Origin of the sequence: Methylobacterium sp. C1 (assembly GCF_001854385.1) — a bacterium.
GTDB lineage: Bacteria > Pseudomonadota > Alphaproteobacteria > Rhizobiales > Beijerinckiaceae > Methylobacterium > Methylobacterium radiotolerans.
This window is the reverse complement of the sequence record NZ_CP017640.1, coordinates 4,985,001-5,040,536: the sequence shown is the minus strand read 5'-3', so window position 1 is coordinate 5,040,536 and position 55,536 is coordinate 4,985,001. Positions and strand designations below refer to the sequence as shown.

Below are 55,536 nucleotides of genomic sequence, written 5' to 3'. Positions count from 1 at the left end.
GGGGGCCGGCCATGGCCGAGACCGGGTGGGCACCCGGCAGGGTCGCGACCGTCAGGTGCGGCGGATTCTCGGCGACGAGATCCCGGTAGGTCACGGCGTCCGGCGCATCCCCGGCGAGGCGCCGGACGATCAGCGCGGACAGCTCCCGCGAGACCGAGCCGGTGCCCAGGATGCTGGCGTCGAGATGGAGGAGTTTCATAGCGTAACCCGGTTCCTCTTTGTGACCGGATCAGGATACGGCCGCGCGTCGACCGCGCAAGAACGCACAGGGTTGATACCGAGGTTACATGGATGTGACTGAGCCGGGTGCCGGGCACGGGCCCGAATGCGAGAAGGTCTCGCGCGTCCAGTCGCGTATCGGCGCCACGTGGAGCCTGCCCGTCATCATGCTCCTGCGCGCGCAGCGCTTCGACGAACTGAGGCGGGGCATCGGCACCATCTCCCAGCGGAGATCGACACTGACCTTGCGGAACCGGGAGCGCGACGGGCTGGTGACCCGGACCGTGACGCCCGCGATCCCGCCGCGGGTCGACGACGCGCTGACGGAACTCGGCCACGCGCTGGCGGGGCCGGTTCGGGTGCTGGGCACCCGGGCCTTCCGGCACCCCGACCACATCGACGCGGCGCAGCTCCGCCGCGAGGCGCGCGACGGCGCGTGAGGCGTCGGGCGGGAGCCGCGCCCGCGTCGACAGGCCCGGCGGGCCGGTGTTAGGTGCCGCGCCGTCGGGCAGAGCGGGATCGCCCGACCTTGACGAGGGACAGCATGAACGAGCGCATCATCCTGCGGGCCGGGGAGGCCCTGGTGGCGGGCGGACCGCCCAACACCGCCTCCGAGCCCGAGGTCATCATCGGCGAGCTCGACGGGCCGGTCGGCACCGCCCTGGCCACGCTCACCGGCGATCAGGTCGTCGGGCACAGCCGCGTCTTCGCCCTGCTCAACACCGACATCATGGTCCGCCCGGTCACCCTGTGCGTGTCCAAGGTCAGCGTCACCGAGAGCAAGTACACCTCGATCCTGATGGGCACCGTCCAGTTCGCCATCGCCAACGGCGTCCTGGATGCCGTGCGCGCCGGCTACATCCCCAAGCACAAGGCCAACGACCTCGGCATCATCTGCTCGGTCTGGCTCAGCCCCGGCGTCATCGAGGCCCAGCACGTCGACCACAAGGCCCTGTTCGACATCCAGCGCAGGGGCATGACCGAGGCCATCCGCAAGGCCATGACCAACGAGCCCTCGATCGACTGGCTCCTCGAGAACCAGGACAAGATCACCCACAAGTACTACCAGATGGGCCTCGACGGAAAAATCTGAGCGCCCGGCCCCGCGGCGATCGCCCGCCCGCCGCCGCGGCCCCGGCCGGCGACGGGCGGGCGGGACGCGCACGATTCCGCGGGAGGGCACGGCCAAGCCTGTCGCGACCCGACGCCTTCGGGTAGGATGGCGGCATGAGCAGACGCGCCGATTCCCGTCCGTTCCGCCGCCTCGCGGCCGGCCTCGTGCTCGGGGCCTGCTGGCTCCCGGCAGGCCCCGCCGCCGCCCAGGCGCTGTTCTGGCCGTCCATCGGCTTCGCGCCGCTGCCCTCCTTCGCGTGGCCGCAGATGCCCGAGGACGCGTACGGCCGCTGGACCGGCTCCTACGCCCGCCTCTCGACCGGCTACGCGGTCAGCACGTCCCGGCATTTCGGCAGCTATTCGGGACCGACCGTCGGGTTCGAGGGCGGCCGGATGTGGCAGGAGGGCCCGATCCTCTACGGCATCAGCGGCGGGTTCGATTACTTGGCCGGCCTCGGCGGCAACCTCACGCCGGGCTACGGGCGGCTCGCCTATTCCAACGACTTCGCCGGGTCGCTGGAGGTGAAGGTCGGCACCCTCGTCGCGCCGGACGTCCTGGTCTACGCCAAGACCGGCGCCCTGGCCCTGCACCAGACGCTGCGCGTCGGGCCGACCCCGGGGTCGCTGCCGTTCACGCGCCAGGACATCGCGGTGCGGCCGGTCGCCGGCGTGGGCGTCGAGTGGGCGGTCACGGACCGCCTCTCGCTGGCGGTCGAGGCGGGCGTGGTCGGCGGCGGGATCCGCTGAGGCGCCCCCGCCGGTCCCGCCTTGCGGCGCGGCGACCGAGGCGCCGCGGCCGCCTACTTCGGCACGAACGCCCAGTAGTCGAGGTCGAGGATCACCGCCGGGTCGTAGCCGTCGCCGGCGCGGTCCGGGAAGGCACCGCAGGGTTGGTTCTTGGTGGCGACCGTGCGCAGGCGCAGGAGCCCGACATCGTCGCGGCCGACATCGGCGGTCGCCAGCACCTCGCTCCAGGCATAGACCGTGTCGCCGGAAAACAGCGGCGCCACGTGGCGGCCGGCGTTGATGCCCGCGAGGGCGAAGGCGTTGCCGAGCCCGTTGAAGCTCAGCGCCCGCGCCAGCGAGATCACGTGGCCGCCGTAGATCAGGCGCCGGCCGAAGCGGGTGTCCTTGGCGGCCAGCCCGTCGAAATGCACCTTGGCGGTGTTCTGGAACAGGCGCGTGGCGATCTGGTGCTCGGCCTCCTCGACGGTCATGCCGTCGACGTGGTCGATCTTCTCACCCACCGCGTAATCCGCGAAGCGGTGCGGGCTGCCGGCGAGGTCGGTGTCGTAGGCGGCGGCCGAGAGCTTCGGCAGGGCGCCCGCGAGGTCCTGCGGGTCGACCACCTTGGCGAGGCTCGGCACGTGCTCCTCGGCGATCGCCGCCTCGGGGTCGCGCTTGCGCACGAGCACCCAGCGGCAATAGCTCAGCACGGTCTCGCCGCGCTCGTCGGACCCCACCGAGCGGACATAGACCACGCCGGTCTGCCGGTTCGAGCTCTCCTTGAGGCCGATCACCTCCGACACCGTGGAGAGCGTCTCGCCCGGATAGACCGGCCGCCGGAACCCGCCCTCGGCGTAGCCGAGATTGGCCAGCGCGTTGAGGGAGACGTCCGGGACGGTCTTGCCGAACACCATGTGGAAGGTGAGCAGGTCGTCGAGCGGGCTCTTCGGGTAGCCGATGGCCCGGGCGAAGGCGTCCGACGACTGCACGGCGAAGCGCGGACCGTAGAGGCCGGTGTAGAGCGCCACGTCGCCCACCGTCACGGTGCGCGGGGTGGCGTGGCGGATGGTCTCGCCGAGGCGGAAATCCTCGAAGAAGCGGCCGGGATTCGTCTTCACGGGCGGGCAGTCCTACTGCGCGTAAACGTAGGTGGCGGGCACGGCGTACTCGTGCAGCAGGCGGCTGATGAACAGCAGCAGCAGGATCAGGATGATCGGCGAGATGTCGACGCCGCCGAGATTGGGCAGCAGGTTGCGGATCGGCCGCAGCACCGGCTCGGTCAGCCGGTAGAGCACCTCGCCGATCTGCGCGACGATCGGGTTGCGCACGTTCACCACGTTGAACGCCACCAGCCAGCTGAGAACCGCGCTCGCGATGAGGACGTAGATGAAAAGCTGGACGACCGTGTCGAAGAGCCAGATCAGGGCGTTCATGCGGGTCCGCGCGTGTCCTTCGGGGCGCCCGCACCCGGGCGCCGGAGCGGCGCGCGGCGGGCGACGTTGAAACAGGGAATTGACAGGCCGAGCCGCCCGCGCCTACAAGGCCGGCGCCTCGACGGGGCTGTAGCTCAGATGGGAGAGCGCCGCAATCGCACTGCGGAGGTCAGGGGTTCGAATCCCCTCAGCTCCACCAGGCTTTCCTGGTGACAAGTCAGCACCCCGGCGCCGCGGCGATACCGCTGTCGCGGCCGGGACTTAGCGGCGGTCGGCGGAGATCTTCCCGCGCCCCGCGCCACCCACCCGATCTCGAATTCCGAGCCGCTCGCGGCCCGTGACCGCGCCCGCCGCCACGCCCGGATCCGACCTGTCGGAGGATCGCCGCACCGCGTGCCGACGCGCCACGACGGCGCTCGCCCGCGCCGCGGAGGCGCGCGTCCCGGACGGCGCCGATTCGTCGAACGGGGAAACCGGCGGTCGAGGCCGCGGCCGGGGCGGCCAAGATCCCGCTCCTGCACCGGGGCCTGCAACCATCGCGGCGCGACGGGGTTCGGTCCCGATTGGCAGTGGACGGAGGTCGGGTGGCGTCCTGGATCGAACAGACTGTCTGGTGGCAGGTCTTTCCCCTCGGCTTCGTCGGGGCCCCCCAGGAGGCCGAGCCCGCCGCCCCGGTCACGCACCGCCTCTCCCACCTGCACGGCTGGCTCGACTACGCGGTCGAGCTCGGCGCGTCCGGGCTGGCGCTCGGGCCGATCTTCGCGGCCTCCACGCACGGCTACGACACGGTCGACCATTTCCGCATCGACCCGCGCCTGGGCGACGAGGCCGATTTCGACGCGCTGATCGCGGCGGCCCGGGCCCGCGGCCTCCGGGTCCTGCTCGACGGCGTGTTCAACCATGTCGGGCGGGCCCACCCCGCCTTCCAGGACGTCCTGCGGCACGGGCCCGGATCCGAGCGGGCCGGCTGGTTCAGGCTGTCCTGGCCGCGGGGCTCCGGCCCGGGCATCGAGCCGGACTACGCCTGCTTCGAGGGGCACCGGCAGCTCGTCACGCTCAACCACGACGATCCGCGCGTCGCCGACCACGTCGCCGCCGTCATGGGCCACTGGATCGCCCGGGGCGCCGACGGCTGGCGGCTGGACGCGGCCTACGCGGTGCCGCCGCGCTTCTGGGCGCGCGTCCTGCGGCAGGTCCGCCTCGCGCATCCGGAGGCCTACGTTGTCGGCGAGGTGATCCACGGCGATTACACCCGGATCGTGCAGGACAGCGGCCTGGACGCGGTGACCCAGTACGAGCTGTGGAAGGCGATCTGGAGCGCCCTCAACGATCGCAACCTGTTCGAGCTGGCCCACGCCCTGGACCGGCACAACGGCTATCTCGACCGGTTCGCGCCCCTGACCTTCGTGGGCAACCACGACGTGACGCGGATCGCGAGCCGGCTCACGGACGAGCGGCACCTGCCGCACGCGCTGGCGATCCTGCTGACCTGCGGCGGGACGCCCTCGATCTACGCCGGCGACGAGCAGGCCTTCCGCGGCGTGAAGGAGGAGCGGGTCGGCGGCGACGACGCCATCCGGCCGGCCTTCCCGCCGACGCCCGCGGATCTCGCCCCGTACGGCTGGCCGGTCTACCGGCTGCACCAGGATCTGATCGCCCTCCGGCGGCGCCAGGGCGGGCTGCACCGCGCGCGGGCGCGGACGCTGCACCTCGCCAACGCAGAGCTCGTGCTCGCGCTGGGCGACGGGCGCGCGCGGGTGATGACGGCCCTGAACCTCGCCGACGCGGCCGCGACGCTGCCGGTGCCAGAGGCCCGGGCGATCGAGGCCGGCGGCGGCGACCTCGCCGAGGCCGGCGGTGCCGGGGCCCGCGTGACCCTGCCGGCCCACGGCTGGGCCATCCTGAGCGTCTGACCGTGCGGCGCACCGGGTCGGCGCACCGGGTCGGCGAAGGACCGGCCGCCGCCGGCCCCGAGCCCTAGCTGGTGCGGCGGGCCGTCCAGCGCCCCGCACAGGCGCCGAGCCCCGAGAGCGTCCAGCGGCCGGTCCCGGCGGACCCGCGCAGGCGGCCCGAGACCGAGACGCTGGCGAGCCCCTTGCGGATCGTGCCGGTGATCCGGCCATCCGCCCCGGCCCGTCCGGAGGCGTCGACGCCGTTGCCGCCGGCGTCGTCCACGGCCCCGTCCCGGATGACGATGGGATAGCTGTAGGGGCCCGTGCAGCTCCCGCTCTCCGCGGTGGCGATGACCGACCAGGACCCGTCGAACCGGTTGGCCGCGGCGGCTCCCGTCGCGGTGCAGACCGCGACGATCAGGGCGGGCGCGAGCAGTGCAGCGCGAAATCGGGTCATGATCTCCTCTGTGGTGATCTCGGGTGGGAGGCATCCCCGCAGGGCCACCCCGTCGGGCGGTCCGGCGCGTGGGGAGCCGTCGGCCGGGACAGGCCGTTCCGAAGCCCCGCGCCCGGGGCGCGGGCCGGCGGAGGGAAGGGCAACGGGCCGGACGCGCGCCCGGAGCGGCGCGGGCGCCCGGCCTCGCGGCCGTGCCGGACAAGAGGGCCATCCGCCCGGCACAACCTCGAAGAAAGGGTCCGGAACCCGCCGACACCCGAGGGCGCACGGCGCGTTCCGCATCCGCGATATGGGGCCTAACACACTCATGTGAATGAGAGATTTTTACCAGTACGCCGCTTTTCTCGCACGACGCCGCGGCGTCCGCGGTACGGCGAGACGTGGGCCGGCACCTCGGCGGACCGCCTCAGCAGACATGCCGGTTTACAGCGCGCGTGCCGGCCGGCCCGGCGTGGAGCGCCGCCGACCTGACATCGTCGGGATCCGGCACCGCGAAGCGGTACGCCACGCGGCCGCTGACGGGGCGGCTGCGCAGGATCGTGACGAGCCGATCGGGCATCCCGGTGCCGCTCCGGAACTCCACCCGGCGCTCCCAGGCCTTCAGGAGGGTGAGCCGCACGAGGTCGTCTCCCTGGACGTCGCCCGCGATGGCGTCGCGGATCAGCGTCAGCGCGCGGCGGCGCAGATCCGGCACGGCCTCGATCAGCGCCGCTCCGAAGCCGGCGGGGACCTGCCCCTCGGACTCCGCGGCGGCCGCGGCCTCCGACAGGCGGCCGAGCAGGCGCCCTAAGCGCGAATTTTCGTCGAGATCTGCAACTTCTGGAAAATCCTGCCGCAGACTCGTTCCGGATCGGATGCCCGATCCGGAGATCACGACCTCGTGCTCCGCGGCGCTCCGCAATGGTCGGTCAATATCCTGCGCGTTCGGCATGGCCACGTCTGCTGAGAAGGGGGCCGAGATCGCGCGGGAACGGCGTCGCGGCGCTGCGAGCACTCATCTTTGGCCCAAATCGCCCGCGTCAATGATGCGCGTATACCAGGAAAATAACTTAGATGAAGGAACCGGCTTGTGCGCAACCCGTTTGTGCCCCGCTGCCGCGAGGGCAGTGACGGCAGGCGGGGGGCGCGGGAGCTGTGACGGCGGGGGTCGACAGGCATGAGCTCCGGCAGATCATCGCCGGGTTGAGCGAGGGCGTGATCCTGGTCGAGCCCGACCAGACCATCGCCTACGCCAACGCCGCCGCCCTGGCGATGCACGGCGCCCAGAGCCTCGACGAGCTCGGCCCCACCGTCGACGCCTACCGCGACCGCTTCTGCCTGCGCTACCGCAACCACATCGTGCCCAACCAGTACCCGATCGAGCGCGTCGTGGCCGGCGAGCGCTTCCACGACGTCGTGGTCGAGGTGCGGCGGGCCGACAGACCCGACGTGGACTTCGTCCACTCCCTGCGCAGCCTCGTGGCCACCGACCGCGACGGCAACCCGAGCTGCCTCGCCCTGATCCTCAAGGACGTCTCCGACCAGTTCGAGGCCGAGGAGCGGTTCGAGCGCACCTTCAACGCCAACCCGGCCCCGGCCGTGATCACGCGGCTGTCCGACCTGCGCCACGTCAAGGTCAACCACGGCTTCCTGGAGATGACCGGCCACACCCGCGACGCCGTCATCGGCCGCAGCGTCTACGAGGTCGACGTCCTGGCCGGCGCCCGCAACCGCGACCTCGCCGTCGCGCGCCTCAACGCCGGCGGCACGATCCCGCAGATGGAGGCCTGCCTCGACCTGCCCGACGGCGGCAGCCGCTTCGTGATCGTCGCCGGGCAGCCGATCGCGATGGGCGACGAGCCCTGCATGCTGTTCACCTTCGCCGACCTCGAGCTGCGCCGCAAAGCCGAGGCCGCGCTGCGCCAGAGCGAGGAGCGCTTCGCCACGGCGTTCCGGATGACGCCGGTGCCGACCGTGCTGGTGCGCGCCGACGACGGCCAGGTCACGGGCGTGAACGAGGCGTTCAGCCGGGTCTTCGGCCTGGGCGAGGACCGCGTCGTCGGCCGCTCGCTGGCGGAGGCCGGGCTGTGGGTCGCCGACAAGCAGCGCCTGCAGGTCGAGGCCGCGCTGGAGCGCCAGGGCTACGTGCTGGGCGTCGAGGTCTGCCTGCGCCACGAGAGCGGCGCGAACCTCGACTGCCTGGTCTCGGCCGAGCGGATCACGATCAACGAGACCGCCTTCGTGCTGCTGGTGCTGCAGGACATCACCGAGCGCAAGCACACCGAGCGGGAGCTGTTCGACGCGATCGAGACGGTGATGGCCGACACGTCGTGGTTCAGCCGCGGGCTGATCGAGAAGCTGGCCAACCTGCGCCGGCCGGGCCGGGAGGCGGGCGACGCGGCGGCGCCGAACCTGACGGTGCGCGAGCGCCAGATCCTCAACCTGATCTGCTCGGGGCTCAGCGACGACGCGATCGCGCGCAAGCTCGGCCTGTCGCGCAACACGGTGCGCAATCACGGCGCCGCGCTCTACCGCAAGATCGGCATCCACAAGCGCAGCGAGGCGGTCGTCTGGGGGCGCGAGAACGGTTTTCCCCTGAACATCTCTGACGGATAGATACCGCCATACTGGTACAACCACACCATTGATCGGCCACGCCCGGCGCACATCTTCCGGTCGGCCAGGGTTTTCTCACGCAGGACGGGGCGCCCATGACCGAAGACAGGAAGACACCCTCCGCCGAGCACCTCAAGGGCTCGGTGAAGGAGGCCATCGGCAAGCTGACCGGCGATGCCCGGGCGCAGACCGAGGGCCGGCGCCAGAAGCGCGACGTGCCCGGATCGGACGTGCCCGGATCGGACGTGCCCGGATCGAAGGCCGGCGGATCCGGGCCCGCGGGCTCCGGCCCGCGCTGACGGACGTCACCCGGCGCCTCACGGTGAGGCGCCCCCACCACCAGCGCGATCGCGGAGGCGATCGCCGACGCGACGACGGAGGAGAACGATATGGTCGACACCGATCGGATCACGGGCGCGGCCCGGCAACTCGGCGGCAAGGTGCAGGGCGCGTTCGGCGACCTGACCGGCTCGCGGCGCGACGCGGTCGAGGGCCGCGCCCGCGCGGCCGCCGGACAGGCCGAGAGCCTCTACGGCCAGGCCAAGGACACCGTGCGCGACGCGGCCGACCACGTGGCCGACGCGGCCCGCGACCTCGGCGGCCGGGTCCGCGACGCCGTCGACGATCTCGGGGCCGACGACGTCGAGGCCCGCGCCCGCCGCGCCCAGGGCGCCGCGCACGATCAGTACGCCCGCGCCGAGCGCGGCGTCCGCCACGCCGCCGAGGAGGCCTACGACGTCGCCGAGGACGCCTACGCGCGCGGCAGCCGCGCCCTGCGCCGCGGCACCCGCGAGGTCGGCGAGCAGGTCGCCGCGTACCCGCTCGCCGCCCTGCTGATCGCCGGCATCGCGGGCTTCGGCCTCGGCCTGCTCGTCAGCGCCCGCCGCGCCTGAGCCGCGCCTGAGCCGTCAGCCCCACGAGTTTCGACCCACCACCCGGAGTGACAGCGTGACCACCATCCAGACCGTTGCAACGCCCCTCGCGCCGGACGCGCACGCCGACACGCGCGCCGTCCTGCTCAACCAAGTCTCCTGGGGCGCGATCTTCGCTGGCGCCGTGACCGCGCTGGTCACCCAGGTGATCGTCAACCTCGTCGGCGTCGGGGTCGGGCTGGCCTCGGTCGGCACGACCGCCGCCGACAACCCCTCCGCCTCGACCGTGTCGATGGGCGCGGGGCTCTGGTTCGTCGCCTCGGGCCTCGTGGCCTCGCTGGCCGGGGGCGTCATCGCCGGGCGGCTCTCGGGCAAGACCCTGCCGGGCGCGGCCGCCCTGCACGGGCTGGTCTCCTGGGCGGTGACGACGCTGGTCGTCCTCTACCTGCTGACCTCGGCCGCCAGCGGCCTGGTCGGCGGCACGCTCAGCACGGTGTCGGGCGCGCTGGGCGGGGCCGGCAGCCTGGTGGGCGGCACGGTGCAGACGGCGGCCCAGGCGGCGGCGCCGTCGCTGTCGAAGATCGCCAACCCGCTGGACGGCATCGAGGACAAGGTCCGGCAGCAGACCGCCGGGCAGGACCCGCAGGCGGCCAGGGACGCGGCGGTCGCGGCGGTGAAGGCGCTGTTCACCGGCGACCCGTCGCAGAAGCAGCAGGCCGAGACGCGGGCGGCCGACGCCCTGGCCAAGGCGCAGAACATCCCGGTCGATCAGGCCCGCCAGCAGATCCAGGACTACGAGAAGCAGTACGACCAGGCGGTGGCCAGCGCCAAGCAGAAGGCGGAGGCGGCGGCGGTGACGGCCAAGTCGGCGGCCACGCAGGGCGCGTTCTACGCCGCGCTGGCGCTGATCCTGGGTGCGCTGGCGGCGTATGTCGGCGGCCGGCTGGGCGCGCCCAAGCCCGCGACCCTGCTGGGCGCCTACGAGACCCGGCGCGTCTGATCGCCGGCCCACCGTCGGCCGATCGTCCAGCGATCGCCCGGTGATCCCCTCGGCTCCCGCCCCGGCGGGGGCCGTCCACCCCGGCGGGCGCGGGCGCCCGGCCGGACCTCCCGAGCCACGACACGACCCCGAGAGAGAGGAGAGCACGCGATGAGCAGCACGACCGACAAGATCAAGGGCCTGGCCAACGAGGCGGTGGGCAACGTCAAGCAGGCGGCCGGCAAGGCGACGGGCAACGACAAGCTGGTGGCCGAGGGCAAGGCGCAGGAGCTGAAGGGCGAGGCGCAGAAGACCGTCGGCGACGTCAAGGACGGCGCCAAGAGCCTCGCCGACAAGGTCACCGGCAAGCACTGATCCCGACACGGCGGCGCCGGCACACCGGCGCCGCCGCCCCGAGACGGGGCTCCATCCCCCCGAGAACAGGAGAGCTGCATGAACCGCGACCAGATCCGCGGCGCGTCCCGCCATCTCAAGGGCCGCGCCCAGACCGCCCTGGGCGGCCTGACCGGCGACCCGGCCCGCCAGGTGCGCGGCGCCGTCAATCAGGTGGCCGGCGGGGCCCAGTACGCCTACGGCCGCGCCCGCGACCGGGCCGAGGACCTCGCCGAGGACCTGGCGGAGGACGGCCGCCACCTGGCCGAGGCCGCCCGGAGACGGGCCGACCACCTGATCGACGAGGGCCGCGACCGGGCCCGGGCCGTGCGCCGCCGCGGCGCGGATTACGGCCGGCAGGCGATCCGCACGGCCGACGCCAACCGCACCAACACCCTGCTGGGTCTGGCCGCCGTCGCCTTCGCGGCGGGCTGGCTCGCCCGCCGTGCCCGCTGAGGAGGCTCCACCGATGCTGCGCAAGCTCCTGACGGCCTTCATCGTGCCGAAGCTCATCGCCTATCTCGGGCGCCGCTACGACCGGCGCCGGGGCACCGGCCGCACCTACTGACGCCCGGATCTGGAGCCCGGGATCGCTAGCCCGGGGCCTTCCAGATGCCGGCGGCGATCCGCGTGGCCTCGACGAGCGCGGCGTGGAGCGCCGCGTCCCCGTCGCGGCGGCCGGCGCGGATCGCCGCGACCAGATCGGACGCCGATGCGGCGCCGTCCAGCGCCCGCTCCCAGGCCCCGGTCGCGGCGCCCGCCTGCTCGATCTCCCGCATGACCAGACCGATCGCGTTGGCGGCCATCAGCAGGACGTAGCGCTGGCGCCCCGACAGGGCCGGGGCGACCTCGTCCAGGAGGCTCTGACGGGCGACCGCCAGGAGGGCGGCGCCGGCGGGCGCGTCCGGGAAGGCGTCGCTCATCGGGCTCCCCACCGCTCGGGCGCGGTCTCGCGCAGGATCGTGGCCTCGAGTTCGGGCGCCATCCGGCCGGTGAGCGCCAGTTCCAGCGACGTCTCCTGACCGGAGACGTGGCGGTGGCCCTGCTCCAGGGCGATCACCGCCCAGCGCAGATGCGCCATGATCTCCCAGTAGCGCACCGCCTCCGGGTCGATCGCGCGCCCGCTCTCGGCCTCGTAGCCGCGGTAGAAGGCGGCCCGCGGGGCGATGCCGCCGGCCTCGAGATCGGGCCGGCCGAACCGCCAGCAGGCGGCGCAGAACCAGCCGATATCCTGCACCGGGTCGCCCCAGCCGGCGAATTCCCAGTCGAGGATCGCCGTCAGGCCCTCGGCATCGACCATGTAGTTGCCGGTGCGGAAGTCGCGGTGGACCAGGACCGGCTCGGGACAGGGCGGCGCGCGGAGCTCGGCCCAGCGCAGGCCCCATTCGAGGGCCGGGCGCGCGGCGCCGATCCCGTCGAGGCTCGCCCGCAGCGCGCGGATCTCGGCCCGGGCCGGCTCCGGCTCGGGCGCGCCGAGGAAGGCGAGGTCGTCCGCCGGGGCGGCTCCCGGGATGCCCGCCCGCAGGATGCCGTGCGTCCGGGCGAGTTGGCGACCGAGCTGCTCGGCGAGCGCCGCGCGGTCGCCGCCGAGGCTCGTGTCCTTGACCACCCGCGGCCCCAGCCCGACCCCGGAGACGAGGCCCATCAGCGCGAAGGGCGCCCCGACCACCCCCGGATCCGCGCAGAAGCCGACCGGCTCCGGCACCCGCACGCCGGCCGCGAAGGCGGCGCGCAGGATTTGGAACTCCTCCGCCCGCGAGCGGCTCGACGCGATGGTGGCGGCCGCGTCCTTGCGCAGGACGAAGCCCCGCGGCGCCCCGTCGACCCGGCACGACAGCATCCAGTTCTCCTGGATCGAGCCGCCGGTCAGCGGCCGCGCGTCGTCGAGCGTGACCGTCCCGGCCTCCAGGGTCCGGCCGATCCAGGCGCAGAGCGCCGTTCTCTGATCCGCGTCCAGCATGGTGCCTCAGGGCCGCGTCACGGGACGCGCTCGAGGGCCATGGCGATCCCCTGGCCGCCGCCGATGCACATGGTCACGAGCCCGTAGCGGCCGCCGGTCCGGGCCAGCTCGTAGAGGGCCTTCACGGTGATGATCGCCCCCGTGGCGCCGATCGGGTGGCCGAGGGCGATGGCGCCGCCGTTCGGGTTGACCTTCGCGGGGTCGAGGTCGAGTTCGCGGGAGACCGCGCAGGCCTGCGCCGCGAAGGCCTCGTTCGACTCGACGACGTCGAAATCCGCGGCCCGCAGGCCGGTCCGCTCCAGCAGGCGCCGCACCGCCGGCACCGGGCCCATGCCCATCTCGGACGGGTCCACGCCCGCGTGGGCGTAGCCGACGATCCGGGCGAGCGGCGTCGCGCCGTCGCGCTCCGCCCGCGCGGCGCTCGACAGGACGAGGGCCGCGGCGCCGTCGTTCAGCCCCGAGGCGTTGCCGGCCGTGACGCTGCCGGTCTTGGAGAAGGCCGGGCGCAGCTTGGCGAGGTCCTCGGCGCTCGTGGCCTTCGGGTGCTCGTCGGTGTCGAAGGCCACCGTCTCGCGCCGGCGCTGGACCTCGATCGGCAGGATCTGCTCCCGGAACCGGCCCTCGCGGATCGCCCGCGCGGCGCGGGCCTGGCTCTCGGCCGCGAAGGCGTCCTGCACGTCGCGGGGGACGGCGTAGCGCGCGGCCACGTTCTCGGCGGTGACGCCCATGTGGCCGTTGCCGAACGGGTCGGTCAGGGCGCCGAGCATGTAGTCGACGAGCACCGCGTCGCCCATGCGCGACCCGGTCCGGCCGGTGGTCAGGAGGTGGGGGGCGCGGCTCATGCTCTCGGCGCCGCCGGCCACGGCCGTCTCGGCGTCGCCGAGCAGGATGGACTGCGCGGCCGAGACGATCGCCTGCAGGCCGCTGCCGCAGAGGCGGTTGACCGTCATGGCCGGCACCTCCTCGGGGATGCCACCCTCCATCGCCGCGACCCGGGCGATGTAGGCGTCCCGGGGCTCGGTCGGGATGACGTTGCCGAGGACCACGTGGCCGACCGCCTCGGGCGCGGTCCCGGCGCGGCGCAGCGCCTCCGCGACGCAGCGGGCGGCGAGGACGGAGGGGGGCGTGCCGGCCAGCGCGCCGCCGAACGCGCCGATGGCGGTGCGCACCGCGCCTGTGATCACGACCTCGGTCATACTCTCGGCCTCCATGCCTCAATCAGCCTGCCGGCGTGCCCCGCGCGGCGGATGGACGGTGTCGGCGCCGCTCAGGCCCCGACGCCCCACGACCAGAAGGCGTCGCCCTCGGCCTCGAGGTTGCGGTTGAGGACCATCTTGTGGACCTCGTCGGCCCCGTCCACGAGGCGGGCCTGCCGGGCGTAGCGGTAGATCCACTCGAGGGGCGTGTCGGTCGAGTAGCCCCGCGCCCCGTTGATCTGGATCGCCGTGTCGGCGGCGGCGTGCAGGAGGTTGGCCACGTGCACCTTGGCCATCGACACCTCCTTGCGGGCGAAGCTGCCCTGGTCGAGGGCCCAGGCGGCCTTCATCACCAGGAGGCGCCCGATCTCGATCCGCATGGCGAGGTCGCCCAGCATCAGCTGGATGCTCTCCCGGTCGGCCAGCCGGATCCCGAAGCCGTGCCGCTCGGCCGCGTAGGCCCGGGCGATCTCGACGCAGCGCTTCGACAGGCCGAGCCAGCGCATGCAGTGGGTCAGCCGCGCCGGCCCGAGGCGGATCTGGGTGAGCTTCAGGCCGTCGCCCTCTCTCATCAGGACGTTCTCGGCCGGGATCTCCAGGCCCTCGAACAGCAGCTCGCAATGGCCGCCGTGCTCCTCGGGGCCCATGATCGGGATGCGGCGCAGGATCCGCCAGCCGGGCTGGTCCCGGTGGAACAGGAAGGCGGTCAGCCCTTTGCGCGCGTCGTCGGAGGTGCGCGCCATCAGGATGAAGTGCTCGGCCTCCTCGGCGCCCGTGATGTACCACTTGCGGCCGGTGACCACGTAGCCGTCGCCGCGGCGCTCGGCCCGGGTCTGGATCATCCCGGGATCGGAGCCGCCGCCGGGATGCGGCTCGGTCATGGCGAAGGCCGAGCGGACCCGCCCGTCCACGATCGGCGCGAGCCAGCGCGCCTTCTGGTCCGGGGTCGCGACCTTCTCCAGCACCATCATGTTGCCGTCGTCGGGCGCGGCCGAGTTGAACACGACCGGCCCGAAGATCGAGCGGTTCATCGCCTCGTAGCAGACCGCCATGCCGACCTTGTCGAGCCCGGCGCCGCCGGTCTCGGGCCGCAGCTGCAGGCACCACAGGCCCTGGTCGCGGGCGAGCGCGCGCAGCCGGGCCAGCTCGCTGAGACCGATGTTGCCGTGACCGTCATAGGCCGCCGGATCCGCCTCCAGCGGCAGGATATGCGCGTCCACGAAGGCCGCGATCCGGGCGCGGTAATCCTCGACGCGCGGGGAGATGGTGAAATCCACGGGCCACCTCCTGGGTCGGTGCCGGCGACGAAAATCGAGCGAGCGCTCGCTTTTTATCGCCTGGATTCGTGCCTGGCAACGGGCTAGACCGCGGGAGCTGGCCCCGGCCGCGGCCCCGGCGGGCTCGCGCGGCGACGGAGCGACGATGGATCGATGAGCCCCGCAGACGCTCCCCCGGCCGCCCCGCCGGCGAACCTTCCGGCGAGGGACGCCTACGCGACCGAGGCGATCTGCGCGCGGATCCTGGCGCGGCACCGGGACCGGATCAGCGTCCGGAAGGACCACGTCGCCGTCGCCAATCTCGCGCGGATCATCGAGGCGGTGCTGAAGCTGTCGAGCCGGCAGGGCTTCCACGAGACGAGCCTGCGCGATCTCGCCCGGGCCTCGGGGCTCAGCATGGGCGGGCTCTACTCGTACTTCGACAACAAGAACACGCTGCTGGTGATGATCCTCACCGAGGTGGCCGAGACGGCCGAGGCGGTCCTGCGGCAGGCCCCGGCGGGGATCGCGGCGGATCCGGCCGCCCACCTGCGCTGGCTGATCGAGACCCATATCCGCCTGACCGAGGCGATGCAGCCCTGGTTCGTCTTCGCCTTCATGGAGGCGAAGGGCTTCCCGGCCCCCGCCCGGACGATGGCGACGGAGAGCGAGGCCGCCACGGAGCGCATCTTCGCCGAGGTCCTCGCCCGCGGCGCGGCGGCGGGCGTCTTCGCGGTCGCCGACGTCGACCTCACCGCCGCGCTGATCAAGCCGCTCCTGCAGGACTGGTACGTGAAGCGGGCCAAGCACCGGAAGCGCGGCATCCCGATCCAGCGCTACATCGCGGGCGTGACCGCCTTCGTCGAGAGGGCCATCGCGGCGGGCTGACGCCGCGCGACGGACGAACAACCCTGGTCGAGGCCGCCGCGCGCCCTTATGCCGGGCCCGGAGACATTCCGGAGCACGGGGAGCATGGCCGGACCGATCAGGCGCCGCGCGGGCGCGCCGGAGACCGCCGGGGCCGACGACCCGCTGAGCGGCCTCGCGCCGCTGCTGCGCGTGCGGCCACACCTGGACGACGTCTGCCGGTTCGGCGGCGCCTGGGCCGCCCCGCACGCGCCGGAGCCGACGCGGCAGGCCTATTTCCACCTCGTCACGCGCGGCCGCGCCACGCTGCGGCGGCCCGGCGGGGCGCCCCTGCAGGTCGCGGCCGGGGACATCCTGCTCCTGCCGCGCGGCGACGCGCACCTGTTCCACGGCGCGGGGCCGCCGCCGTCGACGCCCCTGCCCGTCGCGGTCCGCCACGCGCACGATCTGCGGTTCAAGACCACCGTCGGGGCCGAGCCGGACGTCGAGCTGATCTGCGGCCGCCTGGCCTTCGAGGCGGCGCCCCGGACCCTGATCGTCACCGCCCTGCCGGACCTCCTCGTCCTGAGCGTCGGCGCCGAGCCCCTCGCCACCCGGTTCGCGCCGCTGCTGGCGGGCATCCGCGAGGAGCTGAACGACCTCCGCGCCGGGTCGGTCGCGGTCGCCGAGAACCTCGCGAGCGCGCTGTTCATGATGATGCTGCGCGCGCATCTCGAGACGTCGGCCCCGGCCGAGGGGCTGCTGCGTCTCCTGGGGCAGCCGCTGACTGCCCGGGCGGTGCTCGCGATGGTGCGCGACCCGGTGCATCCCTGGACGCTCGACGCGCTGGCCGCGACGGCCGCCGCGTCGCGGGCGAGCCTCGTGCGCGCCTTCCGCGCCGCCGCGGGCGTCGCCCCGCTGGAATTCCTCACCGACCTGCGGCTCGGGCTCGCCCATCACCGCCTGCGCACCGAGACGGTCTCGCTGGACCGTCTCGCCGCGGAGGTCGGCTACCAGTCCGCGGCCGCCCTCAGCCGGGCGTTCCTGCGCAAGTACGGGATCCGTCCCGGACAGGCCCGGCAGGCCGAGGCGCCCCCGCAGGCGGGTTGATCCGCGCGGTCATCGGCCTGCGCCGCGCGGCCATCGAGGGCGCGGCCGGCCCCGATTACCTTCCTCGTCATCACGCAGGAGGTCGTCATGCCCATGATCGATTGGAACACCTACCGCCAGCAGGTCACCGCCGGCGTCGGACACTTCGCCAAGCTCAGCCCGGACACGGTGCGGGGCTACGGCACCCTCAGCACGGCGGGCCAGAAGACCGGCCAGCTCGACGCCAAGACCCGCGAGCTGATCGCGGTGGCGGTGGCGATCTCCCTGCGCTGCGACGGCTGTATCACGGTCCACACCGACGCCGCCCGCAAGCTCGGCGCCACCGAGGCCGAGCTGGCCGAGGCCCTCGGGGTCGCCACCAGCCTCGGTGCCGGTGCCGCGGTCGTCTACGCGACCCGCGCGCTCGACGCCTTCGCGGCCTCCGCCGAGGCGTAGCCCCTCCCCCCATCCGATTGAGCAAGGAGTCGTGTCATGAACACGCAGGTTCGCCGCGTCCTCGGCCTCGTCTCGGGGCCTGGCTCGAACCGCCTCGGCCTCCAGGCCATGCGGGTCGCCATCGCGGTCATCTTCCTCTGGATCGGCGCGCTCAAGTTCGCGCCCTACGAGGCCGACAGCATCACGCCCTTCGTCGCCAACAGCCCGGTCATGGCGTTCTTCTACGCCCACCCCGACCAGTACGCCCAGCACCTCACCCACGAGGGCGAGCTCAACCTCGCCGCCCGCGCGTGGCAGACGGCCAACCACACCTACGCGTTCTCCCGCGGCCTCGGCACGGTCGAGCTGCTGATCGGCCTGCTCGTCCTCGCCGGCCTGGTGTCGCGGCGGCTGGGCCTGGCCGGGGCGGTGCTCGCCTTCCTCACCCCGGTGGTGACCCTGTCGTTCCTCGTCACCACCCCCGAGGCCTGGGTCGCCGCGCTCGGCGATGCCCAGCACGGCTTCCCCTACCTGTCGGGCGCGGGCCGCCTCGTCCTCAAGGACGTCACCCTCATGGCCGGCGCCTGGCTCGTCCTCGCCGACAGCGCCCGCGCCGTCCTCGAGCGGCAGGCCCGGGCGCCGGACGCCCCCGCCCGCCTCGACCTCGCGGGAAACCGCTAGGAGACCGGGGCGCGGCCCGCGGGCAGCGCCCCGATCATCGCCCGCAGGCCGCCGATGTCGTCGAGGACGGCGCCGGCGTCTTCGGCGTCTTCGGGGCGCCCGTAGCCGTAGCGGGCCAGGATCGCGGCGGTGCCGGCCGCCCGGGCGGCCGCGATGTCGTGGTGCATGTCGCCGACCATGACGGCCCGTCCGGGCGCGACATCCAGGCGGCGCAGGGCCTCCCGGAGCGGCGCGGGATCGGGCTTCCGCTCGGGCAGCGTGTCGCCGCCCACGACCGTGTCGATCAGCGGCGCCAGCCCCACCGCGTCCAGGATCAGGCCGGTGGCGCGGGCCGGCTTGTTGGTGACGATCGCCAGGGCGTAGCCGGCCGTCCGGAGATCGCGGACCGCCGCGGCGGCGCCGGGGAACAGGGGCGTGCCGGCGGCCGCGAGCGGCTCGTACACCGCCAGGAAGGCCGGCAACAGCGCCGGCGCCCGCCCCGGATCGCCGCCCGAGGCCCGCAGGGCGCGCCGCAGCAGCGCCACCGCGCCGTCGCCCACCATCGCCCGCATCGCGGCGGCACCGGCTGGCGGCAGGCCCTCCCGCGCCAGGGTTTCGTTCAGGGCTGTCCGGAGATCGGCCAGGCTGTCGACGAGGGTGCCGTCGAGATCCAGGAGCACGGCGTCGAAGCGCGACGGGGCCGCGGGCGGGGGCGCAGGCAAGGGTGTTCTCCGCGTCGCAGTCGGGCCGCCGCGGGACGCCGACGCCTCGCTCTCCGGGACGGGCGGTTCCTAGCGGGTCCGGCGCGCCCGGGCCAGGGCGGGCCGCGCGCCCCGGACGCCGCTCAGCCGAGGCCGTAGCGCGCGGCCGGCGCGCTGCGGGAGAGGTTCGGGCCGAGGCGCAGGCGGGCGGCCTCGAAGGCTGCCCAGTCGTCGATCTCGGGCAGGGACGGGATCGTGACCGGCTCGCCCGCGTCGAGCCCCGCGAGGGCCGCGGCCACGAGATCCCGCGCCTCCATGATCATCGCGGCGGGGATCCGGTCGAGATCGGCGCCCGCCCGCGCGAACAGCTCGGTGCGGGTGATGCCGGGCAGCACCGCCTGCAGGCGCACGCCCCGGGGCGCGAGCTCGGCGGCGAGCCCCTGGGTGAGCGCCAGCACGTAGGCCTTGCTGGCCGCGTAGACCGCGTTGAAGCGCTCGGGCAGCAGGGCGACCACCGACGACACGTTCACGATCGTGCCGCCGCCGCGCTCCGCGAACGCTGGGGCCGCCGCCAGCGTCAGGTGCTGGAGCGCCGTCACGTTGAGGGCGACCATGGGGTCGTAGCCCGACGCCGGCCCGGGGAGGACCGGCCCCATCGGCCCGAGGCCGGCGCAGTTCACCAGCAGGCGCAGCGCCGCGTCGGCCGCGAGGCGCGCGGCGACCGCGGCGAGGTCGGCCGGCCGGGTCAGGTCGGCGGGCAGAACCTCGACCGCCACGCCCGTCTCCCCGCCGAGGCGCGCCGCGAGGGCCTCCAGCCGGGCCGCGTCGCGGGCCACGAGGACGAGGTCGTGCCCCCGCGCCGCCAGCTGCGCCGCGTACTCCGCGCCGATCCCCGAAGACGCGCCCGTCACCAGGGCCTTGCCGTGAGCCTGTGTCATCGTGGTCGTCCCGCGGTCAGTTGTCGGGCGCTCAGGCGGCGCCGAGCTTGGTGTTGGCCATCGGCAGGGCGCGGATCCGCTGGCCGGTCAGCGCCGCGACGGCGTTGAGCACCGCGGGCGGCACGCCCGGCAGCCCCGGCTCGCCGACACCGCCCATCGGCGCGCCGCTCTCGACGATGCGCACGTGCACGGCCGGCATGTGCTCCCGGCGCAGGATCGGGTAGGTGTCGTAGTTCTGCGACTGGCGCACGCCGTCCCGGTAGACGATCTGCTCGAACAGGACCGAGGACAGGCCGAGAGCGGCCGCCGACTCGACCTGCGCCTTGACGATCGCCGGGTTGACGATGCTGCCCGGATCGAACGCGATCCAGAGATTGTGCACGCGGGCCTCGCCGCCCTCCACGGACACCTCCGCGACGGTGGCGGTCTCCGACCCGAAGGGCGAGGCCATCGCGACGCCGCGGGCGCGCTGGCCGCCCTCGGCCCGGTAGGGGCCGCGCCGCCAGCCGCCCGACATCTCGGCCACCGCCGTCAGCAGGGCGCGGTGGCGGGCGCTGTCCGCGAGGAGCGCCATGCGCAGCGCGAAGGGGTCCTGCCCGCCGGCCTGCGCGACCTCGTCGAGGAAGCTCTCGTAGAACGCGTCGTTCATCGAGTGGCCGACGGAGCGCCAGAACGCGATGTTCACGGGATGCGCGACCTTGGTGAAGGTCATGCGCCGGTTCGGCACCGCGTAGGGCTTCTCGACGATGCCCTCGACCGCGGACGGGTCGACCGGCGTCCGCATCATCATGCTGAAGTAGCGGCCGATCGGTCCCTCGCCGACCGTGCGCACCGTGACGGCGGTCGGCCGGCCCGCCGCGTCGAGGGCCGCGCGGAACCGGCTGAAGCTCAGGGGCCGGACCGCGTCGCGGGCGAACTCCTCCTCGCGCGACCACAGCACCTTCACGGGCCGCCCGGTCGCCTTGGCGAGCAGGATCGCCTGCGGGAACGGGTTGCCGGCCTCGTAGGTGAAGTGCCGGCCGAAGAAGCCGCCGAGCATCGGCGAGTGGATGCGGACCTGGGCCGGCTCCAGCCCCGCGACCTTGGCCGACACCGCCTGGAACACCTCCGGCATCTGGTTCGGCAGCCAGACGTCGAGGGTGCCGTCGCCGTTGAACCGCGCGATCGCCGAGGGCGGCTCGAGCTGGGCGTGGGCGAGGTAGGGTGCCTCGTAATCCGCCTCGACCACCTTGGCGGCGCTGGCGAAGGCGCCCGCCACGTCGCCCTCCGCCTCGGCGACGTGGCCCGGATCGGCCGAGGCCTTCAGCGCCGCGAGCATGCCGGCGGAGGAGAAATCGGCCGCCACCGTGTCGAGGCCGCTGGCCTTGCCGGCGGACCAGTCCACCTGCAGCGCCTCGACGGCCTTGCGGGCGCGCCACCAGCTGTCGGCCGTGACCGCCACGGCCCCCGGCAGGCGGTGCACCGCGTGCACGCCCGGCATCGCCCCGATCTCGGCCTCGTTCTTCAGGCTCTCCGGCTCGGTCCCGAGCCGCGGCGCGTGCTGCACGGCGGCGTAGAGCATGCCGTCGACCTTCTGGTCGATCGCGTAGATCGCCCGGCCGGTCGACTTGTCCCGCGCGTCGATCCGCGGGACCGACCTGCGGATGTAGCGGAAGGTCCGGGGGTCGCGCAGGGCGACGCCCTCGTTCGGCTTCAGCGCCAGCGCGTCGGCCGCCAGGGCGCCGTAGGGGAGCGCCGTGCCCGATGCCGGGTGCAGGACGACCCCGTCGCGGGTGGTGAGTTCGCCCTCCTGAACCTTGAGCCGGGCCGCGGCGGCGCGGATCATCAGGTCCCGGGCGGTGGCGCCGAGGCGCCGCATGACGTCGTAGCTCGACCGGGTCGAGAAGCTGCCGCCGGTCATGCGGATGCCGTTCACGACGGCGTAGTCGGGACCGGGCGGCGCGCATTCCACCACGAAGCGGGACGGCGGCACGTCGAGTTCCTCGCCGACGATCTGCGCCAGGCCGGTGGCGATGCCCTGACCGCCCTCCACGAAGGGGCTCAGCAGCCTGATGGTCCCGTCCGGGTGGATCTCCAGGAAGGCGGCGACCCGGGTGCCGGGCTTGGGCGCGAGGGCGCCCGCACCCTCCGCGGGGCCCTGCGCCTCCGCCCGGGCGGCGCGGAGAGGCACGACGGCGCTCAGCACCAGGGCGCCGCCGGCCGCCGCGAGGACACCGCGGCGGGAGGGGGAAGGCCGGCGGGCCGGGGCGTCGGGGACGGGATCGACGAGGGGCGCGCCGTGACGGGCGGAATCCAGGAGCTGGTCCATGGCGGCCTCCTCAGGCGGCGGCCTGCCGCACGGCGGCGGCGATGGCGTTGTAGGTCCCGCACCGGCACAGGTTGGTCATCGCCTCGGCGATCTCGGAATCGGTGGGCTTGGGCGTCTGCTTGAGGAGGGCCGTGGCGGCCATGACCTGGCCCGACTGGCAGTAGCCGCACTGGGGCACCTGCACGGAGACCCAGGCCTCGACGACTTTCCGGCCGACGGCGTCCTGCTCGATCGCCTCGATGGTGGTGACGGCCTGGCTGCCGACGCTCTCCAGCGGCACCTGGCAGGAGCGCGTCGCCTGCCCGTCGAGGAGCACCGTGCAGGCCCCGCACTGGGCGATCCCGCAGCCGTACTTGGTGCCGGTCATCCCGAGTGTGTCGCGCAGGACGAAGAGGAGCGGCGTGTCGGGCTCGGCCTCGACCGCGCGCGGCTGGCCATTGATCGTCAGGTTCACCATGGCCGCGTTTCTCCGAGGATCGGCTGAGCCCCCGGCCATGCTTACGGTCGCCCCCCGGGATCGGCCTACGTCAAAAAAGCCACGTTTCCGGCCATGTCCGCGCGATCAGGCGACCGCGAGCGGCCCGGCCGCCCGGCGGATCGTCCGCGGCACCGCGCCGTGGACCCGGAGGAACGCGCGGCGCATCCGCTCGCGGTTGGCGAAGCCCGCCTCCTGGGCGATCTCCTCGATGGGCAGGCGGCTCTCCTCCAGCATCAGCTTCGCGGCCTCGACGCGGATCGTCTCGATGGCCTTGGCGGGCGAGACGCCGGTCTCGGCCCGGAACAGCCGGGTGAACTGGCGCGGGCTGAGGCAGGCCACGGCGGCGAGGTCCTCGGTGGTGAGCGGCCGCCGCAGGTTGCGGCGGGCGTGGGCGAGGACGCTCTGGATCCGGTCCGTGCGCGCATCCACCTCGAGCAGCGCCGAGTGCTGCGCCTGGCCGCCGGCCCGGCGGCGCTCCATCACCAGGCCATGGGCGACGCGGTGGGCGAGGTCGCGGCCGTGGTCGCGCTCCACCATGCCCACCGCGAGGTCGATCGCCGCCGACATGCCGGCCGAGGTCCAGATGTTGTCGTCGGCGATGTAGATCTTGTCGATGTCCAGCCGGGCCGCGGGATAGCGCTCGCGGAACTGCGCCGCGAAGTGCCAGTGGGTCGTGGCGCGGCGCCCGTCGAGCAGGCCGGCATCGGCCAGGACGAACGCGCCCAGGCACAGCCCCGCGACCCGCCGGGTCGCCCGGGCCGCCGCCCGGAGGTAGCCGGCGAGGCCCGGCGTGGTCTCCGGGAGCCCGATCCCGGCCGCGACCAGGATCGTGTCGAAGGCGTCCGGCGCGCCCAGGGGCTCGGTGGCGATGTCGGGGCCCAGGCCCGCGCGGACCCGGCCGCCCTGCTCGGCGAGCACGCGGACGTCGTAGAGTGTCGCCCCCGCGTACTTGTTGGCCAGCACGAACGGCGAGGTCACCGCCAGGGCCATGAAATCGAAATCGGGACAGACCACGAGGCCGATCCGCCGCACGACAGCCATGGACCACCGCTCCGCTTCGCCGGCGGCCAACATCAGGCCCCGGCCGGGCCGGCACAAGAGTCGTGGCCGGAAAGGAGGCATCCGCGTCCGGAACCGCTCCCGGAGCGGAGTTCGGCGAAGATCTCAGGGCCGATCTCGGGGCCGGTCTCAGGGCCCACCCCCTGCCCGGCTCCGGACGTTCTAGCGCGGCTTGGCGTCGGCCGGGGTGGGGTCGGTGCAGGTGACGGGCTTGCCGGACCCGTCGGTCCACGTGACCGACCGCCCCTTGCCCCGGAGTTCGTGCGTGGCGTCGGCGTAGCGGTATCCCGAACCGCTCATCTGCACGGGCAGGGTGACGGCGGCGCCGTTCGCCGGCCGGACCACCGCCTTGTCGGGCCCCGCCGCGTTCACGAACGTGACGGCCAGCGCCTGTCCGTTCGAACAGGCGAAGGTCACGTCGATCGTCTCGGCCCGCCCGGGCCCGGCGGCCATGGACAGGCCGCCGAGGAGGATCGCCAGGCGGGCGGCCCGGTCACGGGTTCTCATCGGTCTCTCCCCAACCTCCCGGCCTCGGCCGCGTCGCGGCGGCGATCATCGCCGGGATGCGCCGCGCGGGCAATCGACGGGCAGGCAGCCAGTCCTGGCGGCCCGCCGGGAGTCCGGGCACGGGCGAGACCCGGCGTGGCATCGGGTCGGGCCTGCCGGGCCGGCGCGGGACCAGCCGATGAAGATCTGAAATCAAGCCCCAGCAACTGAGTCAATAAAATTCACGGCGCCACTCAGTCAAGACAGGGCAGATGTCGCCGAAACTCCGATCGATCGCCATCACGTCTTCTGAAGATCGCCGATAAAGGGGTCCCGAGAGCGCGCGGCCAGGCCCCGGACGACTATTTTCCTCTTTCGTCGCTTAAATGTCTCCTTAATCAATCAAAAATAGTAATAGGAAAATAGCGCAGCCACAGCTCCGATGAACCGTCCTAGACATCTGCTCTCGTTACTGATCGCGTCGTTGACCGCATCCGCCCGCGGCCTGACCGCCACGCGTCAGCTCGCGGAGCTGCAGAAGCAGGTCCCGAGCCTCTACGGCCTGCTCTCGGTCAATGCCGGCGCCCTCGCCGTGACGCATTACGGTCTGGCGCCCGCTTTCCTGACGCTCGGCATCCCGGCCGTCGTGATCTCGCTGTGCGTGGTGCGGGCGGCGCACTGGCTGCGGCTGCGGCCCGAGACGTTCGGCGAAGCGCGGGCGTCCCGTCACCTGCGGCTGACCACGGTGCTCACGGCCTTCTTCTCGGTCGCCTTCGTGATCTGGGCGATGGTCCTGAACCGGTACGGCGGCCCCTACGAGCAGGGCCACGTGGCGATCTTCGTGGCCGTCACGGTGATCGCCTGCATCTTCTGCCTGACGCACCTGCCGGTCGCGGCCTTCCTGGTGACCGGCATCGTCATGAGCGTGTTCCTGTTCTGCTGCGTGACCAGCGGGAACGACGTCTTCCTGGCCATCGCCGCCAACACGGCCTTCGTCACGGCGGTGATGGTCCGCATCCTCAACACCAACTACCGGGCCTTCGTCGACCTCGTCGCGTCCCAGGCCGTGGCGAGCCGGCTCTCGGAGGAGAACGCGCGCCTCGCCCAGACGGACAGCCTGACCGGCCTGCCCAACCGGCGCTACTTCTTCCAGAAGCTCGACGAGGCGATCCGGTCGTCCGCGGGAACGGAGACACCCTTCGCCCTGGCGATCTTCGACCTCGACCGCTTCAAGCCGATCAACGACACCTACGGGCACAATGTCGGCGACCGGGTCCTGGCGGAGGCCGGCCGGCGCCTCGCGGGCTTCGCGGGCGCCGACGCGGTGGTGACGCGGCTGGGGGGCGACGAGTTCGGCGTGCTGCTGCGCGCGCCGGATTCGGCCGCGGCGGCGCTCGCCTTCTGCGACGGCGTCTGCACGGCGCTGCAGCAGCCGATCCAGATCGGCGACATCCGGGTCGTCACGGGCTGCTCGGGCGGGCTCGCCCTGCCCTGCCGGATCTCGCACGACGCCGACGCCCTGTTCGACCGCGCCGACTACGCGCTCTACCACTCCAAGGAGCAGCGCCGCGGCGCGACGACCCTGTTCTCGCAGGAGCACAAAGACGCGATCCGCGCCGAGCAGGCGGTGGAGACGGCCCTGCGGACGGCGGATCTCGCCGCCGAGATGGTGCTGCACTACCAGCCGGTCCTCGACCTCGAGACGGGCCGGACCGCCTTCGTGGAGGGTCTGGCGCGCTGGACGAGCCCGACGCTGGGCCGCGTCGCGCCGGACCGGTTCATCGCGGCCGCCGAGCGCTGCGGCATGATCCACACGGTGACGCTCCTGCTCCTGCGCAAGGCGCTCGCCGACGGCGCGCGGCTGCCGCCCGGGACCGGCCTGTCCTTCAACCTCTCCGCCCACGACCTCGCCTCGCCGGAGACCGTCCTGGCGATCCTGGCGGCGGTACGGGGCAGCGGCCTCGACCCGCGCCGCCTGACGCTCGAACTGACCGAGACCGCCCTGATGCGCGACTTCGATCACGCCAAGGCGGCCATCACCACCCTGCGCAGCCTCGGCATCAAGATCGCCCTGGACGATTTCGGGACCGGCTATTCCAGCCTGGGCTACGTCCACCGCCTGCCCCTGGACAAGATCAAGATCGACCGCGGCTTCATGGCCGACATCGACACGGACCGGGGCTGCAGCCTCGTCTCCGCGATCCTGGACCTGTGCCGCAACCTCGGCCTCGACGGGATCGTCGAGGGAATCGAGACGCAGGCCCAGCTGGACGTGGCGCGGCGGCACGGCAGCCGCTACGCCCAGGGCTACCACATCGGCCGCCCGATGCCCCTCGGCGACCTGCTGGAGCGGCTGGAGCGCGAGGGCGCGGCGGAAGCAGAGGCAGAGGCCGGCACGGTGCGCCGGAGGGCCTGAGGCGGCCCCGGCGCGCGGCGGAGCCGCGCCCTCAGGCGCGCCGGAGGTTCCAGAGGATCGGGAAGCCCGGGAGGCGGCCCGTCAGGTCGCGCCGGTAGGACGTCATCGAGCGGTAGGAGCCGACCGGCACGAACACGACCTCCTCGAGGGCGATCCGCTGCATGTCGGCGCAGATCGCCCGGCGCGCCTCCGCGTCGGAGGCCGCGAACCACGCGGTCCGCAGCGCCTCCAGCCGCGGCACCGACGGCCAGCCGAACCACGCGTTCGGCCCGTTGGCCCGGAGCGGCTGGAGGGCGGCGGGGTCGGCGTTGTCGAAGGACGAGAAGGTCGTGAGCAGCACCGACCAGCCGCCCTTCTCGACGGGCTCGCGCGAGACGCGCCGCTGGATCACCGTGCCCCAGTCGCTCAGGGCCAGGTCGACGTTGAAGCCGATCCGGGGGAGCAGGTCGGCCGCGACCTGGGTCAGCGCCGACGGCGCCAGGATGTCGGTGGGGCCGATCAGCCGGATCTTCGCCCCGTCGTAGCCCGAGGCCTTGAGCGCCGCCCGGGCCGCCTCCAGGCTGCGCGGCCCGGTCAGCGCCTCCAGGCCGGCCTGGCTCGCCATCGGCGTGCCCGGCGTGAAGATCCCGCAGCGGTCGTCGTAGGTGGCCGGATCGTCGCCGACGATCGCCGCCATGAAGTCGCTCTGGACGATCGCCGGCAGCACCGCCCGGCGCACCGCGACGTCGTCGAAGGGCGGCTGCAGGTGGTTCATCCGCAGGATCGCCGGGTTGGTGAGCCGGTCGAGGCCCTCCACCACGATGTCGCGGTTGCGGGCGAGCAGCTGCTGGAGCTCGGGCGGCGGCTGCTCGTACCAGTCGATCTCGCCGTTCTGCAGGGCCGCCGCCGCGGTGGCGCCGTCGGCGATGATCCGCCACTCGATCCGGTCGAAATGGGCGACCTTGCCGCCCGCCGTCAGGCTCGGCGTCCCGGGCGCCGGCACGTAACCGGGGTGGCGCTCGTAGACCATCAGGCTGCCCGAGTTGAACTCGTCGGCCTTCCAGCGGAACGGCCCGGAGCCGGTGGCGTCGGTGATCTGCTTGAACGGATCGGTTTGGGCGATCCGCTCGGGCATGACGAAGGCCGGCTGGCTGACGCTCGCCAGCGCCTGGGGCAGGAGCGGGAACGGCGCCTTCAGGCGGAACACGATATCGGTGTCGCCGTCGTGGGCGAGTTCGTCGGTGGCGGCCATCAGGGTCTGGCCGAAGCCGTTGCGCGCCGCCCAGCGCCGGATGCTGGCGACGCAGTCCCGCGCCAGGACCGGCGTGCCGTCGTGGAAGCGCAGGCCCGCGCGCAGGGGGATCGTCACCCGGCGCCCGTCCTGCTCGACCTTGAGGCCGGCCGCCATCTGCGGCCGCGGCCGCAGCTCGGCGTCGAGGCCGAACAGCGTGTCGTAGATCACGTAGGCGTGGTTGCGGGTGACGATCGCGGTCGTCCAGATCGGATCGATCGAGGTGACGTTCGCCTGGGGGACCATGCGCAGGACCCGGGCGCCCTGCGCCCGCCCGACGGCCGGGGCCGCCAGGGCCGCGGCCCCGGCGGCGAGGAAGGTGCGTCGCCTCATCGTCACTCCCCGAACGGTGGACCTCCGCGTCGCAAGCGCCGGACCAGGGACGCCCCGCCTCAGCTCAGCGCGACGGCGAAGCCCCGCTGCACGGCGGGGCGCGCCATCATCCGGTCGTACCAGCGCCGGACCTGCGGGTAGTCGGCGAGGTCGACCTGATGGCGCTCGTGGCGCCACGCCCAGCCGAGGATCGCGAAATCCGCCACCGAGAGCGGTCCCGCGACGTACGCGACCTGCGCGAGGCGCCGGTCCAGCACGCCGTAGAGCCGGTGCGTCTCCGTGCTGTAGCGGGCGAGCCCGTAGGCGCGGTCGGCCTCGGCGACGGTCAGGAAGTGGTGAACCTGGCCGGGCATGGGCCCGAAGCCGCCCATCTGCCACATCAGCCATTCCAGGGCGGCGACGCGCTGCCGCCGGTCCTCGGGCAGGAAGCGGCCGGTCTTCTCGGCGAGGTAGAGCAGGATCGCGCCGGACTCGAAGACCGGGATCGGCGACCCGTCCGGCCCGTCCGGATCGACGATGGCGGGGATGCGGTTGTTCGGGCTGATCGCCAGGAAGTCCGGCGCGTGCTGCGCGCCCTGGGTGATGTCGACCGGGATGACCCGGTAGGGCAGCGCCATCTCCTCCAGCGCCACGCTGATCTTCCGGCCGTTGGGGGTGTTCCAGGCGTACAGATCGATCATCGCGGGCGCCTCCGCCGTGCGGAGGGAAGCTAGGGCCGGCCGCGGGGTCCGGCAATTCGGCCGGCGCTCAGGCCGCGACCGCGGCCGCCTCGGGCTCCGGCAGGCCGAGATGCCGGTAGGCGTGTCGTGTGAGGACGCGGCCGCGGGGCGTGCGCTGCACGAAGCCGCGCTGGATCAGGTAGGGCTCGATGATGTCCTCGATGGCGTCGCGCGGCTCCGACAAGGCCGCGCCGATGGTCTCGATCCCCACCGGGCCGCCCCCGAACGCGCGCGCGATCAGGCTCAGGTACTTGCGGTCCATCACGTCCAGACCCGCCCCGTCCACGTCCAGGAGCTGCAGCGCCCGGTCGGCGATCGCCCGCGTCACCGTCTCGGCCTCCGCCACGACCGCGAAATCCCGCACCCGCCGCAACAGCCGCCCCGCGATCCGCGGCGTGCCCCGCGCCCGCCGGGCGATCTCGTTGGCGCCCTCCGCCGACATGCCCAAGCCCAGGACCCGCGCGCCGCGCGCCACGATCTGCTCCAGCTCGTCGATCTCGTAGAACTCCAGCCGGATCGGGATCCCGAACCGGTCGCGCAGCGGCGTCGTCAGCAGCCCCGCCCGCGTCGTGGCGCCGACCAGGGTGAACTTCGGCAGCTCGATCTTGACCGAGCGCGCCGCCGGGCCCTCGCCGATGATCAGGTCGAGCTGGTAATCTTCCATGGCCGGGTAGAGGATCTCCTCGACCGCCGGGTTGAGCCGGTGGATCTCGTCGATGAACAGGACGTCGCGCTCCTCCAGGTTGGTGAGCTGCGCGGCCAGGTCGCCGGCCTTGGCGATCACCGGCCCGGAGGTCGAGCGGAAGTTCACGCCCAGCTCGCGCGCCACGATCTGGGCCAGCGTCGTCTTGCCCAGCCCCGGCGGACCGACGAACAGCACGTGGTCGAGCGCCTGACCGGTCTTCTTCGCAGCCTCGATGAACACCTGCATGTTCGCACGCGCCGCACGCTGACCGATGAACTCCGACAGGCTCAGAGGGCGGATCGTCCGATCCGCCTCCGCGGCGGTCGCCTCCGCGCCCGGGAGCGGTCCCGGGCGGGCCGTCTTGATCGGCGCCGCCATTCAGGCCGCCCTGGCGCGACCCGACGCCTTCTCGAAGGGCTGCACGAAGGGCTGCACCAGGACCCGCCGGCCCGAGAGGTCGTGCACGCTCACCCGCCACTCGGCCCAGTCGGTGCGGTTGGCCAGCGACTGCCGCACGTCGGAGGCGACCTTCCGGGCCCGGTCGACGAGGCGTGCCGTCGCGCGGACCTCGGTGCCGCGGGCGTCGAACACGCATTCGAGGCCGTTGGTGCAGTGGAACCGGTACTTGGCCATCCCTCGCTCCTCCTCGGCCGCCCCGCGCGGCGCTCACCGTCTGTTCACTATATGTTCTCAAATCGGCGGGATCCAGCCCCGGCGAAGCGTCGCAGGCGTCCCCGGCGCGGCCCGCGCGCTGGCGGTTCGGCTGCGGCCGATGGGGTCGGCCCGGAACACCGCGCGTCCCGCGGACTTACCGGGCGAGACGCTTCACCGCCGGACCGGGATCCCACCATGCGCGCCACGCTCCTCGCCCTCCTGCTGGCAACCGGCCTGGGCACGCCCGGCCGCGCCGCCGAGGCGCCGGCCGGATCCGACGCCCTGAAGCCGATGGTGGAATCCAACGACCTCGTCTTCAACGGCATCACCCGGTCCTCGGACGGCCGGCTGTTCTCGCCGTTCCAGCGGCAGAGCAAGGATTCGGGGATCGAACTCGGCGAGTGGCGGGACGGCAAGGCGGTGCCGTTCCCCGACGCGGCCTGGAACGCCTGGAAGACGGGCGACGACCCGGCCAAGGCCTTCGTGGCGGTCAACGCCATCCGGATCGGCCCGGACGGGGACCTCTGGGTGGTCGACAAGGGCGCGCCCGGCATGGGCGCGGCGCCGCTGCCGGGCGGCCCGAAGCTCGTGCAGATCGACCTCGCCACGAACACCGTTCGTAAGGTCTACCCGCTGCAGGCGGCGACCACCGAGAAGAGCTTCATCGACGATTTCCGCTTCAACGGCGGCCACATCTACCTGACGGATGCCGGCCAGCCCGGTCTGATCGTCCTCGACCGCGAGACCGGCGGCCTGCGGCGGGTGCTCGACGGCCACTGGTCGACCATCGCGCAGCGCCCGCTGACCGGTCAGGGCCGGGTGCTCCGGGACGACAAGGACAAGCTGCTGTTCATCCACGCGGACCAACTGGAAGTCTCGCCGGACGGGAAGACCTTCTACTACCAGGCGTGCACCGGGCCGCTCTACAGCATCGAGACCCGGTACCTCGACGACGCCGCCGTGAGCGACGCCGAGCGCGCCGAGCACGTGAAGCTCCACGCCGCCACGGTGGCGACCGGCGGCACCGCCATCGACGCGGCGGGCACCATCTACGCGAGCGACACGGACGGCCTGCGGATCCTCAAGATCGCGCCGGACGGGACGATGAGCACGCTGGTGCAGGACCCCCGGCTCGTCTGGGTCGACGCGATGTGGATCGACGAGCAGGGCGGCCTGTGGATCCCGGCGGCGCAGATGAACCGCACGCCGGCGATGAGCGGCGGCGCGGCCTCGGCGGTCAAGTTCCCGACGACGATCTACCGGATGCAGATCGACGCCAAGCCGCTGCGCAACTGAGGCCGGTTCAGCCTGTCTCAGGCGCGGCGTTGCGTTCGGCGCGCGGCGGCTGACGGCGAACCGGGATCCGGGGTTACAAGTTGGATCGAGGCGGGTGCCGGGTCCGAGACCCGGCACCGTGACCCGGCACGACGATAGGATGGACCGACCATGCGCAGGATGCAGTCGTCGCGGCGGGCCGCCGCCTTCCTGGCTGCCGGCCTGATCGTCGCCTTCGCCCCGCCGGCGCGGGCCGACGCCGCCCTGGTCCTGCGGGAGACCCGGCTGCACACGCCGCCGGACTCGCACGAGCCGCAGCGGGCGATGGTCAACCTGCGCAACACCGGCCCGGACCTCGCGACGAACGTGACCGTCCTGTGCACCTTCACCGGAGCCGGCGGGGCGGTGCTCGACACCCAGCGGGCCTCGGTGCCGGAGGTCGTGGGCCTCGCCGACGTGCAGGCCGAGACGATCTACTACGGCTGGCCCCGCGCGAGCAGCGCCACCTGCCGCCTCGCCGAGCCGTAGCCGGCGGCCCCATCACCGGGACGCACGCCCGCCGGTCTCGGGGCCGCCGGGGCCTCCGAGGCAGCCTCAGCGGTTTCCGCGCGTTGTGGTCGGTTGCCGTGGCGTCCGAGGTCCGTTTCCGGCAGAAGGCGTCCACGACCCGCCACTCTGTCGCAGCGCCAGCCCCGTGCCCGTATCACCCGCCCTCCCAGCCCCGGCGATCCGCCCCGACCGCCCCGCGCGGCCGGCGGGGGACGCGGTCGCGACGCACGGACGCTGAGCGTGGACGAGACGGGGACCGAGGCGCTCCTGCGGCGCGCCCGCGCGCTGGAAGAGGAAGCCGCCGGCCTCCGGGCGCGGGCGGCCGCCGCGCGGGAGGACGCCCGGCCGCTCCCGCAGCCCCCCGCGGACTCGGACAGGACCGGCCGGGCCCTCCGGGAGGCCGAGGCGCGCCTGCTGCGGGCGCAGGAGGCGGGCGGGATCGGCCTGTTCACCGTCGGGGTCGACGACGGGCTCCTGCACCCGACCCCGCAATTCTGCCGGCTCTACGGGCTGCCGGAGCGCGACACCTACCCGGCCGAGCTGGTCGAGGCGCTGATCCTGCCGGAGGACCAGGCGCTCATCTCGACGGCGGCGAGCCGGCGCCGCGGCGACGCCCCGCGGGACGTCGCCTACCGGATCCGGCGGCCGGATACCGGGGAGATCCGCTGGATCGCCCGGCAGGGGGAGATCGAGCGCGACGCCGCGGGGCGGCCGGTGCGGTTCTCCGGGGTGGCGCGCGACATCACCGAGCAGCGGGAGGCCCGCGACGCCCTGCGCGCCGGCGAGGAGCGCTACCGGACCTTGTTCGAGGCCATCGACGACGGCTTCTGCATCATCGAGTTCTTCGACGGCCCGCACGGCCCGCTGAGCGACTACGTCCACGTCGAGGCCAATCCCGGCTACGAGCGCCACACCGGCATCGCCGGCATCGTCGGGCGGACGCTGCGCGACCTCGTGTCGGCCGCGGACGCGGAGGCCTGGCTCGAACTCTACGGCGGCGTGCTGCGCTCCGGACTCCCGATCCGGTTCGAGCGCTTCTTCGCCCAGGCCGACCGCTTCATCGACGTCTCGGCCGCCCGGATCGGGCCGGCGAGCCGGCGCCAGGTCTCGGTGCTGTTCCGGGACATCACGGCGCGCCGGCAGGCGGAGGACGCCCTGCGCACCAGCGAGGCGCTCGCCCGGACCAACATCGAGCGCGTGCAGCTCGCCCTCGCGGCGGGCGCCATCATCGGCACGTGGCACTGGGACCTGCCGAGCGACCGGTTCACGGTCGACGAGGGCTTCGCCCGCAGCTTCGGCCTCGACCCGGCGCTCGGCCGGGACGGCATCCCGCTCGCCCGGATCGTCGCGACCGTGCACCCGGACGACCAGGCCGGGCTGGCGGCCGCCATCAACGCGGCCGTCGCCCGGGGCGGCGCCTACGCGCACCAGTACCGGGTGCGCCGCGCCGACGGGCACTATTACTGGCTGGAGGCCAACGGCCGCGTCGACCACGCGCCCGACGGCACGCCCCTGAGCTTCCCCGGGGTCCTGATCGACGTGGACGAGCGCCGCGCCGTCGAGGCCGAGCGGGACCGCGTCGCCGCGGCGCTGCGCAGCCTCAACGAGACCCTGGAGCAGCGGGTCGCCGAGCGGACGGCCGAGCTGATGCGCGCCGAGGAGGCCCTGCGCCAGTCGCAGAAGATGGAGGCGGTCGGCCAGCTCACCGGCGGGCTCGCCCACGACTTCAACAACATGCTGGCCGGGATCGTCGGCTCGCTGGAGCTGATGCAGACCCGGATGCTGCAGGGGCGGGTCGGCGACCTCGACCGCTACATCGGCGCGGCGCAGGGCGCGGCCAAGCGCGCCGCCGCCCTGACCCACCGCCTGCTGGCCTTCTCGCGCCGCCAGACCCTCGACCCGAAGCCGACGGACGCGAACCGCCTGGTCGAGGGCATGATGGAGCTCGTCCGCCGCACGGTCGGCCCGTCGGTGGCGATCGAGTCGGTCGGGGCCGGCGGCCTGTGGCCGACGCTGGTCGACCCGAGCCAGCTCGAGAACGCGCTGCTCAACCTGTGCATCAACGCCCGGGACGCGATGCCGGCGGGCGGGCGCATCGTCATCGAGACCGCCAACCGCTGGCTCGACCACCGGGCCGCCCAGGAACGCGAGCTGGAGCCGGGGCAGTACGTGACGCTCTGCGTCTCGGACAACGGCACCGGCATGACCCCCGACGTGGTCGCCAAGGCCTTCGACCCGTTCTTCACCACCAAGCCGATCGGCGAGGGCACCGGCCTCGGCCTGTCGATGATCTACGGCTTCGCCAAGCAGTCGGGCGGGCAGGTCCGGATCTACTCGGAGGTCGGCCAGGGCACGATGGTCTGCCTCTACCTGCCCCGCCATCTCGGCGAGGCGGAGGCCGAGGTGAGCCTGCCGGACCTCGCCCACGCGCCCCGCGCCGAGCAGGGCGAGACGGTCCTGGTGGTGGACGACGAGCCGACCGTGCGGATGCTGGTGACCGAGGTGCTGGAGGATCTCGGCTACGCGGCGATCGAGGCGGCGGACGGCGCCTCGGGGCTGAAGGTGCTCCAGTCGGACGTGCGCATCGACATGCTCATCACCGATGTCGGGCTGCCCGGCGGCATGAACGGCCGCCAGATGGCCGATGCCGGCCGCCAGCACCGCCCGGACCTGAAGGTCCTGTTCATCACCGGCTACGCCGAGAACGCCGCCCTCAACCACGGCCATCTCGGGCCCGGGATGCAGGTGATGACGAAGCCCTTCGCCCTGGAGGCGCTCGCCACCCGCATCCGCGGCATCATCGGCGGCGAGGGCTGAGGTCCGGCGGCCCGGGCCGGCGGTGCCCCCGGGCACACGGCGTCGCAGGCCCGCGCGGAACGGGTTCGCCGGCCCGCGCGTCATTGCCATACCGCGCCGGCGCGCCCATGAGGGCGTCGTCGCGGGCGTCCTCGCGGGCGTCCTCGGCACGGTGCCCGTCGGTCGGGCGGACCCGGGAGCGAACCAGCAGGACCGCGCCAACGGAGGCGACAGGGAACCTACCGTGGACACGCAGACCATCCCGGCCGAACTCACGACCTTCTTCGCGAAATCCCACATCGCCCTGGCCCTGGCGGCGGCGGGCGACGACAACGTCCTGCTCCTGGTGAACGAGCGGTTCCACGAGCTCACCGGCTACACGGGCGCGGAGGTCGTCGGGCGCAATTGCCGCCTCCTCCAGCGCGACGCCGACAACCGGGAGGCGCGGGCCAAGATCCACGCCTTCCTGGAGAACGACCGGCAGGACACGGTGCGCACGCCGATCCTGAATTTCCGCAAGGACGGGAAGCCCTTCGTCAACCTGCTGTACATGTCCAAACTGAGGGCGCTCTCGGGCGAGGTGCGCTTTCTTTTCGCATCCCAATTCGATGTCAGCCGCTCGCAACCCGAGTTGCTTTCCGCCTACGATACGGAACTCGGCCGGACCTTGACCCGGCTGACCCCGACGCTTGCGGAGAGCGGGCTCGTCATCGAGGGCTCGCTGATGACGATCGCCAACACGGTCGCCACGGTCGCGCAGGCCAAGCTCACGCTCGCGGATCTCGATGCACCAGGATTTCCTTAACGCCCCCGGAGGCGAGGCCTCGGAGGTCCTGGACGGCGCCGGGACGGTGACCGCCCCGCCCTTCGCCGGGCCCGTCGTGGGAATCGGTGCCTCGGCGGGGGGGCTCGAGGCCCTGCGGGAGATGCTGGCGCGCGCCCGGCCGCCGACCGGCATGGCCTTCGTCATCGTCCAGCACCTCGACCCCAACCACGAGAGCATGCTGGCGCAGCTCCTCGACCGGCAGACCGAGCTGGAGGTGCTGCAGTGCGAGGGCGGGGAGCGGATCGCGGGCGACAAGGTCTACATCATCCCGCCCGGGCGGGGCCTCGTCATCCAGAACGGCGTCCTCGAACTGACCCATTTCGTCCAGCCGCGGGGCCTGCGCCGGCCCATCGACGACTTCTTCCTGTCGCTCGCGGTCGACCAGCAGGCCAACGCCGCCTGCGTGATCCTGTCGGGCACGGGGGCCGACGGCACGACCGGCCTGCGGGCGATCAAGGAGCACGGCGGCGTCTGCGTGGTGCAGCAGCCCGACACCGCCCGCTACGACGGCATGCCGCTCTCGGCGGTCGGGACCAGCCTCGTCGACTTCGTGCGGCCGCCGGGCGAGATCGTGGACTGCCTCACGAGCTTCTTCCGCCGCCGCGGCACCGACGGCGTCGACGACGAGGCCCGCCTCGTCGCCGACCACATCGACGACCTCTGCCGGGTCATCCGCGCCGCGGTGGGCCACGACTTCTCCGGCTACAAGCGGACCACCCTGGTCCGGCGGGTCGAGCGGCGCATGCACGTGCTCGGGCTCGAGTCCGGCCGGGCCTATCTGGGCCGCGTCCGGGCCGACAAGACCGAGTGCGAGGCGCTGTTCCGCGACCTCCTCATCAACGTCACCCGGTTCTTCCGCGACGCCGAGATGTTCGAGCTCCTCCGGGAGCGGGTGGTGGAACCCCTGCTGCGCACCCGCGATCCCGAGGAGGACATCCGGGTCTGGATCCCGGGCTGCTCCAGCGGCGAGGAGGCCTACAGCATCGCCATGCTGTTCGCCGACGCCGCGCGCCGCCTCGGCGTGCCGCTGGCGGTCCAGATCTTCGCCACCGACATCGACGAGCGCATGCTCCAGATCGCCCGGGAGGCGACCTACCCGGCCGCCGCGCTCGCCGACATCCCGGCCCATCTGCGGGAGCGCTACGTCGTCCTCCACGCCGAGCGCTTCACCGTCGCGGCCGAGATCCGCGACCTGATCCGCTTCTCCAGCCACAGCCTGGTCAAGGACCCGCCCTTCTCGCGGGTCGACCTCCTGTCCTGCCGCAACCTGCTGATCTACTTCGACGAGCGCCTCCAGCAATCGGTGGTGCCGCTGTTCCACTACGCGGTCCGGCCGGGGGGCTACCTGTTCCTCGGCCCCTCGGAGAGCGTCAGCCGGTTCGAGCACCTCTTCCCCGTCATCGACCAGCATGCCCGCCTGTTCGAGCGGCCGCCGGGCGCGCCGCAATACCCGATCGACCTGCCCGGGAGCGCGCGCCGGGGCGAGGTCCGGCGCGGCGGCCGCGAGGAGCGCCGCGGCGAGCCCTCGATCGCCGACGAGACCGTGGCGGTGCGCCGCGTCATGGAGCGCTACGCCCCGCCCAGCATGGTGCTCAACGAGGATGGCGGCATCATCGCCGCCTACGGGCGCCTGAGCCGCTACTTCGACTTCCCGGTGACCCGGACCGGCGGCACCAGCGCGATCACCCTCGCGCGCCCGGGCCTGCGCGACGTCATCGGCCCGCTGCTCCGCCAGACCCGGGACGTGCGCAAGCGCGTGGTCGTCCGCGACGTGGAGATCCGCTCGGAATACGGCGTCCAGCCGGTCGAGCTGATCTGCGATCCCCTGCCCGACGGCTCGATGCTCCTGGTCGTGCGCGACACCGGCGCCTTCCGGGCGGCGGACGACCTCGACCTGATCGAGATGGATGCCGGCGGCGACCACGTCGAGGCGCTGGAAGAGGAGCTGCTGCGCACCCGCTACAAGCTGCGCTCGGCGGTCGAGGAGCTGGAGACGACGAACGAGGAGCTGAAGAGCTCCAACGAAGAAATGATGTCGATGAACGAGGAGCTCCAGTCGACGAACGAGGAGCTGTCCACGGTCAACGACGAGCTGAAGATCAAGGTCGAGCAGCTGACCATCGCCAATGCCGACCTGCGCAACTTCTTCGAATCCACCGACCTCGCCGTCGTGGTGCTCGACCGCGAGCTGAAGGTGCGCAGCTTCACCACGGCGGCCACCACGATCTTCCCGCTTCAGCCGGGCGATCGCGGCCGCCCCCTCGCCGACGTGTCGAGCCGGCTCGCCGGGCACGAGTACCTGCACGACGCCCGGGAGGTCTGCGCCGGCGGCTCGGTGATCCAGCGGCGCGTCGCCACCCGGGACGGGGAGCGCACGCTCTCGCTGCGGGTGCTGCCCTACCGCCTGCAGAACGGCAGCGTCGACGGCGCCACCCTGGTGCTCACCGACATCACCGAGGCGCTGTCGCTGGAGCGCCAGCTCGCCGCGGAGCGCGAGCGGCTGGAACTGGCCGTGAAGGCCGGGGGCATCGGCGTCTGGGAATACAGCCCGGATGCCGGGACCGTCGTGGTCGACAGCACCGCCGGCACGATGTTCGGCCTCGCTCCCGACGCCCCGCACCCCACCGCGGCCCTGGCGGCCAGCGTGCTGCCCGAGGACCGTCCCGGCTTCGAGGCGGCGCTGTCCGAGGCGGCGCACGGCCTGGACGAGTTCGAGGCGCGCATCCGCGTGCGCGCCGCCGACCACGCGCCGCGGCACATCCGCAGCTACGGGCGCCTGACCCGGAGCGGCGACCGGAAGCGGATCGTCGGCGTCTGCATCGACGTGTCGCCCGAATACGCGCTCGCCGAGACCCGCGACCTGATGCTGCGGGAGATGAACCACCGGGTGAAGAACCTGTTCGCGATCATCGGCGGCATGATCTCGGCGGGCGCCCGCACGCACCGGGAGATCGGCGTCTTCGCCACCGACATGCGCGACCGCATCTCGGCGCTCGGGCGGGCGCATTCCCTGGCCGACCCGTCCGACGGCCAGGGCATGAGCGACCTCGCGGGCCTGATCGGCGCGACCCTGCGCCCGTACCGCGACCACGTCCCCACGGTGATCGAGGGTCCCCTCGTGGCGATCAACTGGCGGCACGTGTCGTCGCTGGCGATGATCCTGCACGAGTGGGCGACGAACTCGGTGAAGTACGGCGCGCTCGGGTCCGACGACGGCGCGCTGTCCGTCACCTGGGACCGGCAGGCGGACGGGCTCGTCCTGGACTGGTGCGAGCGCGTGGCCCGCGTCGCCGAGCCGCGGCCGGGCCGGGGCTTCGGCACCCTGCTGGTGGAGATGTCCCTGCGCCAGCTCGAGGCGCGCGTCACGCGCAGTCACGACGCCTCCGCCTACCGGATCACCCTGCACCTGCCGGAACTGGTGCTCACGCGGGGGTGAGGCGGGGGCCGCTCCCGCCGCGACCGGCCGCGCCCTCGCGGCGGGCCGTCGGATCCGCCCGTCCGTGTCGGCAGCGGCTTCAGGACCGGCCGCGGGTCCCCTCTCCCGTGCGGGAGAGGGACAGGGTGAGGGATGCGGCCTCACCGAGAAAGTCTCGACTTCGGCTGAACGGCGACGGGGCGCTCGATCCTGCTACTTCTCGTCCCTCACCCGGCCCTCTCCCACCCGGGAGAGGGGGTCCGTCGCGCCTCGTCTCCAGCGCCCGTGCCCGCGCGAGACGCGCGATCTCGTCTCCTCGTCCGGCACGGCCCGCCGCACGCGCGACGGCCCGCCGCGGCGATGCCGGGCGGGCCGTCCTGCCTGACGGAGCGCCGGGATCCCGGCGCCCCTCCGATCAGTCGATGACCTCGACGATGCGGTGGCCGCGATCGACCAGGACGGGCTGGTCGTTCACGATGGTGTAGCGGTAGCCCGGCCGCACCCGGTACTCGCTGGGCACGTCGTAGTAGGTGACGCTGTCCTCCGGCAGCACGGTGCCGACCCGGACCGGGCCGCCCCAGCTGTAGGAGCGCGCGCCGCGCTCGCGGACGTAGCTGCGGAACCGCGGGCGGTCGTCGACGCCCAGGATGCCGCCCACCGTGCCGGTCGCCGCGCCGACCGCGCCGCCGACGATGCCGCCGACCGGTCCGGCCGCGGCCGATCCGGCCTCGGCGCCCTCGGCCGCGCCCCGCAGGGTGCCCTGCGCCTGGGCGGCCACCGGGAGGGCGAGGAGGCCGGCGGTCGCCAGCGACAGAAGAAGCTTGCTCGTCATGCTGAGATCTCCAGGGTCGTCAGGTCGCGTCTGGCCGCCGGGGATCAGTTGCAGCCTTCCTTGTGGACGGTCTTGGAGTTGCCCATGCCGTCCTCCTTGTGGACGGTCTTGGAGCCGCAATCGACGCTGCCGGTGGTGACCTCCCGGCGCTCGACCGTGGTGTCGCGGTGGTCGACGACGGCGGGCCCGTCGCGGCGGATGACCGTGGTGTCCTCGGCGCTCGCCGCGCCGCACAGGGCCGCGAGCAGGGCACCCGAGAGAATGATGGTCCGCATTGGTGAGCCTCCTGACTTCAATCGAACCCAGCAACGGCGACCACGGAGAAAGGGTTCCACAGGCATCGATCGGTAAATCACGCGGATCCGCACGATTAGATGCGGTATTGGTTGCGTACAATCGACCGCCCCGGTCCCGCTCAGCTGCGCGGGACCGGGCGGCGCGTCAGCCGGCCAGGGGCGGCACCCGGGACCACCAGTCGTGCGCCCGCTCGTACTGGTGGGCGACGCGCAGGATCTCGGCCTCGGCGAAGGGCCGGGCGGCGATCTGGAGGCTGATCGGCAGGCCGCGCCGGTCGAAGCCGCAGGGCAGCGCGATGGCGGGCAGGCCCGCGAGGTTGAACGGGTAGGTCAGACGCCAGGAGGCCGCCAGCACGCTCTCCGCGCGCCCGCCGAGCGACACCGCGGACTCGTCCGTCCGCCACGCGGTCAGCGGCGAGGCCGGGCCGACGATCACATCGGCCTCGGCCAGGACGCCGGCCATCTCGGCCATGATCAGGGCCCGCGCCTGCTCGGCGCGCAGGTAGTCCGGCCCGGTCACGAGCCGGCCCATCTCCACGAGGTCGCGGACGTCGGCCGCGAAGCCCGCCACGTGCCCCTGGGCGAGGCTGCGGCCGTGATAGGCGGTCGAGGAGGCGAGCTCGATGGCGTAGATGGCCCCGAGGCCGTGGCGCAGGGACGGCACCGCGACGTCGCGGACCGTGCAGCCCCGGTCGGCGAGGAAGCGGAGCGCCCCCTCGATTGCGGCGGCGACGTCCTCGTCGACCGCGTCGAAGAAGTGGTTGCGGATCACCGCGACCCGCAGGCCCCGGATCGGCCGGTCCAGCCCGGCCGTGTAGTCGGGGACCGGCGCCGCGCTGGCGGCGGGATCGCCGGCATCCGGGCCGGCGAGCGCCTGCAGCATCAGGGCGGAATCGGCCACCGTCAGGGTCAGCGGCCCGGCATGGTCGAGGGACCAGGAATGCGGGACGATCCCCGACCGGCCGACCCGGCCGTAGGTCGGCTTGAGGCCGACGACCCCGCACAGGGCGGCCGGGATCCGGATCGAGCCGCCCGTGTCCGAGCCGAGGGCGGCCGGGCAGAGCCGGGCCGCGACCGCGGCGCCGGAGCCGCCGCTGGAGCCGCCGGGCACCCGGTCGAGATCCCAGGGATTGCGGGTCGGCGGCGTGACCATGCCCCAGGCGAATTCGTGCATGCGCAGCTTGCCGAGGATCACCGCGCCGGCCGCCCGCAGCCGCGCCACCGCGTGGCTGTCGGCCGCCGGGAAGGTCAGGGCCTCCACGGCGGTACCCGCTCGGGTCGGCATGTCGGCCGTCGTGTAGTTGTCCTTGATGGCGATCGGGATGCCGTGCAGCGGGCCCCGCGGGCCCGTCCGGGCGATCTCGGCATCGGCCGCGCGCGCGGCGTCGAGGGCCGCGGACGAGAGATGGACGAAGCTGTTCAGGGCGCCGTCGAGGCGCGCGATCCGGTCGAGGCTGGCGCCGACGAGGTCGGCGCTCGACAGCTCCCGCGCCGCGATCATCCGCGCGAGCTCGGTGATCGGCAACGGCCAGAGGGCGTCAGTCACGGCGGTCGTCATGGGGCCCCCGGCGGTACGGCAAGGTCGGATCGAAGACGACCGGCGGATGGATGTCCGCGAGGTCGAGGTCGCGGAGCCGGGCGATCTCGGCGAGCACCGGCGCGAACTGCCTCAGCAGGTGCGCGACCCGCCCGGGCTCCTGGCGCAGGCCGATGACGTCGCGCAGGAGATCGGGCGCATCGGCGGCCCCGCCATCGGCCGCAGCGCCCGGCCGCTCGGCGGGCGCTTTCAGGAGCATCGCCACGACGTCGTCCGGCAGGGCGCCCGCCGGACCGTCCTTCCGGGGCATGCCGGCCACGAACGGCACGAGCTGCCGGCGGGCCACCGCCAGGACGCGGCGCAGCTCGGCGACGGGCTCGGCATGCTCGTCGACCCGCAGGTCGAGGAGCGGGTAATCCTCGCCGGCGACGATCCTGAGGGCCGCCGATTGCTTGCCGCGCTTGTCGCCGCCGGCCGCATCGCCGGCTTCCAGCGCCCGCATGAGCCGCTCGTCGAGGTCGCAGGCGGCGCTCCCCGCGAAGGCCTCCGCCATGGCGTCGATCACGCCGGTCCCGGCGAGCATGTTGCCCTGCACGGCGTAGCCGGCCCCGGTGCGGTGTCCGGCGGCGTCCGTGCAGCCGGCGCCGGTCCAGGCCGCGCCGGTCCCGCGCGCATCGACGAGGCCGAGCTGGCGCAGGTCCGGCCGGTCGTCGGTGGCGAGCGCCGCCGCCAGGGCGGCGTCGGGGCCCAGCCCGCCGGCCAGCCCGTCGAGGATGCGGGCGGCGAGGTAGGGGTTCACCCAGGACTGGGTGGTGACGGCCCCGATCCCGGCGCGGATGTAGGGGCAGAGCCCGCCCACCGCCGGGACGGCGCTCGCCACCGCGACGCCGAGCTGCCCGGTCCGCGGGCAGCGGGCGGCGATCGAGAAGGTGTTGAGTTCGCTCATGGCTCACACCGCCAGATGGCCGATGACGCGCGCCTGCGCGTCCGGCGCCTTGGCGGGGCCGCTGTCGACGATCTCGCCGAGCTTGAGGACGGCGTAGCGGTCGGCCAGCGCCAGCGCGAAGGCGACGTGCTGCTCCACCACCAGCATGGACACGCCCGCCGCCCGCTCGGCGTCGAGCACGCCGCGCAGGCGCTCGACCATGGAGGGCTGCACGCCCTCGGAGATCTCGTCGATGAGGAGCAGGCGCGGGCGCAGCATCAGGGCGCGCCCGAGGATCAGCATCTTCTGCTCGCCCCCCGAGAGGGTGCCGGCCCGCTGGGCCAGCCGGTCCTTCAGGAACGGGAAATGACCGAACAGCCGCTCCAGCGCCTCCGGCAGCATCCGGTCGGAGGGGACCGCGAGGCGCAGGTTGTCGCGGATCGACAGGTCCTGGAACAGGGGCTGCTCCTGCGGCGCGTAGCCGACGCCGAGCGCCACGAGCCGGGCGGGCGACAGGCCGGCGAGCGCCTGTCCCCCGACGGTGATCGCGCCGCCCCGCAGGGCGACCATGCCCAGGATGGTCTTGAGCAGCGTGGTCTTGCCCATGCCGTTCTTGCCCAGCAGCGCCACGATCTCCCCCGGCGCCACCGACAGGGACACGCCCTTCACGATCGAGACCGCGCCGTAGCCGCTCGACACCCCCTCCAGGGCGAGGGCGGCGCCCGCCGGCTCGCTCCGCCGCACTGCCTCAGCCGCTGCCTCAGCCATGGGCACCTCCCGAATAGATGGTCCGGACCAGCTCGGAGCCGACGACGTCCTCCACCGTGCCGTCGAGAACGAGGCGGCCCTGGTGCAGCACCACGATCCGCGAGGAGATCTCGCGCACGAAGTCGAGGTCGTGCTCGACCAGCACGGCGGCGATCCTTCCCCCGGCGGTGAGCGCCTTGAGCACGGTCCCGATGGTGGTGCGCTCGGCCTTGGTCAGGCCGGCGGTGGGCTCGTCCAGCAGGATCAGCCGCGGCTCCAGCGCCACCACCATGGCGAGTTCGAGCGCCTGCTTCTGGCCGTGGGACAGGAGGCGGGTCGGCCGGGTCAGCAGGCGGTCGAGGCCGGTCATGCGCAGGACGTCGAGGGCCGCCTGCGGCAGGCCCAGCGTCTCCGCCTGCCCGACCGGGCTCAGGCCGTCATGGGATGCCCGGGCGAGCCGGAGGCAATCGGCCACCGACAGGCTCTCGAACACGCTCGCCACCTGGAACTTGCGCCCGACCCCGAGGCCGACGATGCGGTTCGGCGTCAGCCCGGTGATCGGGGTGCCGCCGATGGCGATCGCCCCCGTGAAGGGCTCGGTGCCGTCGCTGAGGCAGCGCATCAGCGTGGTCTTGCCGGCGCCGTTGGGCCCGACGAGGCTGACGAGCTCGCCCGCCCGGATCTCCAGGTCGATGCCCTCCAGCACCGTCAGGGCGCCGTAGGCCTTGGCGAGGTTCTCGACCGTGAGGATGGGGGTCGCGGAGACGGTCGCATCCGGATCGGCCGCCCGCGCGACGAGGCGCGGCGGCGCGGGTTCCCGCCGGCCCGCCGGCAGCGCCCGCCAGAGGCGGCCGACGAGGTCGGCGAGGCCGCCCGGCAGCAGGATGATGATGGCCACGAAGGCCGTGCCCAGGAGGAGCTGCCAGAGGAACGGCAGGTCGCCGGACAGGTTCGCCGCGAGGTAGTCGATGGCGATGGTGCCGAGCACCGGGCCGAGCAGCGTGCCGCGGCCGCCGAGCGCCACCCAGATCACCAGCTCGGTGCCGAACAGGAAGCCGGCATTCTCGGGCGCGACCACGCCCGAGGCGTTGGCGAACAGGAAGCCCGCGATCCCCGCGACGGCGGCCAGAGCCGCGGTCAGCCGGATCTGCAGGCGCCGCGGGTTGAGGCCGAGATAGGCGCAGCGCGCCTCGTTGTCCCGCAGCGCCACGAGGGCGCGGCCCGCATCGGCCCGGACCAGGATCCAGGCCGCCAGGGTGACGACGATCAGGAACAGGGCCGCCAGGCGGAAATAGCCCTCGCTCTCGAAGGGCAGCACGTCGAATCCGACGAGGCCGCTGCTGGAGCCGGTCCATTCGCCGCCCGCGTAGATCAGCTGCACCACGACGATCGGGACGACCAGCGAGATCACCGAGGCGTAGAGCGGGGTCGAGCGGTGGTAGAAGGACAGCCAGCCCACCGCGAGGCCGAGCAGGGCCGGCGCGACCAGCGCCGCCGCGACCGCCGCGGCGATCCCCAGCGGCGTCGCCCCGTAGGCGGTGAGAATCATCGCGGTGGCGTAGGCGCCGATGCCGAAGAACGCCGCCTGCCCGAAGGTCAAAATCCCGGCGAAGCCCCAGAGCAGGTCGACCGTGACCGCCAGGACCGCGTAAATCATCGACCGGGTCAGGACGTTGACCGCGAAGGTGTCGAGGAACAGCGGCGCGATCCAGAGGGCCAGCGCCGCGAGGGCCGCGACCACGAAGGGCGCGGCGCGGGACAGGCGGCGTCCGCGGGGCGCCGCGGCGGCGCGCTCGGCGACGGGAAGGGTCTCAAGCACGGGAGAAACCTTTCGGGCTGATCCGCAGCACGAGGGCGGCGAGCACCGCGACGGCGATGCTGCCCAGGATCGGACTCACGAAGGTGCTGATCAGAACCTGCGCGGCCCCGAAGACGAGGCAGGCCGCCGCGAGCGCCAGGTACGAGGCGTCGGCGACCATCACCAGCATGAAGGCGCCGATCAGCCAGGAGACGCCCATGTTCGGGTCGACGCTGGTGAGCGGCGTCAGCAGGACGCCCGCGAGCCCCGCGAAGCCGGCGCCGAGCATGAACACGACGAGGCGCACGCGCCCCGTGTCGATGCCGAGGCTGCGCGCCAGGGTCTCGTTCATGATCACCGCCCGGGCCGAGAGGCCGAGCCGGGTGCGCTCGATGGTGAGCGCGAACAGCGTGCCGATCGCGAGCGCGATGCCGAGGGCGACGAGGCGGTAGGCGGAGTAGTCGACGCCGAGGATCTCGACGGTGCCGGCGTAGAGGTTCGGGGTGAGCTGGACGTCCCGGCCGAAGGCCAGGGTGATGAGCTGCCCGACCACGATGCCGAGCCCCCAGGTCGCGAGGATCGCGTCGAGGGGCCGCCGGTAGAGCGGGCGGATGATGAAGTGCTCGGCCAGCCCGCCGAGCGCCGCGCCGACCGCGAAGGCCAGCGGCAGCGCCGCCCATGGATTGAGCCCGAGCTTGGCGGTCACCACCGCGCAGTAGGCGCCGACCGTCAGCCACGCCCCGTGGGCGAAGTTGATGATCTTGAGCACGCCGAAGATCGCCAGGAGGCCGATCGAGACGATGAACAGGATCGCCGCCGTGGTCAGGATGTCGAGGGTGAGCAGCATCGGGGTTTCCGGGTGCGCGGGAACGGCAGAGGACGCGGCGGGTGACGACGCGCCCCCTGCCCCGCGGAGGCTACGGTGATCACGGATCTCCGGCGGACACCGGCGGTGGTGGCAGGGTGCGACCTGCCCCCTCTCCCGTGCGGGAGAGGGCTGGGGTGAGGGTCGAGAAGGTTCAGGACCGAGCACACCGTCGACGCGGCGACAGGGCGCGCGTCGTCCTGAAAGACCCGATCCCTCACCCTGTCCCTCTCCCGCACGGGAGAGGGGACCCGCGCTTCATCTCGCAGCCGCGTAGCGGGGACAGAAGCGTGGATCCGGCAGCCTCGGCGGGCGAAGGAGATCATCGGATCCCCCAGCCCCTCCCCTCACTGCAGCTTCGGGCACTGCTCGCCGGGATCGACGTCCCTGAAGGTGCCGGCGACCTTCACGGTACCGTCCTTCTGGATCTGGCCGAGATACATGGTCAGCGGCGCGTGGTGCTGCTTGCTCATGGTGATCGTGCCGCGCGGCCCGGTGAAGCTCACGGTCGGCAGCGCCTCCAGCACCTTGGCGGTCTCGGTCCCGCCCGCCTTCTCGACGGCGGCCTTGTACAGGTAGATCGCCTCGTATTCCGGCACCGAGAGGTCGTTCGGGGTGCGCAGCTCCGCGCCGAACTTCTTCTGCATCGCCGCCAGGAAGGCCTTGTTCTCCGGGCTGTCGATCCCGGTGACGTAGGAGGCCGAGAGGTAGACGCCCTCGGCATCCGCACCCATGCTCTTGGCGGTGCCCTCGTCCAGCGCGAGGTTGGCGAAGGGCAGCGACACGCCCGCGCCGCGCAGCTGCTTGGTCAGCGTCACGTTCGGCGCACCGCCCGCGGTCGAGGTGATCAGCGCGTCGGGCTTGGCCTCCTTCAGCTTGGAGATGATCGCGGTCCAGTCGCTGCCGTCCATCGGCAGGTACTCCTCGCCGACCACCTTGCCGCCGGTCTTCTCGACGTAGCTCTTGGCGAAGCCCAGCATGCCGCGGCCGAAGGCGTAGTCGCTGCCGATCAGGAAGTAGGTCTTGGCGCCCTTCGCCTTGAAGGCGTCCACCACCGGCGGCACCTGCTGCTCCGGCACCCAGGCGTCCACGAACATGTTCTTGTTGCAGGAATGGCCCTCGTAGAACGAGGTGTAGATGTACGGCACCTTCCCCTTGGTCACGGCGGGCAGGCCGGCGTTGCGGGCCGCGCTCGTCTCCATGGAGATCAGGACGTCGACCTTCTTCTGGTAGATCAGGCTGTCGAAGGCCTTCTGGGCTCCGGCCGCCCCCGAGGCGTCGTCGGCCACCTCCAGGACGAGCTTGCGGCCGAGCACGCCGCCCTTGGCGTTGATCTCCTCCACGGCGAGCTCGGCCGACTGCACCACCGAGGGGGCGACGACGCTGTTGGCGCCCGACAGGCCGATCGGGATGCCGATGACGATCGGCTTGCCGTCAGCGGCCCGCGCGGCCGTGGCGGCGAGGGCGAGCGCCGCGGCGCCGACGAGGGACCATTTCACCATGAACGAACTCCTTGGGACGGACGGGGGTGGGTAAGGATCTCGGCTCAACCGTAGATGTCGGTGCGGCGGTCGCGCAGGAGCGAGTTGAAGCGGTTCAGGTCCTTGCGGCCTGCCGCGTCGAGGTCGACCAGCGCCGAGAGGGTCTCGGTCCGGTCCCGGCTCGCCGGGCCGGCGAGCGGCCAGCCCTTGGGGCCGATGATCAGGCTCTGCCCCTCGAAGGGCTGGCCGCGCTCGATGCCGACCCGGTCGGCGCAGGCGATGAAGATGCCGTTCGTGTGGGCGGCGGCCCGGTGCAGGGTGTTGGCCATGGCGGCCTCGCCCTCGGGCTGGTCGGGCATCGGCACCCAGTTGGTCGGGATGCAGACGATCTCGGCGCCGGCGAGCGCCAGCCGCCGGAAGGTCTCGGGAAACCAGCCGTCGTAGCAGATGGCGACGCCGACCTTGCCGAGCGCGGTGTCGAAGACCGGGAAGCCGAGGTTGCCCCTGGCGAAGAACACGTTCTCCTGGTCCCAGAGATGCGCCTTGCGGTAGGTGCCGATATAGCCCCCCGGCCCGACGATCACGGCGGCGTTGTACAGGATCTCGCCCGCGGATTCGGCGATCCCCGCCACGATGTGGACGCCGAGTTCCGCGGCGAGGGCCGCCCAGGCCCGGGTCGTCGGGCCGTCCGGCACCGGCTCGGCCAGGGCCGCGGCCTCCGCGGCGGATTCGAACACGTAGCCGGTGCTGGCGAGTTCCGGCAGCACGATCAGCCGGCTGCCCTCGGCGGCGGCCGCGCGGACGAGGTCCGACGCGCGCGCCATATTCGCGTCGACCGCGCCGAATTTCGGCTCGAACTGGATGCACGACACCCGTATCGGCGGGCGCACAGGACCGTTCGCCTGGATCATGAAAGCTCCGAAACGCAAAAAGCCCCTGGGCGCGGATACAAACATCCGCGAACCAGAGGCTTCAAAGCCGTGATGTCATGCAGCACTGCTGCTGCGGGGCAACCTTGCCCGGTTAGACTACGATAAGCACCCCGAAACAGACCGCAAGACCATAAATGCAGCAAGCTGCTGCGATCAGGTCTTTTCCGCCAACGCGATGCGCAGGCCGAGGCCGCTCATCGCCTCGTGCGCCGTGACCACGCTCTCGGCCACGCTCGCCATCGGCACGCGGGCGGCGGTGGCCCGGTCCCGGAGCATCTTGTAGGCGGCGTCCTCGTCGATCCGGTTCAGGTCGACGAGCAGCCGGACCGCCTTCTCGACGGTGCGGCGGCCCTTCATGGTCTCCTCCAGCCGGTTGATCTTGCTGGTGAGCCGCCCCTCGTAGCCGCGCCGGTAGCGGGCCAGGGCGAACTGGGTCAGCACGCCCCGCGGGTGGAGCGGCTTGTTGAGCACGCCGTGGGCGTTGACGTCGGCGATCGCCTTCAGCGAGGTCGGGCTCTCGTAGGCCACGATGGCGATGACCGCCGGCTCGATCGCCTCGATCGACGGCAGCAGGTGCATCACCTGGGCGTCGTCGAGCTGGATGAACAGCGTGTCGATGTCGGCCGGCAGGGCGGCGGGCGGCGGCCACGCCAGGGAAACCGCGCAGCCGAGGCGGCGGAGCTGCTCCAGCAGCGCGTCGGCCTCCTCGTCCCGGGGATGGATGACGAGGGCGCGGGCGCGCCGCAGGTCGTCCAGGATCTTGCGGGCGGGGGCGGTCACGCGGCGAGCCCCTCCTCCAGCCAGTTCGTCTCGAACCGGGACCACGCGAGGTACGGGTCGGGCCGCACCGGCCGCCGCGCCCGCCAGACCACGTCGAACTGCCCGTCCGCGCGGGCGACGCCGATGCCGGGGGTGAGCCAGATGTGGCGCGTCTCGCCGTCGAAGGCCAGCTCGCCCTCCGGCGCCGCGAGGCGCTGCCGCAGGGCCGCCGCGCCCAGGCGCTCGGCGTCGAGGGTGCCGGCCTCCGCGAGCGCCCGGGCGAAGAGGTGGACCTGCGCGTAGGCGGTCTCCGACCACATGCTGGTGGGGCGCTCGGTCCCGAACCGGGCCTGGAAGGCGGCGACGAAGCGCCGGTTCTCCTCGCCGGGCAGCGCGCCGAAATACGGCGCCGCCAGGACGTGGCCGGTGCAGTGAGCGGGGCCGATCGCGCGGATCTGGCCCTCCGCCAGGGTCAGGCTCGCGATCGGGCAGCGGGCGCGGTCGATGCCGGATTCGGCGTAGGCGCGGTAGAGCCGCTCGGCGCCGCGCCCCACCACCGTGGAGAACACCGCGTCCGGGGCGGCGTCGCGGATCGCCGCGATCATGGCGGCGTGGGCCGCGTCGTCCGCGTCGAGGGCCGCGTACAGCTCGCCCACGATGGTCCCGCCCTTCGCCTCGATCAGGTCGCGCATGACCCGGTTCGACTCCCGCGGGTAGATGTAGTCGGACCCGATCAGGAAGATCCGGCTGCCGTGCTCCTGCAGCAGGTAGTCGGCCAGGGCGAAGACGTTCTGGTTGAGGGTCGCCCCGGTGTAGATGATGTTCTCCGAGTACTCGAAGCCCTCGTAGATCGACGGGTACCAGAGCAGGCCGTTGTGCCGCTCCACGGTGGAGAGCACCGATTTCCGGCTCGCCGAGAGCGAGCAGCCGAACACCACCTCGACCCCGTCCTCGGCGAGCATCCGCCGGGCCAGGGTGCGGTAGGCGTCGGTGTCGCCCGCGGGGTCGTAGCAGACGGGCTCGATCGGCCGCCCGAGCACGCCGCCGGCCCGGTTGATCTCCTCGATCGCCAGGGCGGTGCCGAGGAAATGCTCGGTCTCGGTGATGCCGCTCACCCCGCTCCGGGAGAACAGGACGCCGACCCGCCACGTCGCTTCATCCCTGGCCGCCATGGTCCCCCCGGGCTCGCCGCAGGCGCCCGGAGGGCTGCGCGCCCCGCTGTCCTAGCCGAGGGAGCCCCCGCTGCGAAGGCTCCCCCGACCGGCGCGCGGCGGGCGCCCTCACCCGGCGGCCTTCCGCGCCGGGCGGCTCACGAACCGGGAGCCGGCGAGCAGGAAGCGCCACGGCGTCTCGGCGCCGCGGGTGATGCCGATGCGCCGGTCGCTGACCACGTCGACGGTCTCGGAATCACCCGCGGCGCGGGGCTCGAACCGGAACGGCGCCCGCGCGAGGGGCGCCCCGTCCAGCGCGTCGGTGACGCCGAGGGCCTGGCAGAGGCGGCCGGGGCCGGCGCAGAGGAGGCGCGGATCCTCCAGGCCGCGGCGCGCCCGCATCGCGGGAAGCCCCTCGGTCGGCGCGAGGGCCCGGAGCAGCACGGCGCTGCCGGGCTCGCAGACGAGGTTCAGGCACCAGTGCATCCCGTAGGAGCGGTACACGTAGGCGTGGGCCGGCGGCCCGAACATGCTGGCGTTGCGCCGGGTCGGGCCGCGGAAGCTGTGGGAGGCCGGATCGGTGCTGTCGTAGGCCTCCGTCTCGACGATGACCCCGCCGGCCGCGCCGACGAAGAGGCGCGCGCCGATCAGGTCGAAGGCCACCGCGGCGGCGCTGCGGGCGAAGAAGGTGTCCAGCATCGGGGCTCCGGCGCGGGCGGCCCGCGCGATCCGTGTCGCCGGGATCCCGCGGATCGCGGGCGATTAGAAATAAATCGGACGCCGCGGAAGTCTTACTGGTACGAGGGGCCGTGAATGGCGGGCCCAGAACCGATCCCCTCGGACCTCCAGCATGGTGCGCACAGCCTCGATCGCGACGCTCCGGTCCGCCGAGTCGGGCGCGCCACCCCGGTCGGCCCCGCGCGCCGCGCGGCTCCGCCTGACCCTGCGGCGCCTCCGGCTGGCCAGCGGCCTGATCCTGTTCGGCTACGTGCTGACCCACCTGCTGAACCACGCCCTGGGCAACGTCTCCCTCGACGCCATGGAGGACGGCCTCGACCTCGTCACGGCCGTCTGGCTCAACCCCGCCGGCCTGACGCTGCTCTACGGCGCCCTGGTGGTCCACCTGCTGCTCGGGCTCCAGGCCCTCTACGCGGCCCGCTTCTTCCACTGGCGGCCGTCCGAGACCCTGCAGCTGGTCTCGGGCCTGCTGATCCCGCCGCTGCTCATCAGCCACATCGTCGGGACCCGGGTCTCCTTCGTCACCGAGGGGCTCGACAAGGGCTACGCGCAGGAACTCTACGCCTTCTGGATCGCCTCGCCGATCCTCGGCCTGATGCAGGTCACGGTCCTGGTCGTCGCCTGGATCCACGGCTGCATGGGCCTGTATTTCTGGCTGCGGCTGAAGCCCGGCTTCGACCGCATGGCGCCCTGGCTGCTGGCGCTCGCGGTGCTGGTGCCGGTCCTGTCGCTGCTGGGCTTCGCGCAGGGCGGCCGGATGGTCCTGACCCTGGCGCAGGATCCGGCGTGGCGCGCGGCGGCGCTCCAGCCGGTCCATGTCGGGCTGCCCGACCAGGTGGCGCGGCTCGCCGCGATCCGGGACGGGCTGCTCGGGACCTACGCGGGCCTCGTGGCCGCGGTGATCGCGGCCCGCGGCGCGCGGACGCTCGCCGAGATCAAGCGCGGCACGATCCGGCTCAGCTACCCGGACGGGCGGGTGGTGCGGGTGCCCCGCGGCACGAGCGTGCTGGAGGCGAGCCGGCGCAACCGGATCCCCCATGCCAGCGTCTGCGGCGGCCGCGGGCGGTGCTCGACCTGCCGGATCCGGGTGACGGACGGCAGCGACGGCGCGCCGGCGCCCGGCCGCACGGAGCGGGCGGTGCTGGAGCGCATCGCCGCCGGTCCGGGGGTGCGCCTCGCCTGCCAGTTCCGGCCGGAGACCGACATGGCCGTGGTGCCGCTGCTGCCGCCGCAGCCGCGGATGCGTCAGGCCGACCTGCTCGACCGGGCGCAGTCCGGCGAGGAGCGCTTCATCGTGGCGATGTTCGTCGACCTGCGCGGCTCGACCCGGCTCGCCGAGGAGCGCCTGCCCTACGACACGGTGTTCATCATCAACCGCTTCCTGGGCGCGGTCGGCGACGCCGTCCGTGAGGCCGGCGGCTCGACCAACCAGTTCCTCGGCGACGGGCTCCTGGCCCTGTTCGGCCTGGAGACCGAGCCCGAGCAGGCGGCCCGGGACGCGCTGCGGGCGATCGACGGCATCGCCGACGCCGTCGAGACCCTGAACCGGCTGCTGGCGGAGGATCTGGAGCACATCCTGCGCTACGGGGTCGGCGTCCATGCCGGCCCCGCGATCGTCGGCGAGATGGGGGACGCGACCGACGCCCGCTTCACCGCGCTCGGCGACACCGTCAACGTGGCGTCCCGGCTGCAGGGCCTGACCAAGACCCTGGGCTGCGTGGCCGTGGTGTCGGAGACGGTCTACCGGGCCGCCCGCGTGGCGCCGGCGGAGATCCGGGACGTGGCGGTGGACGGCCGGTCGGAGGCCGTCCGGGTCAGCACCCTGGGCAGCCTCTGACGTTCCCGTCCTTGTCCGTCCTTGCGCGCGCGGCGACGCGTGATCCGCGACGCGACCGCGTACCTCCCCTCAGGCCCGCTGACGCTCCGTCCCGAGGCGCGGCGCCAGGGCCAGCATCAGCGGCACCACGGCGAGCGCCGTCCCGGCCGCCGCCGCGGCCGCCCAGTGCGGGCCGGCGGCGTCGCCGAGCCGTCCGTAGAGCAGCGGCGCCGCCAGCGCGCTGCCGCCGAGCGTCCAGGTGTAGAACACCGCGAAGGCCCGCTCGACCTGGCCGCCCGGGGCCAGTTCCGGCACGGTCCCGTAGAGGACCGACGAGGTGCCGTTCAGCATCACCCCGAGCAGCGGCAGCAGGATCAGCCCGGGGGCCAGCGGCAGCCCGATCACCGCCAGGATCGCCAGCGCCGTCCCGGTCTCGGTGAGGATCACGGTCCGGGTCACGCCGAGGTGTTCGCCGAGGCGCCCGCAGACCGCCTTGCCGAGCGCGCCGCCGACGAAGACCAGCGACAGGGCGAGGCCCACCGTGGTCAGGGCCGCGCCCTTCTCCTGCAGCAGGAACGGCAGGTAGAGCAGGAAGGCCGGGCGCGCGGCGTTGTCGAGCATGCCGATCGCGACGAGCAGCCGGAAGCCCGTGCCGCGCCCCGGCCCGGTCGCGGCCCGGTGGGGTGCCGGCCTCGCCGCGGCGACGCCGGTGCGTGACGCCGGCTCACGCGGCAACAGGCGCGCGACCGCGAGCGCGACGAGGATCCCGACGCCGGCGATCACCCAGAGCGCGTGCCGCCAGCCCGTCAGGGTCAGCAGCAGGCCGACCAGGGGCGGGACCGCCGCCTTCCCGAGATCGCCGGTGAAATTGTAGGTGCCGAGGGGGCCGCGGGCGCCGGGCCCGTAGGCCCGGGCGATCACCGCCGAGGCCAGGGGATGCTGGGTGCTGCTGCCGGCGCCGCCGAGCAGGAGCCCGATCCCGAGCCCGACGAGCCCGCCCGAGGCGCCGGCGATCGCGTAGCCGACCGCGCTGAGCACGGTGCCGAGTACCAGCACGGTCCGGGCGCCCCAGGCCTGGGCGAGGCGGCTCGCCGGCATCTGCAGCGCCGCCAGCGCCCCGTTGTAGAGCGAGCGCAGGAACGCCAGGGCGACGTAGTCGAGGCCGAACTCCGCCTGCCAGACCGGCAGCAGCACGTAGATCAGGTCCGTGTAGCCGTCGTGCAGGGCGTGGTTGACCCCGGCGGCCACCAGCGTGCGCCGGGCGTCCGGCAGGGAGACGGGTTCGGAAGACGCGGTCAGATCGGACGCGACGGACATCCAGCCATCCTTCGTGGTTCCGTCACAGGATGGCCGCCTGGTCCGTCGCTGACAAACGACTTATGCTGACACTCGTGTGAGGAAACCTGACCCGTGCATCGTCGTTTGCCGCCGCTGAACGCGCTGAAAGCCTTCGAGGCGGCCGCCCGGCACGGCAGCTTCACGCGCGCGGCGGACGAGCTGCGGGTCACCCACGGGGCGGTCAGCCGGCACGTGCAGACGCTGGAGGGCTGGCTCGGGCTGCCGCTGTTCGAGCGCCACAACCGGCGCGTGGTCCTCACCGAGGCGGGCAGCGCCTACGCCACCGAGATCGGCGCCGCCCTCGACCGCATCGCCCTGGCGACGGCGCGCCAGGCCGAGCGCGGCCGGCCGCGCCTGCTGCGCGTGAACGCGCTCGCCACCTTCACCCTGCGCTGGCTGATCCCGCGCCTGTCGGGCTTCCAGCGGGCCAACCCGTCGATCGAGGTGCGGCTGACGACCTCGAACGTGCCCCTCGCCAGCGTGGCCGAGCCGTTCGACGTGGCGATCCGGGGCGGCCCGGACAGCCGCCCGGGCCACCGCGCGGCGCCGTTCCTGTCCGAGCGGCGCATTCCCGTCTGCAGCCCGGACCTGCTGCGGCGGCTGCCGCTCCGGGTGCCGGAGGATCTCCGGCAGCACACGCTCCTGCACGCCGCGACGCTGCCGCGGGTCTGGCCCGACTGGCTGCGGGCGGCGGGCGTCCCGGACCTGGCGCCGCGGGCCACGGTGACGCTGGAACACTTCTACCTGACCCTTCAGGCCGCCCTGGACGGGCTCGGCGTCGCCATGGGGCCCGAGCGGCTGATCGCCGACGACGTCGCGGCCGGGCGCCTGACCCTGCCCTTCGCTGGGCCGGCCCTGCCGGCGCGGAGCTACTACGCCTACGTCCCGGAACCCCGGGCGGAGGACCCGGCGGTGCGGGCCTTCTGCGGCTGGCTCGCCGAGGCCGCGCGGCAGCCGTGAGCGCCGCTGTCGGACGGCGCGCCGCCCGGATGGCTTCGCGGCGCGCGCGATGACGATCTCGGCTTGGCGGCCGCCGCCGTCGGGCGCATGGATCGGATCCGGAACGCCCCCGACCGCACCCGGGTTTGCGTGAGACGCTTCTGCCGAAGGTGACCGCATGGCGCGCAAGCGTCTCCGCCCGACGATCGAGAGCCTGATCGAATCCGTAGGCCGGCTCGGCCTGTCCCCCGACGCGGTCGACCTCGACCGGCTGCTCGCCCATCTCGACCTGCCCGATTACGGCGCCGAGGTGGAGGACGAGCGCGTCGCCCGCGCGCTGCGCGAGATGCAGG

General features: G+C 73.3%; 55 protein-coding genes and 1 tRNA gene (2 of these 56 running past the window's edge). 24 read left to right on the top strand and 32 right to left on the bottom strand.

What is annotated here, in order from left to right:
- A protein-coding gene (locus BKE41_RS23335; RefSeq protein ID WP_012321388.1) for an NAD(P)H-dependent oxidoreductase crosses the window boundary here: on the bottom strand, window positions 1-199 show its beginning. The gene continues 416 nt to the left of window position 1, outside the view; the window shows 199 of its 615 coding nt (coding positions 1-199); it begins with the start codon at window positions 197-199; its stop codon lies beyond the left edge, outside the window.
- Between the two features lie 88 nt (window positions 200-287).
- Between BKE41_RS23335 and BKE41_RS23330 the strand changes: the two genes are divergently transcribed.
- The 3 genes from BKE41_RS23330 (at window position 288) to BKE41_RS23320 (ending at window position 2,079) form a co-directional block, all read left to right on the top strand.
- The gene (locus BKE41_RS23330) at window positions 288-659 is read left to right on the top strand and encodes a helix-turn-helix domain-containing protein (protein WP_043074601.1); all 372 of its coding nucleotides are present in this window, start codon (window positions 288-290) and stop codon (window positions 657-659) included.
- 104 nt (window positions 660-763) lie between these two features.
- The gene (locus tag BKE41_RS23325; protein WP_012321386.1) at window positions 764-1,312 is read left to right on the top strand and encodes a formaldehyde-activating enzyme; all 549 of its coding nucleotides are present in this window, start codon (window positions 764-766) and stop codon (window positions 1,310-1,312) included.
- Window positions 1,313-1,446: 134 nt separating this feature from the next.
- The gene (locus BKE41_RS23320; protein WP_012321385.1) at window positions 1,447-2,079 is read left to right on the top strand and encodes a hypothetical protein; all 633 of its coding nucleotides are present in this window, start codon (window positions 1,447-1,449) and stop codon (window positions 2,077-2,079) included.
- Between the two features lie 53 nt (window positions 2,080-2,132).
- Here the strand turns inward: BKE41_RS23320 and BKE41_RS23315 are convergent, their stop codons facing one another.
- The gene (locus BKE41_RS23315) at window positions 2,133-3,176 is read right to left on the bottom strand and encodes a MaoC family dehydratase (RefSeq protein WP_012321384.1); all 1,044 of its coding nucleotides are present in this window, start codon (window positions 3,174-3,176) and stop codon (window positions 2,133-2,135) included.
- Window positions 3,177-3,188: 12 nt separating this feature from the next.
- Complete coding sequence (locus tag BKE41_RS23310; protein WP_010684838.1) at window positions 3,189-3,491, bottom strand: YggT family protein; 303 nt, start codon at window positions 3,489-3,491, stop codon at window positions 3,189-3,191.
- A 123-nt stretch (window positions 3,492-3,614) separates the two neighbouring features.
- Here BKE41_RS23310 and BKE41_RS23305 point away from each other — a divergent pair.
- Window positions 3,615-3,690: transfer RNA gene (locus BKE41_RS23305), tRNA-Ala, on the top strand.
- Between the two features lie 385 nt (window positions 3,691-4,075).
- Window positions 4,076-5,404 (top strand): alpha-amylase family glycosyl hydrolase, encoded by a 1,329-nt coding sequence (locus tag BKE41_RS23300; RefSeq protein ID WP_071000161.1) that lies wholly within the window; start codon window positions 4,076-4,078, stop codon window positions 5,402-5,404.
- A gap of 64 nt (window positions 5,405-5,468) precedes the next feature.
- Here the strand turns inward: BKE41_RS23300 and BKE41_RS23295 are convergent, their stop codons facing one another.
- On the bottom strand, window positions 5,469-5,840 hold the full coding sequence (locus BKE41_RS23295) for a hypothetical protein (RefSeq protein WP_012321382.1): 372 nt from the start codon (window positions 5,838-5,840) through the stop codon (window positions 5,469-5,471).
- 406 nt (window positions 5,841-6,246) lie between these two features.
- Window positions 6,247-6,714 carry an RNA polymerase subunit sigma-70 gene (locus BKE41_RS23290; protein WP_245295830.1) on the bottom strand — a complete coding sequence of 156 codons (468 nt, stop codon included), beginning with the start codon at window positions 6,712-6,714 and terminating at the stop codon, window positions 6,247-6,249.
- A 260-nt stretch (window positions 6,715-6,974) separates the two neighbouring features.
- On the opposite strand from BKE41_RS23290, the gene BKE41_RS23285 reads away from it, so the two are divergent.
- The 6 genes from BKE41_RS23285 to BKE41_RS23260 all read left to right on the top strand — a co-directional run bounded on the left by BKE41_RS23285 (window position 6,975) and on the right by BKE41_RS23260 (window position 11,135).
- On the top strand, window positions 6,975-8,435 hold the full coding sequence (locus tag BKE41_RS23285) for a helix-turn-helix transcriptional regulator (protein ID WP_012321380.1): 1,461 nt from the start codon (window positions 6,975-6,977) through the stop codon (window positions 8,433-8,435).
- 95 nt (window positions 8,436-8,530) lie between these two features.
- Entirely contained in the window at window positions 8,531-8,734 is a 204-nt protein-coding gene (locus BKE41_RS32255) for a CsbD family protein (protein WP_012321379.1), read from the top strand.
- A 90-nt stretch (window positions 8,735-8,824) separates the two neighbouring features.
- Entirely contained in the window at window positions 8,825-9,328 is a 504-nt protein-coding gene (locus tag BKE41_RS23275; protein ID WP_053620543.1) for a CsbD family protein, read from the top strand.
- 55 nt (window positions 9,329-9,383) lie between these two features.
- Window positions 9,384-10,307: a hypothetical protein gene (locus BKE41_RS23270; RefSeq protein ID WP_053620544.1), complete on the top strand. Its 924-nt coding sequence runs from the start codon at window positions 9,384-9,386 to the stop codon at window positions 10,305-10,307.
- Window positions 10,308-10,457: 150 nt separating this feature from the next.
- On the top strand, window positions 10,458-10,661 hold the full coding sequence (locus tag BKE41_RS23265; protein WP_029361667.1) for a CsbD family protein: 204 nt from the start codon (window positions 10,458-10,460) through the stop codon (window positions 10,659-10,661).
- A gap of 78 nt (window positions 10,662-10,739) precedes the next feature.
- Entirely contained in the window at window positions 10,740-11,135 is a 396-nt protein-coding gene (locus tag BKE41_RS23260; protein WP_029361537.1) for a CsbD family protein, read from the top strand.
- 137 nt (window positions 11,136-11,272) lie between these two features.
- Here BKE41_RS23260 and BKE41_RS23255 read toward each other — a convergent pair whose 3' ends face one another.
- From BKE41_RS23255 to BKE41_RS23240, 4 genes are all read right to left on the bottom strand, one after another.
- Entirely contained in the window at window positions 11,273-11,602 is a 330-nt protein-coding gene (locus BKE41_RS23255; RefSeq protein ID WP_012321373.1) for a DUF6285 domain-containing protein, read from the bottom strand.
- Window positions 11,599-12,639, bottom strand: coding sequence for a phosphotransferase family protein (locus BKE41_RS23250; RefSeq protein WP_012321372.1), 1,041 nt, complete (start codon window positions 12,637-12,639; stop codon window positions 11,599-11,601). Before BKE41_RS23250 ends, BKE41_RS23255 begins: the two co-directional genes overlap by 4 nt.
- Before the next feature lie 17 nt (window positions 12,640-12,656).
- On the bottom strand, window positions 12,657-13,835 hold the full coding sequence (bktB, locus tag BKE41_RS23245) for a beta-ketothiolase BktB (protein ID WP_043074598.1): 1,179 nt from the start codon (window positions 13,833-13,835) through the stop codon (window positions 12,657-12,659).
- Between the two features lie 71 nt (window positions 13,836-13,906).
- Window positions 13,907-15,112 (bottom strand): acyl-CoA dehydrogenase family protein, encoded by a 1,206-nt coding sequence (locus BKE41_RS23240; protein ID WP_071000160.1) that lies wholly within the window; start codon window positions 15,110-15,112, stop codon window positions 13,907-13,909.
- A gap of 153 nt (window positions 15,113-15,265) precedes the next feature.
- Between BKE41_RS23240 and BKE41_RS23235 the strand changes: the two genes are divergently transcribed.
- From BKE41_RS23235 to rclC, 4 genes are all read left to right on the top strand, one after another.
- Window positions 15,266-15,979 carry a TetR/AcrR family transcriptional regulator gene (locus tag BKE41_RS23235; protein WP_012321369.1) on the top strand — a complete coding sequence of 238 codons (714 nt, stop codon included), beginning with the start codon at window positions 15,266-15,268 and terminating at the stop codon, window positions 15,977-15,979.
- 84 nt (window positions 15,980-16,063) lie between these two features.
- Window positions 16,064-17,047 carry an AraC family transcriptional regulator gene (locus BKE41_RS23230; protein WP_071000159.1) on the top strand — a complete coding sequence of 328 codons (984 nt, stop codon included), beginning with the start codon at window positions 16,064-16,066 and terminating at the stop codon, window positions 17,045-17,047.
- A gap of 87 nt (window positions 17,048-17,134) precedes the next feature.
- Window positions 17,135-17,482 (top strand): carboxymuconolactone decarboxylase family protein, encoded by a 348-nt coding sequence (locus BKE41_RS23225; RefSeq protein ID WP_012321367.1) that lies wholly within the window; start codon window positions 17,135-17,137, stop codon window positions 17,480-17,482.
- Between the two features lie 36 nt (window positions 17,483-17,518).
- Window positions 17,519-18,142 (top strand): reactive chlorine resistance membrane protein RclC, encoded by a 624-nt coding sequence (gene rclC / locus BKE41_RS23220; RefSeq protein WP_071000158.1) that lies wholly within the window; start codon window positions 17,519-17,521, stop codon window positions 18,140-18,142.
- Here rclC and gph read toward each other — a convergent pair.
- From gph to BKE41_RS23190, 6 genes are all read right to left on the bottom strand, one after another.
- Window positions 18,139-18,843, bottom strand: coding sequence for a phosphoglycolate phosphatase (gene gph / locus BKE41_RS23215; RefSeq protein WP_071000157.1), 705 nt, complete (start codon window positions 18,841-18,843; stop codon window positions 18,139-18,141). The two genes, rclC and gph, sit on opposite strands and share 4 nt — an antisense overlap.
- A 122-nt stretch (window positions 18,844-18,965) precedes the next feature.
- Window positions 18,966-19,760, bottom strand: a complete 795-nt coding sequence (locus BKE41_RS23210) for an SDR family NAD(P)-dependent oxidoreductase (RefSeq protein WP_012321364.1) — start codon at window positions 19,758-19,760, stop codon at window positions 18,966-18,968.
- A gap of 31 nt (window positions 19,761-19,791) precedes the next feature.
- Window positions 19,792-22,068, bottom strand: a complete 2,277-nt coding sequence (locus BKE41_RS23205) for a molybdopterin cofactor-binding domain-containing protein (protein ID WP_083374404.1) — start codon at window positions 22,066-22,068, stop codon at window positions 19,792-19,794.
- 10 nt (window positions 22,069-22,078) lie between these two features.
- Window positions 22,079-22,525 (bottom strand): (2Fe-2S)-binding protein, encoded by a 447-nt coding sequence (locus BKE41_RS23200; RefSeq protein WP_012321362.1) that lies wholly within the window; start codon window positions 22,523-22,525, stop codon window positions 22,079-22,081.
- Window positions 22,526-22,630: 105 nt separating this feature from the next.
- The gene (locus tag BKE41_RS23195; RefSeq protein WP_043343180.1) at window positions 22,631-23,587 is read right to left on the bottom strand and encodes a GlxA family transcriptional regulator; all 957 of its coding nucleotides are present in this window, start codon (window positions 23,585-23,587) and stop codon (window positions 22,631-22,633) included.
- A gap of 180 nt (window positions 23,588-23,767) precedes the next feature.
- Window positions 23,768-24,112, bottom strand: coding sequence for an MliC family protein (locus BKE41_RS23190; RefSeq protein WP_012321360.1), 345 nt, complete (start codon window positions 24,110-24,112; stop codon window positions 23,768-23,770).
- Window positions 24,113-24,533: 421 nt separating this feature from the next.
- Here BKE41_RS23190 and BKE41_RS23185 point away from each other — a divergent pair, with 421 nt between their 5' ends.
- The gene (locus BKE41_RS23185; RefSeq protein ID WP_012321359.1) at window positions 24,534-26,507 is read left to right on the top strand and encodes an EAL domain-containing protein; all 1,974 of its coding nucleotides are present in this window, start codon (window positions 24,534-24,536) and stop codon (window positions 26,505-26,507) included.
- Window positions 26,508-26,538: 31 nt separating this feature from the next.
- On the opposite strand, the gene BKE41_RS23180 is transcribed toward BKE41_RS23185, so the two are convergent.
- From BKE41_RS23180 to BKE41_RS23165, 4 genes are all read right to left on the bottom strand, one after another.
- Complete coding sequence (locus tag BKE41_RS23180) at window positions 26,539-28,110, bottom strand: ABC transporter substrate-binding protein (protein WP_029361449.1); 1,572 nt, start codon at window positions 28,108-28,110, stop codon at window positions 26,539-26,541.
- 59 nt (window positions 28,111-28,169) lie between these two features.
- Window positions 28,170-28,790, bottom strand: a complete 621-nt coding sequence (locus tag BKE41_RS23175) for a glutathione S-transferase N-terminal domain-containing protein (protein WP_012321357.1) — start codon at window positions 28,788-28,790, stop codon at window positions 28,170-28,172.
- A 67-nt stretch (window positions 28,791-28,857) separates the two neighbouring features.
- Window positions 28,858-29,892, bottom strand: coding sequence for a Holliday junction branch migration DNA helicase RuvB (gene ruvB, locus BKE41_RS23170; protein WP_071000156.1), 1,035 nt, complete (start codon window positions 29,890-29,892; stop codon window positions 28,858-28,860).
- Window positions 29,893-30,147 (bottom strand): hypothetical protein, encoded by a 255-nt coding sequence (locus tag BKE41_RS23165; RefSeq protein WP_012321355.1) that lies wholly within the window; start codon window positions 30,145-30,147, stop codon window positions 29,893-29,895.
- Window positions 30,148-30,363: 216 nt separating this feature from the next.
- Between BKE41_RS23165 and BKE41_RS23160 the strand changes: the two genes are divergently transcribed.
- From BKE41_RS23160 to BKE41_RS23140, 5 genes are all read left to right on the top strand, one after another.
- Window positions 30,364-31,464 (top strand): L-dopachrome tautomerase-related protein, encoded by a 1,101-nt coding sequence (locus tag BKE41_RS23160; protein ID WP_063111409.1) that lies wholly within the window; start codon window positions 30,364-30,366, stop codon window positions 31,462-31,464.
- Window positions 31,465-31,614: 150 nt separating this feature from the next.
- Window positions 31,615-31,971, top strand: coding sequence for a hypothetical protein (locus BKE41_RS23155; protein WP_071000155.1), 357 nt, complete (start codon window positions 31,615-31,617; stop codon window positions 31,969-31,971).
- Window positions 31,972-32,232: 261 nt separating this feature from the next.
- The gene (locus BKE41_RS23150; protein ID WP_071000154.1) at window positions 32,233-34,809 is read left to right on the top strand and encodes a PAS domain-containing protein; all 2,577 of its coding nucleotides are present in this window, start codon (window positions 32,233-32,235) and stop codon (window positions 34,807-34,809) included.
- Between the two features lie 223 nt (window positions 34,810-35,032).
- Window positions 35,033-35,593 (top strand): PAS domain-containing protein, encoded by a 561-nt coding sequence (locus BKE41_RS23145; protein ID WP_024828800.1) that lies wholly within the window; start codon window positions 35,033-35,035, stop codon window positions 35,591-35,593.
- A complete protein-coding gene (locus BKE41_RS23140; protein WP_012321350.1) occupies window positions 35,574-39,050 on the top strand; it encodes a CheR family methyltransferase in 3,477 nt (1,158 codons plus the stop codon). Before BKE41_RS23145 ends, BKE41_RS23140 begins: the two co-directional genes overlap by 20 nt.
- A gap of 394 nt (window positions 39,051-39,444) precedes the next feature.
- Here BKE41_RS23140 and BKE41_RS23135 read toward each other — a convergent pair whose 3' ends face one another.
- The 12 genes from BKE41_RS23135 to BKE41_RS23080 form a co-directional block, all read right to left on the bottom strand.
- Entirely contained in the window at window positions 39,445-39,861 is a 417-nt protein-coding gene (locus BKE41_RS23135) for a DUF1236 domain-containing protein (RefSeq protein ID WP_012321349.1), read from the bottom strand.
- A gap of 44 nt (window positions 39,862-39,905) precedes the next feature.
- Window positions 39,906-40,136: a hypothetical protein gene (locus BKE41_RS23130; protein ID WP_012321348.1), complete on the bottom strand. Its 231-nt coding sequence runs from the start codon at window positions 40,134-40,136 to the stop codon at window positions 39,906-39,908.
- Between the two features lie 166 nt (window positions 40,137-40,302).
- Window positions 40,303-41,703, bottom strand: a complete 1,401-nt coding sequence (locus BKE41_RS23125) for an amidase (RefSeq protein ID WP_245295829.1) — start codon at window positions 41,701-41,703, stop codon at window positions 40,303-40,305.
- On the bottom strand, window positions 41,696-42,640 hold the full coding sequence (locus BKE41_RS23120; RefSeq protein WP_063111412.1) for a DUF1028 domain-containing protein: 945 nt from the start codon (window positions 42,638-42,640) through the stop codon (window positions 41,696-41,698). The genes BKE41_RS23125 and BKE41_RS23120 overlap by 8 nt, the downstream gene beginning before the upstream one ends.
- Before the next feature lie 3 nt (window positions 42,641-42,643).
- Window positions 42,644-43,387 (bottom strand): ABC transporter ATP-binding protein, encoded by a 744-nt coding sequence (locus BKE41_RS23115; RefSeq protein ID WP_071000152.1) that lies wholly within the window; start codon window positions 43,385-43,387, stop codon window positions 42,644-42,646.
- A complete protein-coding gene (locus BKE41_RS23110; protein ID WP_071000151.1) occupies window positions 43,380-45,185 on the bottom strand; it encodes an ATP-binding cassette domain-containing protein in 1,806 nt (601 codons plus the stop codon). Before BKE41_RS23110 ends, BKE41_RS23115 begins: the two co-directional genes overlap by 8 nt.
- Entirely contained in the window at window positions 45,178-46,011 is an 834-nt protein-coding gene (locus tag BKE41_RS23105) for a branched-chain amino acid ABC transporter permease (RefSeq protein WP_012321343.1), read from the bottom strand. Before BKE41_RS23105 ends, BKE41_RS23110 begins: the two co-directional genes overlap by 8 nt.
- A gap of 365 nt (window positions 46,012-46,376) precedes the next feature.
- The gene (locus tag BKE41_RS23100) at window positions 46,377-47,531 is read right to left on the bottom strand and encodes a substrate-binding protein (RefSeq protein WP_012321342.1); all 1,155 of its coding nucleotides are present in this window, start codon (window positions 47,529-47,531) and stop codon (window positions 46,377-46,379) included.
- Window positions 47,532-47,575: 44 nt separating this feature from the next.
- Window positions 47,576-48,421, bottom strand: coding sequence for a nitrilase family protein (locus BKE41_RS23095; protein ID WP_071000150.1), 846 nt, complete (start codon window positions 48,419-48,421; stop codon window positions 47,576-47,578).
- 174 nt (window positions 48,422-48,595) lie between these two features.
- Window positions 48,596-49,222, bottom strand: coding sequence for an ANTAR domain-containing protein (locus BKE41_RS23090; protein WP_012321340.1), 627 nt, complete (start codon window positions 49,220-49,222; stop codon window positions 48,596-48,598).
- The gene (locus BKE41_RS23085; protein ID WP_012321339.1) at window positions 49,219-50,373 is read right to left on the bottom strand and encodes a transporter substrate-binding domain-containing protein; all 1,155 of its coding nucleotides are present in this window, start codon (window positions 50,371-50,373) and stop codon (window positions 49,219-49,221) included. Before BKE41_RS23085 ends, BKE41_RS23090 begins: the two co-directional genes overlap by 4 nt.
- Window positions 50,374-50,481: 108 nt before the next feature.
- Window positions 50,482-51,051 (bottom strand): DNA-3-methyladenine glycosylase, encoded by a 570-nt coding sequence (locus tag BKE41_RS23080; protein ID WP_012321338.1) that lies wholly within the window; start codon window positions 51,049-51,051, stop codon window positions 50,482-50,484.
- Window positions 51,052-51,202: 151 nt separating this feature from the next.
- Here BKE41_RS23080 and BKE41_RS23075 point away from each other — a divergent pair, with 151 nt between their 5' ends.
- Window positions 51,203-52,927 carry an adenylate/guanylate cyclase domain-containing protein gene (locus BKE41_RS23075; protein ID WP_107645314.1) on the top strand — a complete coding sequence of 575 codons (1,725 nt, stop codon included), beginning with the start codon at window positions 51,203-51,205 and terminating at the stop codon, window positions 52,925-52,927.
- A 69-nt stretch (window positions 52,928-52,996) separates the two neighbouring features.
- On the opposite strand, the gene BKE41_RS23070 is transcribed toward BKE41_RS23075, so the two are convergent.
- Complete coding sequence (locus BKE41_RS23070; RefSeq protein ID WP_029361423.1) at window positions 52,997-54,223, bottom strand: MFS transporter; 1,227 nt, start codon at window positions 54,221-54,223, stop codon at window positions 52,997-52,999.
- 93 nt (window positions 54,224-54,316) lie between these two features.
- On the opposite strand from BKE41_RS23070, the gene gcvA reads away from it, so the two are divergent.
- Both gcvA and BKE41_RS23060 read left to right on the top strand, forming a co-directional pair.
- A complete protein-coding gene (gcvA, locus tag BKE41_RS23065) occupies window positions 54,317-55,204 on the top strand; it encodes a transcriptional regulator GcvA (protein ID WP_012321335.1) in 888 nt (295 codons plus the stop codon).
- A 157-nt stretch (window positions 55,205-55,361) separates the two neighbouring features.
- On the top strand, window positions 55,362-55,536 hold the beginning of the coding sequence (locus tag BKE41_RS23060) for a helicase-related protein (protein WP_071000149.1). It continues 1,970 nt past the right edge of the window; the window shows 175 of its 2,145 coding nt (coding positions 1-175); its start codon is at window positions 55,362-55,364; its stop codon lies off the right edge, out of view.

Bases quoted from the DNA above. Each gene is read 5' to 3' on its own strand.
- BKE41_RS23330 (WP_043074601.1), top strand. From the start codon at position 288: ATGGATGTGACTGAGCCGGGTGCCGGGCACGGGCCCGAATGCGAGAAG.
- BKE41_RS23325 (WP_012321386.1), top strand. From the start codon at position 764: ATGAACGAGCGCATCATCCTGCGGGCCGGGGAGGCCCTGGTGGCGGGC.
- BKE41_RS23320 (WP_012321385.1), top strand. From the start codon at position 1,447: ATGAGCAGACGCGCCGATTCCCGTCCGTTCCGCCGCCTCGCGGCCGGC.
- BKE41_RS23310 (WP_010684838.1), bottom strand. From the start codon at position 3,491: ATGAACGCCCTGATCTGGCTCTTCGACACGGTCGTCCAGCTTTTCATC.
- BKE41_RS23295 (WP_012321382.1), bottom strand. From the start codon at position 5,840: ATGACCCGATTTCGCGCTGCACTGCTCGCGCCCGCCCTGATCGTCGCG.
- BKE41_RS32255 (WP_012321379.1), top strand. From the start codon at position 8,531: ATGACCGAAGACAGGAAGACACCCTCCGCCGAGCACCTCAAGGGCTCG.
- BKE41_RS23275 (WP_053620543.1), top strand. From the start codon at position 8,825: ATGGTCGACACCGATCGGATCACGGGCGCGGCCCGGCAACTCGGCGGC.
- BKE41_RS23265 (WP_029361667.1), top strand. From the start codon at position 10,458: ATGAGCAGCACGACCGACAAGATCAAGGGCCTGGCCAACGAGGCGGTG.
- BKE41_RS23260 (WP_029361537.1), top strand. From the start codon at position 10,740: ATGAACCGCGACCAGATCCGCGGCGCGTCCCGCCATCTCAAGGGCCGC.
- BKE41_RS23255 (WP_012321373.1), bottom strand. From the start codon at position 11,602: ATGAGCGACGCCTTCCCGGACGCGCCCGCCGGCGCCGCCCTCCTGGCG.
- BKE41_RS23250 (WP_012321372.1), bottom strand. From the start codon at position 12,639: ATGCTGGACGCGGATCAGAGAACGGCGCTCTGCGCCTGGATCGGCCGG.
- bktB (WP_043074598.1), bottom strand. From the start codon at position 13,835: ATGACCGAGGTCGTGATCACAGGCGCGGTGCGCACCGCCATCGGCGCG.
- BKE41_RS23235 (WP_012321369.1), top strand. From the start codon at position 15,266: ATGAGCCCCGCAGACGCTCCCCCGGCCGCCCCGCCGGCGAACCTTCCG.
- BKE41_RS23230 (WP_071000159.1), top strand. From the start codon at position 16,064: ATGGCCGGACCGATCAGGCGCCGCGCGGGCGCGCCGGAGACCGCCGGG.
- BKE41_RS23225 (WP_012321367.1), top strand. From the start codon at position 17,135: ATGCCCATGATCGATTGGAACACCTACCGCCAGCAGGTCACCGCCGGC.
- rclC (WP_071000158.1), top strand. From the start codon at position 17,519: ATGAACACGCAGGTTCGCCGCGTCCTCGGCCTCGTCTCGGGGCCTGGC.
- BKE41_RS23210 (WP_012321364.1), bottom strand. From the start codon at position 19,760: ATGACACAGGCTCACGGCAAGGCCCTGGTGACGGGCGCGTCTTCGGGG.
- BKE41_RS23205 (WP_083374404.1), bottom strand. From the start codon at position 22,068: ATGGACCAGCTCCTGGATTCCGCCCGTCACGGCGCGCCCCTCGTCGAT.
- BKE41_RS23200 (WP_012321362.1), bottom strand. From the start codon at position 22,525: ATGGTGAACCTGACGATCAATGGCCAGCCGCGCGCGGTCGAGGCCGAG.
- BKE41_RS23195 (WP_043343180.1), bottom strand. From the start codon at position 23,587: ATGGCTGTCGTGCGGCGGATCGGCCTCGTGGTCTGTCCCGATTTCGAT.
- BKE41_RS23190 (WP_012321360.1), bottom strand. From the start codon at position 24,112: ATGAGAACCCGTGACCGGGCCGCCCGCCTGGCGATCCTCCTCGGCGGC.
- BKE41_RS23185 (WP_012321359.1), top strand. From the start codon at position 24,534: ATGAACCGTCCTAGACATCTGCTCTCGTTACTGATCGCGTCGTTGACC.
- BKE41_RS23180 (WP_029361449.1), bottom strand. From the start codon at position 28,110: ATGAGGCGACGCACCTTCCTCGCCGCCGGGGCCGCGGCCCTGGCGGCC.
- BKE41_RS23175 (WP_012321357.1), bottom strand. From the start codon at position 28,790: ATGATCGATCTGTACGCCTGGAACACCCCCAACGGCCGGAAGATCAGC.
- ruvB (WP_071000156.1), bottom strand. From the start codon at position 29,892: ATGGCGGCGCCGATCAAGACGGCCCGCCCGGGACCGCTCCCGGGCGCG.
- BKE41_RS23165 (WP_012321355.1), bottom strand. From the start codon at position 30,147: ATGGCCAAGTACCGGTTCCACTGCACCAACGGCCTCGAATGCGTGTTC.
- BKE41_RS23160 (WP_063111409.1), top strand. From the start codon at position 30,364: ATGCGCGCCACGCTCCTCGCCCTCCTGCTGGCAACCGGCCTGGGCACG.
- BKE41_RS23155 (WP_071000155.1), top strand. From the start codon at position 31,615: ATGCGCAGGATGCAGTCGTCGCGGCGGGCCGCCGCCTTCCTGGCTGCC.
- BKE41_RS23140 (WP_012321350.1), top strand. From the start codon at position 35,574: ATGCACCAGGATTTCCTTAACGCCCCCGGAGGCGAGGCCTCGGAGGTC.
- BKE41_RS23135 (WP_012321349.1), bottom strand. From the start codon at position 39,861: ATGACGAGCAAGCTTCTTCTGTCGCTGGCGACCGCCGGCCTCCTCGCC.
- BKE41_RS23130 (WP_012321348.1), bottom strand. From the start codon at position 40,136: ATGCGGACCATCATTCTCTCGGGTGCCCTGCTCGCGGCCCTGTGCGGC.
- BKE41_RS23120 (WP_063111412.1), bottom strand. From the start codon at position 42,640: ATGAGCGAACTCAACACCTTCTCGATCGCCGCCCGCTGCCCGCGGACC.
- BKE41_RS23115 (WP_071000152.1), bottom strand. From the start codon at position 43,387: ATGGCTGAGGCAGCGGCTGAGGCAGTGCGGCGGAGCGAGCCGGCGGGC.
- BKE41_RS23105 (WP_012321343.1), bottom strand. From the start codon at position 46,011: ATGCTGCTCACCCTCGACATCCTGACCACGGCGGCGATCCTGTTCATC.
- BKE41_RS23100 (WP_012321342.1), bottom strand. From the start codon at position 47,531: ATGGTGAAATGGTCCCTCGTCGGCGCCGCGGCGCTCGCCCTCGCCGCC.
- BKE41_RS23095 (WP_071000150.1), bottom strand. From the start codon at position 48,421: ATGATCCAGGCGAACGGTCCTGTGCGCCCGCCGATACGGGTGTCGTGC.
- BKE41_RS23085 (WP_012321339.1), bottom strand. From the start codon at position 50,373: ATGGCGGCCAGGGATGAAGCGACGTGGCGGGTCGGCGTCCTGTTCTCC.
- BKE41_RS23080 (WP_012321338.1), bottom strand. From the start codon at position 51,051: ATGCTGGACACCTTCTTCGCCCGCAGCGCCGCCGCGGTGGCCTTCGAC.
- BKE41_RS23075 (WP_107645314.1), top strand. From the start codon at position 51,203: ATGGTGCGCACAGCCTCGATCGCGACGCTCCGGTCCGCCGAGTCGGGC.
- BKE41_RS23070 (WP_029361423.1), bottom strand. From the start codon at position 54,223: ATGTCCGTCGCGTCCGATCTGACCGCGTCTTCCGAACCCGTCTCCCTG.